At 71.3% G+C, this 56,464-nt stretch carries 50 protein-coding genes (1 of these 50 only partly in view); 23 read left to right on the plus strand and 27 right to left on the minus strand.

The window, feature by feature from the left end; genetic code table 11:
- Positions 1-605 precede the first annotated feature (605 nt).
- Positions 606-1,694, plus strand: a complete 1,089-nt coding sequence (locus ACQEVJ_RS34020; protein ID WP_433108267.1) for an AI-2E family transporter — start codon at positions 606-608, stop codon at positions 1,692-1,694.
- 130 nt (positions 1,695-1,824) lie between these two features.
- Positions 1,825-2,235, plus strand: a complete 411-nt coding sequence (locus ACQEVJ_RS34025; protein ID WP_433108269.1) for a hypothetical protein — start codon at positions 1,825-1,827, stop codon at positions 2,233-2,235.
- Between the two features lie 33 nt (positions 2,236-2,268).
- Here the strand turns inward: ACQEVJ_RS34025 and ACQEVJ_RS34030 are convergent, their stop codons facing one another.
- From ACQEVJ_RS34030 to ACQEVJ_RS34050, 5 genes are all read right to left on the minus strand, one after another.
- Positions 2,269-3,642: a hypothetical protein gene (locus tag ACQEVJ_RS34030; protein WP_433108271.1), complete on the minus strand. Its 1,374-nt coding sequence runs from the start codon at positions 3,640-3,642 to the stop codon at positions 2,269-2,271.
- Between the two features lie 369 nt (positions 3,643-4,011).
- Complete coding sequence (locus ACQEVJ_RS34035; protein WP_433108273.1) at positions 4,012-5,490, minus strand: carbohydrate-binding protein; 1,479 nt, start codon at positions 5,488-5,490, stop codon at positions 4,012-4,014.
- A 34-nt stretch (positions 5,491-5,524) separates the two neighbouring features.
- Positions 5,525-7,132, minus strand: a complete 1,608-nt coding sequence (locus ACQEVJ_RS34040; RefSeq protein WP_433108275.1) for a chitinase — start codon at positions 7,130-7,132, stop codon at positions 5,525-5,527.
- Between the two features lie 5 nt (positions 7,133-7,137).
- Entirely contained in the window at positions 7,138-8,490 is a 1,353-nt protein-coding gene (locus tag ACQEVJ_RS34045; RefSeq protein WP_433108277.1) for a cellulose binding domain-containing protein, read from the minus strand.
- 395 nt (positions 8,491-8,885) lie between these two features.
- On the minus strand, positions 8,886-9,995 hold the full coding sequence (locus ACQEVJ_RS34050; RefSeq protein ID WP_433108279.1) for a glycoside hydrolase family 18 protein: 1,110 nt from the start codon (positions 9,993-9,995) through the stop codon (positions 8,886-8,888).
- Positions 9,996-10,307: 312 nt separating this feature from the next.
- On the opposite strand from ACQEVJ_RS34050, the gene ACQEVJ_RS34055 reads away from it, so the two are divergent.
- The 3 genes from ACQEVJ_RS34055 to ACQEVJ_RS34065 are packed head-to-tail and all read left to right on the plus strand — an operon-like array spanning position 10,308 to position 13,707.
- A complete protein-coding gene (locus ACQEVJ_RS34055; protein ID WP_433108281.1) occupies positions 10,308-11,246 on the plus strand; it encodes an ATP-binding cassette domain-containing protein in 939 nt (312 codons plus the stop codon).
- Positions 11,246-12,082, plus strand: a complete 837-nt coding sequence (locus tag ACQEVJ_RS34060; RefSeq protein WP_433108283.1) for an ABC transporter permease — start codon at positions 11,246-11,248, stop codon at positions 12,080-12,082. Before ACQEVJ_RS34055 ends, ACQEVJ_RS34060 begins: the two co-directional genes overlap by 1 nt.
- Positions 12,079-13,707: a CocE/NonD family hydrolase gene (locus ACQEVJ_RS34065; RefSeq protein WP_433108285.1), complete on the plus strand. Its 1,629-nt coding sequence runs from the start codon at positions 12,079-12,081 to the stop codon at positions 13,705-13,707. The genes ACQEVJ_RS34060 and ACQEVJ_RS34065 overlap by 4 nt, the downstream gene beginning before the upstream one ends.
- On the opposite strand, the gene ACQEVJ_RS34070 is transcribed toward ACQEVJ_RS34065, so the two are convergent.
- The 3 genes from ACQEVJ_RS34070 to ACQEVJ_RS34080 form a co-directional block, all read right to left on the minus strand.
- A complete protein-coding gene (locus ACQEVJ_RS34070) occupies positions 13,641-17,000 on the minus strand; it encodes an AfsR/SARP family transcriptional regulator (RefSeq protein WP_433108287.1) in 3,360 nt (1,119 codons plus the stop codon). The two genes, ACQEVJ_RS34065 and ACQEVJ_RS34070, sit on opposite strands and share 67 nt — an antisense overlap.
- 73 nt (positions 17,001-17,073) lie before the next feature.
- Complete coding sequence (locus ACQEVJ_RS34075) at positions 17,074-17,673, minus strand: hypothetical protein (RefSeq protein WP_433108289.1); 600 nt, start codon at positions 17,671-17,673, stop codon at positions 17,074-17,076.
- The gene (locus ACQEVJ_RS34080) at positions 17,670-19,058 is read right to left on the minus strand and encodes a selenium-binding protein SBP56-related protein (protein ID WP_433108291.1); all 1,389 of its coding nucleotides are present in this window, start codon (positions 19,056-19,058) and stop codon (positions 17,670-17,672) included. Before ACQEVJ_RS34080 ends, ACQEVJ_RS34075 begins: the two co-directional genes overlap by 4 nt.
- 111 nt (positions 19,059-19,169) lie before the next feature.
- Here ACQEVJ_RS34080 and leuE point away from each other — a divergent pair, with 111 nt between their 5' ends.
- Positions 19,170-19,841, plus strand: coding sequence for a leucine efflux protein LeuE (gene leuE, locus ACQEVJ_RS34085; protein WP_433108293.1), 672 nt, complete (start codon positions 19,170-19,172; stop codon positions 19,839-19,841).
- Positions 19,842-19,844: 3 nt separating this feature from the next.
- Here leuE and ACQEVJ_RS34090 read toward each other — a convergent pair whose 3' ends face one another.
- Positions 19,845-20,690 (minus strand): LLM class F420-dependent oxidoreductase, encoded by an 846-nt coding sequence (locus tag ACQEVJ_RS34090; RefSeq protein ID WP_433108295.1) that lies wholly within the window; start codon positions 20,688-20,690, stop codon positions 19,845-19,847.
- Positions 20,691-20,977: 287 nt separating this feature from the next.
- On the opposite strand from ACQEVJ_RS34090, the gene ACQEVJ_RS34095 reads away from it, so the two are divergent.
- On the plus strand, positions 20,978-21,619 hold the full coding sequence (locus ACQEVJ_RS34095; RefSeq protein WP_433108297.1) for a VC0807 family protein: 642 nt from the start codon (positions 20,978-20,980) through the stop codon (positions 21,617-21,619).
- Here the strand turns inward: ACQEVJ_RS34095 and ACQEVJ_RS34100 are convergent.
- Positions 21,616-22,077: a nuclear transport factor 2 family protein gene (locus ACQEVJ_RS34100; protein WP_433108299.1), complete on the minus strand. Its 462-nt coding sequence runs from the start codon at positions 22,075-22,077 to the stop codon at positions 21,616-21,618. The two genes, ACQEVJ_RS34095 and ACQEVJ_RS34100, sit on opposite strands and share 4 nt — an antisense overlap.
- A gap of 45 nt (positions 22,078-22,122) precedes the next feature.
- Here ACQEVJ_RS34100 and ACQEVJ_RS34105 point away from each other — a divergent pair, with 45 nt between their 5' ends.
- The 3 genes from ACQEVJ_RS34105 to ACQEVJ_RS34115 all read left to right on the plus strand — a co-directional run bounded on the left by ACQEVJ_RS34105 (position 22,123) and on the right by ACQEVJ_RS34115 (position 24,725).
- Entirely contained in the window at positions 22,123-22,848 is a 726-nt protein-coding gene (locus ACQEVJ_RS34105) for an SDR family oxidoreductase (RefSeq protein ID WP_433108301.1), read from the plus strand.
- A gap of 77 nt (positions 22,849-22,925) precedes the next feature.
- Complete coding sequence (locus ACQEVJ_RS34110; protein WP_433108303.1) at positions 22,926-23,798, plus strand: aryldialkylphosphatase; 873 nt, start codon at positions 22,926-22,928, stop codon at positions 23,796-23,798.
- A 51-nt stretch (positions 23,799-23,849) separates the two neighbouring features.
- Entirely contained in the window at positions 23,850-24,725 is an 876-nt protein-coding gene (locus tag ACQEVJ_RS34115) for an alpha/beta fold hydrolase (RefSeq protein WP_433108305.1), read from the plus strand.
- Here the strand turns inward: ACQEVJ_RS34115 and ACQEVJ_RS34120 are convergent.
- Positions 24,688-25,218, minus strand: a complete 531-nt coding sequence (locus tag ACQEVJ_RS34120) for a MarR family winged helix-turn-helix transcriptional regulator (protein WP_433108307.1) — start codon at positions 25,216-25,218, stop codon at positions 24,688-24,690. The two genes, ACQEVJ_RS34115 and ACQEVJ_RS34120, sit on opposite strands and share 38 nt — an antisense overlap.
- Before the next feature lie 139 nt (positions 25,219-25,357).
- On the opposite strand from ACQEVJ_RS34120, the gene ACQEVJ_RS34125 reads away from it, so the two are divergent.
- A complete protein-coding gene (locus ACQEVJ_RS34125) occupies positions 25,358-26,149 on the plus strand; it encodes a class I SAM-dependent methyltransferase (protein WP_433108309.1) in 792 nt (263 codons plus the stop codon).
- Positions 26,150-26,208: 59 nt separating this feature from the next.
- On the opposite strand, the gene ACQEVJ_RS34130 is transcribed toward ACQEVJ_RS34125, so the two are convergent.
- The 6 genes from ACQEVJ_RS34130 to ACQEVJ_RS34155 form a co-directional block, all read right to left on the minus strand.
- Complete coding sequence (locus tag ACQEVJ_RS34130; RefSeq protein WP_433108311.1) at positions 26,209-27,603, minus strand: NAD(P)/FAD-dependent oxidoreductase; 1,395 nt, start codon at positions 27,601-27,603, stop codon at positions 26,209-26,211.
- Between the two features lie 56 nt (positions 27,604-27,659).
- Positions 27,660-28,445: an ABC transporter permease gene (locus tag ACQEVJ_RS34135; protein ID WP_433108313.1), complete on the minus strand. Its 786-nt coding sequence runs from the start codon at positions 28,443-28,445 to the stop codon at positions 27,660-27,662.
- A complete protein-coding gene (locus ACQEVJ_RS34140) occupies positions 28,442-29,305 on the minus strand; it encodes an ABC transporter permease (protein ID WP_433108315.1) in 864 nt (287 codons plus the stop codon). Before ACQEVJ_RS34140 ends, ACQEVJ_RS34135 begins: the two co-directional genes overlap by 4 nt.
- Positions 29,302-30,561: a polyamine ABC transporter substrate-binding protein gene (locus tag ACQEVJ_RS34145; RefSeq protein WP_433108317.1), complete on the minus strand. Its 1,260-nt coding sequence runs from the start codon at positions 30,559-30,561 to the stop codon at positions 29,302-29,304. Before ACQEVJ_RS34145 ends, ACQEVJ_RS34140 begins: the two co-directional genes overlap by 4 nt.
- A gap of 82 nt (positions 30,562-30,643) precedes the next feature.
- Positions 30,644-31,792 (minus strand): ABC transporter ATP-binding protein, encoded by a 1,149-nt coding sequence (locus tag ACQEVJ_RS34150; protein ID WP_433108319.1) that lies wholly within the window; start codon positions 31,790-31,792, stop codon positions 30,644-30,646.
- A gap of 51 nt (positions 31,793-31,843) precedes the next feature.
- Positions 31,844-33,277, minus strand: a complete 1,434-nt coding sequence (locus ACQEVJ_RS34155) for a gamma-aminobutyraldehyde dehydrogenase (RefSeq protein ID WP_433108321.1) — start codon at positions 33,275-33,277, stop codon at positions 31,844-31,846.
- Positions 33,278-33,499: 222 nt separating this feature from the next.
- On the opposite strand from ACQEVJ_RS34155, the gene ACQEVJ_RS34160 reads away from it, so the two are divergent.
- On the plus strand, positions 33,500-33,991 hold the full coding sequence (locus ACQEVJ_RS34160; RefSeq protein WP_139580184.1) for an Lrp/AsnC family transcriptional regulator: 492 nt from the start codon (positions 33,500-33,502) through the stop codon (positions 33,989-33,991).
- 18 nt (positions 33,992-34,009) lie between these two features.
- Here ACQEVJ_RS34160 and ACQEVJ_RS34165 read toward each other — a convergent pair whose 3' ends face one another.
- Both ACQEVJ_RS34165 and ACQEVJ_RS34170 read right to left on the minus strand, forming a co-directional pair.
- Positions 34,010-34,663 (minus strand): cyclase family protein, encoded by a 654-nt coding sequence (locus ACQEVJ_RS34165; RefSeq protein WP_433108323.1) that lies wholly within the window; start codon positions 34,661-34,663, stop codon positions 34,010-34,012.
- An 85-nt stretch (positions 34,664-34,748) separates the two neighbouring features.
- Positions 34,749-35,573, minus strand: coding sequence for a nitrilase-related carbon-nitrogen hydrolase (locus ACQEVJ_RS34170; protein WP_433108325.1), 825 nt, complete (start codon positions 35,571-35,573; stop codon positions 34,749-34,751).
- A 143-nt stretch (positions 35,574-35,716) separates the two neighbouring features.
- On the opposite strand from ACQEVJ_RS34170, the gene ACQEVJ_RS34175 reads away from it, so the two are divergent.
- Positions 35,717-37,177, plus strand: coding sequence for a PucR family transcriptional regulator (locus ACQEVJ_RS34175; RefSeq protein ID WP_433108327.1), 1,461 nt, complete (start codon positions 35,717-35,719; stop codon positions 37,175-37,177).
- Positions 37,178-37,190: 13 nt separating this feature from the next.
- On the opposite strand, the gene ACQEVJ_RS34180 is transcribed toward ACQEVJ_RS34175, so the two are convergent.
- Entirely contained in the window at positions 37,191-37,928 is a 738-nt protein-coding gene (locus ACQEVJ_RS34180) for a GntR family transcriptional regulator (protein WP_433113132.1), read from the minus strand.
- A gap of 247 nt (positions 37,929-38,175) precedes the next feature.
- Here ACQEVJ_RS34180 and ACQEVJ_RS34185 point away from each other — a divergent pair, with 247 nt between their 5' ends.
- From ACQEVJ_RS34185 to ACQEVJ_RS34215, 7 genes are all read left to right on the plus strand, one after another.
- Positions 38,176-39,306 carry an ABC transporter substrate-binding protein gene (locus ACQEVJ_RS34185; RefSeq protein WP_433108329.1) on the plus strand — a complete coding sequence of 377 codons (1,131 nt, stop codon included), beginning with the start codon at positions 38,176-38,178 and terminating at the stop codon, positions 39,304-39,306.
- 56 nt (positions 39,307-39,362) lie between these two features.
- Complete coding sequence (locus tag ACQEVJ_RS34190) at positions 39,363-40,874, plus strand: sugar ABC transporter ATP-binding protein (protein WP_433108331.1); 1,512 nt, start codon at positions 39,363-39,365, stop codon at positions 40,872-40,874.
- Positions 40,874-41,833 carry an ABC transporter permease gene (locus ACQEVJ_RS34195; protein WP_433108333.1) on the plus strand — a complete coding sequence of 320 codons (960 nt, stop codon included), beginning with the start codon at positions 40,874-40,876 and terminating at the stop codon, positions 41,831-41,833. The genes ACQEVJ_RS34190 and ACQEVJ_RS34195 overlap by 1 nt, the downstream gene beginning before the upstream one ends.
- A complete protein-coding gene (locus tag ACQEVJ_RS34200; protein WP_433108335.1) occupies positions 41,830-42,879 on the plus strand; it encodes an ABC transporter permease in 1,050 nt (349 codons plus the stop codon). The genes ACQEVJ_RS34195 and ACQEVJ_RS34200 overlap by 4 nt, the downstream gene beginning before the upstream one ends.
- Positions 42,872-43,756: a 3-hydroxy-5-phosphonooxypentane-2,4-dione thiolase gene (gene lsrF, locus ACQEVJ_RS34205; RefSeq protein WP_433108337.1), complete on the plus strand. Its 885-nt coding sequence runs from the start codon at positions 42,872-42,874 to the stop codon at positions 43,754-43,756. The genes ACQEVJ_RS34200 and lsrF overlap by 8 nt, the downstream gene beginning before the upstream one ends.
- Positions 43,757-43,824: 68 nt before the next feature.
- The gene (locus ACQEVJ_RS34210; protein WP_433108339.1) at positions 43,825-45,501 is read left to right on the plus strand and encodes a glycerol-3-phosphate dehydrogenase/oxidase; all 1,677 of its coding nucleotides are present in this window, start codon (positions 43,825-43,827) and stop codon (positions 45,499-45,501) included.
- Positions 45,498-47,048: an FGGY-family carbohydrate kinase gene (locus tag ACQEVJ_RS34215; RefSeq protein ID WP_433108341.1), complete on the plus strand. Its 1,551-nt coding sequence runs from the start codon at positions 45,498-45,500 to the stop codon at positions 47,046-47,048. Before ACQEVJ_RS34210 ends, ACQEVJ_RS34215 begins: the two co-directional genes overlap by 4 nt.
- Positions 47,049-47,269: 221 nt before the next feature.
- On the opposite strand, the gene ACQEVJ_RS34220 is transcribed toward ACQEVJ_RS34215, so the two are convergent.
- Together ACQEVJ_RS34220 and ACQEVJ_RS34225 are read right to left on the minus strand one after the other, a co-directional pair.
- A complete protein-coding gene (locus ACQEVJ_RS34220) occupies positions 47,270-48,685 on the minus strand; it encodes a M1 family metallopeptidase (protein ID WP_433108343.1) in 1,416 nt (471 codons plus the stop codon).
- 68 nt (positions 48,686-48,753) lie between these two features.
- Complete coding sequence (locus ACQEVJ_RS34225; protein WP_433108345.1) at positions 48,754-49,650, minus strand: DivIVA domain-containing protein; 897 nt, start codon at positions 49,648-49,650, stop codon at positions 48,754-48,756.
- Positions 49,651-49,775: 125 nt separating this feature from the next.
- Between ACQEVJ_RS34225 and ACQEVJ_RS34230 the strand changes: the two genes are divergently transcribed.
- Positions 49,776-50,522, plus strand: coding sequence for an ABC transporter ATP-binding protein (locus tag ACQEVJ_RS34230; protein WP_433108347.1), 747 nt, complete (start codon positions 49,776-49,778; stop codon positions 50,520-50,522).
- On the plus strand, positions 50,519-51,190 hold the full coding sequence (locus ACQEVJ_RS34235; protein WP_433108349.1) for a hypothetical protein: 672 nt from the start codon (positions 50,519-50,521) through the stop codon (positions 51,188-51,190). The genes ACQEVJ_RS34230 and ACQEVJ_RS34235 overlap by 4 nt, the downstream gene beginning before the upstream one ends.
- A gap of 46 nt (positions 51,191-51,236) precedes the next feature.
- On the opposite strand, the gene rlmN is transcribed toward ACQEVJ_RS34235, so the two are convergent.
- On the minus strand, positions 51,237-52,349 hold the full coding sequence (rlmN, locus tag ACQEVJ_RS34240) for a 23S rRNA (adenine(2503)-C(2))-methyltransferase RlmN (protein ID WP_433108351.1): 1,113 nt from the start codon (positions 52,347-52,349) through the stop codon (positions 51,237-51,239).
- Between the two features lie 104 nt (positions 52,350-52,453).
- On the opposite strand from rlmN, the gene ACQEVJ_RS34245 reads away from it, so the two are divergent.
- Positions 52,454-53,488, plus strand: coding sequence for a suppressor of fused domain protein (locus ACQEVJ_RS34245; RefSeq protein WP_433108353.1), 1,035 nt, complete (start codon positions 52,454-52,456; stop codon positions 53,486-53,488).
- Positions 53,489-53,513: 25 nt separating this feature from the next.
- On the opposite strand, the gene ACQEVJ_RS34250 is transcribed toward ACQEVJ_RS34245, so the two are convergent.
- From ACQEVJ_RS34250 to tsf, 4 genes are all read right to left on the minus strand, one after another.
- Entirely contained in the window at positions 53,514-54,614 is a 1,101-nt protein-coding gene (locus ACQEVJ_RS34250; RefSeq protein WP_433108355.1) for a phosphatidate cytidylyltransferase, read from the minus strand.
- Positions 54,615-54,720: 106 nt separating this feature from the next.
- Positions 54,721-55,278, minus strand: coding sequence for a ribosome recycling factor (frr, locus tag ACQEVJ_RS34255; protein ID WP_079320643.1), 558 nt, complete (start codon positions 55,276-55,278; stop codon positions 54,721-54,723).
- A 9-nt stretch (positions 55,279-55,287) separates the two neighbouring features.
- Positions 55,288-56,058 (minus strand): UMP kinase, encoded by a 771-nt coding sequence (gene pyrH, locus ACQEVJ_RS34260; RefSeq protein WP_030511713.1) that lies wholly within the window; start codon positions 56,056-56,058, stop codon positions 55,288-55,290.
- A gap of 53 nt (positions 56,059-56,111) precedes the next feature.
- Positions 56,112-56,464, minus strand: partial view of a translation elongation factor Ts gene (gene tsf / locus ACQEVJ_RS34265; RefSeq protein WP_433108358.1) — the 3' end only. It continues 481 nt past the right edge of the window; 353 of the gene's 834 nt are visible here — the last part of the coding sequence; the start codon falls outside the window, past its right edge; it ends in the stop codon at positions 56,112-56,114.

The following is a 56,464-nucleotide window of genomic DNA, read 5'->3' on the forward strand; positions in this document are numbered from 1 at the left end:
ACTGTTGAGTTCTCAAGAAACGGACGCGACCACCATCACCCGAAACCCTTTGAAGAAGGTCTCACGCTCCGGGGCGTTTCACCGTTTGTTTTTCTTTTGTCTTGCTGGTCTTAATTCTTCCCGACCGGCTCTTCCGTGTCAAATCCGCCCCACCGGGACTTAATTTGACCCGAAACCCACCGACCGACAGGAATTTCGACCCCCCGTTTCCGGGGCAACCCCTCTAACTTACCCGAACCCCCAGCCCGGCGCAAAACCACCGGATCCAGAAGATCGAAAAGCACGAGGAGCCGCCGGCAACCAGCCCGCGCACACGCAAGACAACCACCGAAGTGATCGAAGAGGAGTGCGCCGAACCGCGCCGACACCACAAGATTACCAGGCCGTTCCGACGGTTTGGCCCGGGTAAGCTCCAACGCACTTGCCCGGAGACCTATTCCCGCAGGTCATCCATCGGATGGAAGTTCCGCACGGATCGAACGGCGTGGAGCCCGGATTCATTCCCGTCACGACTCGCCCGCGCGGACAAGGGTAGGGGCCGGAGCGTGCTACGACTGATCCACCTTGCACAGCCTTTTAACAAGGAGAAGGGGTAGGAACGGGACGTGACTCGACAGGGGTTCCCTCGCGCCCTGATCGTGCTGGTTTGCGCCGCGGCTGCGGTGATCACCCTCGCCGGTGTCCAGGCGGTGGGCTCGATCGTCGGCCCGGTCGTCCTGGCGCTGACCCTCGTCATCGCCGTCTCCCCGGTACGCAGCTGGCTGGCCCGCCACAACGCTCCGGTGTGGCTGCAGGTGGCCGTGCCCCTCGCCGTGGTGCTGCTGGTCCTGCTCGGCATGGTCGCGGTGCTCAGCCTCGCCGCCGCGCAGCTCGCCATCCTGGCTCCCACGTACGCGGACCAGTTCAACGCGATGGTGGCCGACCTCCAGCACTGGGCGGCCGGCCTCGGCTACGGGAGCGAACAGCTCAACAAGGCGCTGTCGTCGCTCGATTTCGGCAAGATGATCGGCCTCGCCCAGAGCGTGTTGAGCAGCCTTCTGGGAGTGCTGTCGAGCCTGTTCCTGATCGTCGTACTGCTGCTGGCCATGAGCCTCGACGCCCCCGTGTTCGCCCGGATCGTGGACGCCGCCTCGGCCGAACGGCCCGCCCTCGCCCGCGCGCTCAAGACCTTCACCTACAGGACCCGCCGCTACCTGATCGTCTCGACCGTCTTCGGCCTTATCTGCTCGGTCCTGGACGTCATCGCGTTGTATGTGCTGGACGTGCCGCTCCCGCTGCTGTGGGGGGTGCTCGCCCTCATCACGAACTACATCCCGAACATCGGGTTCATCCTGGGCCTCATCCCGCCGGCGCTGCTCGGGCTGCTGGAGGGCGGGCCCAAGACGATGCTGCTGGTGATCGTGGCGTACATCGCGATCAACGTGGTGATCCAGTCGTTCATCCAGCCGAAGTTCCTGGGTGACGCCGTGGGGTTGTCCACCACGGCCACGTTCCTCTCGCTGATCGTCTGGGCGTGGGTGCTCGGTCCGCTCGGCGCGTTGCTGGCGATCCCGCTCAGCCTGCTCGTCCGTGCCCTGCTCGTCGACAGCGATCCGGACGGCGCCTGGGCCGCCGCGCTCATCTCCGGGCGGTTACCTGAACGCTCTCCGGCTTCCCACCCCGACCCGCAGCCGGAACAGCCCGAACCCCGGTGAGGCCGTCCGGCCATAGGAGATCGGCACCTCGTCCTCGACGCGTTCGGACGGAGGCATGCCCAGGGTCGTCGGACGAACGACACGGAGCGTCTGCGGGCTGCGCCGCCGTGCTCCGGCTTAGGGTCTGATCATGCGGCGATGGGACAACGACGAGCGCCTCACCGGGATCGCGGACGCCTCGGCGATGGAGCCTCAGGTGTCCGCCCTGCTCGACGCGATGGCACGAGGCGGTTGGGTGACGGAGGAACCCGAGGCGCACCTGCTCCCCCACCTGCGCCGGGCGTGCGGGTCGGAGTGGCTGCTGACCGATGAGCGCCTGCTCGACGACGGCGTGTACGAGGTGACGGTCTCTCTGGCCGGCGACAGGGAGGGCGTCCGCGTGCACCGCGACGTGATCCGGCTGCTGTCGGCGATCGCCGAGACCGTCTTCTTCGTACGGCAGGCCGCGCCCGGCGTGTTCGAGTGCGTGACCGGGGTGCTCGACGGGGACTCGCCCAGCTTCGGCAGCCACGGCCACATGGTCCGCCTCATCGTGACCTGAGCGGCCCCTCCCCGCGGGGAAGGGCCGCGCGGATCAGGTGGCGGGAACGGTCTTCTTCTCCCCCGGCACCGGCACCGGTGTGGTCTCCGCGTACCTGCGCCGCCATGGGATGGCCGCGATCAGCATGGGGAAGAGCAGCAGCGAGCTGATCGCCCAGGGCGCGTGCAGCTCGCCCCACTTGGGCCCGGGGAACTGGGTGAGCACGATGTATCCGATCGCGGCCCACAACGCGCTGCCGAGGATCGCCGGCCAGGCCCAGCGGGTGGGCCGGGCGACCAGGAACGGCATGAACCACAGCAGGTACTGCGCGCCGAGGCGCGGCGTGAAGATCATGAAGGACAGCAGGATCGCGATCGTCACGTCGACCGGGTCGGCCTTGCGCCACCAGACGAGGCAGGCGACGATCGCGGCGTAGATGAGGTACTGGCCGATCCTGGCCGGGAGCGGGTCGAGGTTCCAGTTGCCGCCGCTGACCAGGGTGGTCCAGCCCCAGTCCCCCGTGATCGGACGGACGTCGCTGGGCCGCAGCCCGATGGTGTTGAGCACCTCGGGAAGCTGCCGCCACTCCGTCCAGCCGCCGATGGGGAGCGTCAGCAGGAAGAACACCGGCGAGATGCCGGTCGCGACCAGCGAGACCAGGCGGCTGCGCAGCCCGGGCAGGAACATCAGCAGGGCCGGCACGAGGATCACCGGCCAGCTCTTCGCGCAGAGCGCGAGCCCCATGAGCAGCCCCGCCCACACGGCCCGGCCCGTCGCCGCGCGGTCCTCCTGCGACGGGTGGACGATGCGCCGCACGATCTCGCCCGGCGGGATCCAGGGCAGCGGGAGGTCACGGTTCGCGAGCCGCAGGCGGGCCCACGGCAGCGGCGTGGGCCGCCGCCAGTCGCCCGGGCCGCGTGCCACGACGTACGCCGCGGCTCCGAAGACCAGGGACACCGGCTCGACCTGGCCGTGCACGGAGGCGACGAGGATCGCGAGGGGGTTGCAGGCGTACTGGAAGGCGCGCAGCCTCTCGGTCCGCCCCCCGGCCAGCTTGCCGACCAGCGGGATCAGCACGACGTCGGCGACGACGGTGACGATGCGGCCGGCGTACTCCCACGGGATGCCCAGCCACAGCAGCAGGCCGTACATGTAGGGGATCGTCGGGAGGAAGTGCCATCCGCCGTTGCTCTCGAGCACCGGATCGCGGTGGTCGAGGATCGCCACGCCGGCGGGCTGGAAGCTGTTGACGTAGTCGACCGGCTGCCACTGGGTGTCCCTGGCCGACAGGACCATGATCAGCACGCGTACGGCGATGCCGAGCGTGAGCGTGACGGCCAGGGACGGCCGCCAGCCCTTCCACTGGGCGACGAGCGCGAGCACGACGCCGGCGACGAGGACGATGCTGGTGGGGATCGCGTATTCCATGACGATGCCAAGCCTGCCCGACGAATGGCAAAACAGGCGACTCGATCCCGGATTCGGTGACCCGGCCATCGCGATCCGTCACTATTAGGGGTATTGTGACCACGGAGCGTTACATCCAGGAGACTTCGATGAAAATTCGCCTGTGGATCACCCTTGCCGTGGCCGTGATCGTCGGGATGCTGATCGGCCTGCTCGCCCCCACGCATGGGGGCGACCGGCGCGGCGGGTAGGGGGGTCGTCCCCGCCGGACCGGTCGCCTGCTCATGGGCGTCCGACTCTCATCGGCGCGCGCTCACAACGCGTGTGGCGGCGAGGGATCCGGTCCGGCGGGCCGTGCCCGGATCCCTCTGACCGTCGGTACGTCGCGGGTCAGAAGCCCGCGGTGATCCTGGTGAAGTCCCAGTCGTTCTGCGCGATGCCGCTGCAATTCGACACCACGCCGCCGCCCGCGCAGCCGCGGTCGCGGTTGACCGCCCAGTAGGCGAGCCGGCCCAGGCCGTGCGAGTTGGCCCAGTCGCGGATCTGGGTCCAGGTGGCCACGGAGGTCAGCTCCTGCTGGTCGGACAGGCCGTTCATGCCCGAGATGCCCATGTGGGCGTACGCCTGGGCGTCGGTCCAGCCCCAGGCCGACTTGAGGGCGTTCTTCAGCCCCTCGGCCGCGTTGACGGTGTTCTGGTACATGTTGGCGCCGCCGCCGAAGTCGAACGGCATGATCGTGTAGTTGTCGATGTTCACGCCCAGCGCCTTCGACTGGTTGATCAGCCGGGTGCCGTAGTAGGTCGGGCCGGTCGTGCTGGTGCCGAAGGTGACGACGACCTTGACGTTCGGGTTGTTCTGCTTGACGATCTTCAGCCCGCCGAGGATGCGGTCCTGGACGGCCTCGTTCTCGAACTCGTCGGTGTTCTCGATGTCGAAGTCAACGGCCGCCGGGTTGTAGGCGTTGATGACCTGCTGCACGGCCGAGGCGAAGGCGGACGAGCTGGAGCAGTTCGGGCCCAGCTTGTTGCCCTGCCAGCCGCCGAAGGAGATCTGGACGTTGCCGCCGGCCGCCTTGATCTGCGAGATCGCGGTGGCGTCGGCGCTGCCGGACAGCGGGCGGGAGCTGTCCCACGCCGGGGTGCAGCCGCCGCCGGAGAGCATGAAGGCCATCGTGAACGCCTTGACCCCGGTGGCGCTCATGACCGAGGTGGCGCTGGGCGGGTTGCCCCAGCCCATGTAGAGGTACGGCGCGCCGGGGAGCTTGCCGCCGCCGCTGGTGCAGCCCGTGGTGGTGCCGGTCACCGACCCGCTCGCCGCGGACTCGCCGTTCGAGTTGTACGCCTTGACGGTGTACGTGTGGGTGGTGCAGGTGCCGAGGCCGGAGACCGTGGCGCTGGTGCCGCTGCCGGTCGCCTTGACCGAGGTGTCCTCGTAGACGCGGTAGCCGGTCACCGTGCCGCTCGACGCCGACCAGGACAGCGAGATCGACGAGTTCGTGGTGCCGGTGACGGTCGGGTTGCCCGGCTTGCCCGGCGCGCCAGCGGGCGGCGTCGGGCTCGGCGACGGGCTCGGGTTCCCTCCGCCGCTGACCTTCTTCCAGAGAGCGGGGACGTTCGGCGGCTCCCAGCCGGTCAGGGATGTGTGCGCCTGGATGCACTCGTAGTCGACGCCGTTGTAGGTCACCCGGGCGCCGATGGCGTACCAGGTGTTCGGGGCCCATGCCGGATAGGCCAGCATGACCAGGCTGTTCGGGGCCGCCGAGGCGGACGCGGTCGTTCCCGCGACCAGTCCGGCGACGGCCAGGAGGAGGGAGGCGAGCAGGGCGAGGGCCGCCTTGGCGCGCCGGCCCGTTCCTAAGCGAAGCTGCATTCTTCCTCGCAAGGGTGGGGGGTGGGTGGAGGGATTACTTCAGGGCGTCGAGATACGCCCTGTGGGAGCGGGAGAATTCGGAGCCTGCGTATTTGTCCCAGTTGACGGACCAGGCCATGAGGCCGCGCAGGCCGGAGAAGACGCCGTGCGGCCGGTAGGAACCGCAGCCCGTCCCCTTCGCCAGGCAGCCGAAGGCGCTCTGCACCTCGGCCGTCGTGGTGTAGCCGTTGCCGGCGTACGGCGCGGCCGGCAGGCCGATCGCGACCTGGTCGGGACGCAGCGGCGGGAAGGTCGCGCCACCGGCCACGGGGAAGCCGGTGAGCAGCATGTCGGTCATGGCGACGTGGAAGTCGGCCACGCCCATCGTGTGGTACTGGTTGTCGAGGCCCATGATCGGCCCGGAGTTGTAGTCCTGGACGTGCAGCAGCGTGAGGTCGTCACGCAGCGCGTGGATCACGGGCAGGTACGCCCCGGAGCGGGCGTCGGCCGTGCCGTTCTTGCCCGGGCCGTAGAACTGGTAGCCGAGCTGGACGAAGAACGTCTCGGGGGCCATGGTGAGCGTGAACTTCGCGCCATACCTGGCCTTGAGCGTCTTGATCGCGGAGATGAGGTTCACGACCACCGGGGTCGTCGGGTTGCGGAAGTCGGTGTCGCCGGAGTTCAGGGACAGCGAGTGACCCTCGAAGTCGATGTCGAGGCCGTCGAGGCCGTATCTGTCGATGATCGCGGCGACGGACTGGACGAACATGTCCCGGGCGGCGGTGGTGGTGAGCTGGACGATTCCGTTCTGGCCGCCGATCGAGATCAGCACCTTCTTGCCGGCCGCCTGCTTGGCGCGGATGGCCGCGACGAAGTCGGCGTCGCTCTCGACGCTGGGGCACTCCGCGACCGGGCATCGGGTGAACCGGATGTCGCCGGAGGTGGGCGAGGTCGGTTCGCCGAACGCCAGGTCGATGATGTCCCACGCGTCGGGGACGTCGGCCATCCGGACGTAGCCGGAGCCGTTGGCGAACGACGCGTGCAGGTAGCCGACCATCAGCCGCTTTCCGCCCGGTGGCGGCGGGCTCGGCGAGGTCGACGGTGACGGGGACGGCGACGGGCTCGGGGATGGTGACGGGCTGGCCGAGGGAGAGGGGGACGGAGACGGGGACGGCGAGGTGCCGGGGCCGTCGAGGACGACGTCGTCGGCGTAGTAGGCGCCCTGGCCGTACCAGCCGTTGACGTAGATCGTCACACTCGTCGTGGACGACCCCGTGGTGAAGGAGGTCGACAACTGCGACCACGACGACCCCGGCGACCCCCACGTCTGGGCGTTCACGCCCGTGCCGGTCGCCCCCAGGAACACGTAGTTGCCCTGCACCCACGCCGACAGCGCGTACGCCGTGGACGGCTTGACGCTGATCGTCTGCTCACACCGGGCATAGTCACTGCCCGCCGGCGTCGCCGACAGCGCCTTCGACCCGCCGTGCACCGGACTCGACACCACCTGCGCCGTGGGCGCGCACGTCCACCCCGACAGGCCCGACTCGAACCCAGGATTGGCCGCGATGTTGGCGGCACTGGCCGGGCCGGTGAACGTCGCCGTGAGCAGGCCGGCGAAGGCGAGGGACGCGGCCGCGCCCAGGCCGATGAGCTTCTTCATGTGCCTCATCCCGTGTACGAAGCGAAGATCTTGGAGAACTCGTAGGGCGACTGGGGGATGTTGGTGCAGGAGTAGAGCGCGCCGGTGCAGGCGTTGCGGTCGCGGGTCATCTCCCAGAAGGCCAGCAGGCCGAGGTGCTTGTCCTTGGCGAAGGCGACGAGCTGGCGGGCGTCGTCCTGGTTGTAGATCCGGCCGTCGTCGTTCTGGCCGAGCATCGGCGTGACCCCGACCATCCGCCACACCTGGGCGTCGGACAGGCTGGGATACAGGCTCTTGAGCTGCGTGAAGGTGCTGTTCGCCGCCTGGACAGCCGCGTCGCCGTAGTCGACGGACTGGTAGTAGTCCATGGCCATGACGTTGACGGCGTCGAGGCTGACCCCGGCGTCGCGGGCGGACCGCACCACGTTGAGGCCGTCGGCGGTCAGGCCGTTCGGCAGCACGGGCAGCGTGATGGAGATCTTCAGGTCGGGGTGGGCCTGCTGCAGCCGGGCGAGCGCCTGCGACCGGCGGGCGATGGACGCGGGCTCGGCCGCCGCCGACCCCTCGATGTCGAGGTCGATGTATTTCAGGTCGTAGGCGCTGACGACCGCGTCGTACTCGGTGACCAGTGCGTTCACGTCCGTGCAGGCCTGGGCGAGTTCGATGCCGCTCGCGCCGCCGAAGGACACCTTGACGTCCCCGCCGCCGGCCCGGATCGCGTCGATCTGGTCCTTCGCCCACTTCTGCCGTGGGTCGTACGCGTTGAACCACATGGCCTTGCAGCCCGACGCGGTGACGAACGCGAGGGTGAAGCTCTTCAGGCCGGAGGCCGAGGTCATCGCGGTCAGGCTCGGAGTCGGCCAGGCGCCCATGTCCACGTACGGCGCGGTGCGCAGGGCCCCGGGCGCGGGCGGCGGCGGACTGGTGCTCGGCGACGGACTGGGGGACGCGCTGGGGGACGCGCTCGGCGAGGGGGACGGCGAGGTCGTGGCGCCGTCGCACGGGCCGCCGTTCAGGCGGCAGTTCGCCGGCTTGCCGGGCCCGCTGGCCACCCAGCCGAAGGTCGTGGAGGCGCCGGCAGCCAGGCCGCCGTTGTACTCACGGTTCTTGAACGTGTAGTGGTCGCCGGAACGCGTCATCAGCGCGTCCCAGTAGGACCCGGCCGACGAGCCGGCGGGGAGGTCGAACTCGACCGTCCAGCCGGAGATCGTGGCGGTCCCGGTGTTGGTGATGGTGTAACGGCCCTGGTAGCCGGAGCCCCAGTCGGAGTCGGCGGAGAAGACGGCCTTGGCCGTGGCGGCCTCGGCGGGCAGCGCGACGAGAGCGAGCGCGAGCGCGGCCATCGCGGCGAGCGCGCGCCAGACGTACCTGATCTGCATAGACACAACCTCTGTGTGGGGTGAACGGGGAGGTCATGGAAATCCGTACGGCCGGCGCCTGACGGAGGCGGCCGATCGGAACGGCACCGGCCGTACGGCACTCAAGGGCGTCTGGTGACGGGACGCGAGAGGAAGACGCTAGGGGTGAGGAAGGGCCATTTTCGGCTCCCGGTCGTTCTTCTTTTAGGAAAGTTTCCTAAGAGTTGTACGGATCGTAGCTTCGCGGTCGCTGGTTCACAAGACCCAATTCGACAGCGTTCCTAACGAACCCTGTCAGCGCTGGTCGGGGCGCGGGGACGTGTTATGCGCGCGTTAAGGGTCGACTGCTCGTCCGTTAAGTCGGGCACGGTGTGTCCGCCGTTCTCACCACACGGCCCAGGGCGGCGAAGCAGAGGTCAGCGCAGGAACGCGCCCTCGCGGACGGCGTGCCGGCCGTCGCTCTGCACGTTGACGAAGTCGACGAGGCCGACGAGCTTCTCCAGGTCGAACCCGGCCTCGATGCGATCGGCGTCGGCGGGGATGTAGACCGTGAGCAGATAGTGGTGGCCGGTGGCCGCGCCGAGGGCGTCGAGTTGCGCGCGGAACTCGGCCAGCAGTGCCGTCAGGTTCCGCCCGTCGTCGACGCCGGTGTGATTGCCCAGGTGCCCCTCGCCGCCGGGCCACTCCCAGTCGATGTCGATGCCGTCGAAGACCCCCGCCGCGCTGCCCGGCCCGCCCCTGCCGCCGGCGCCCGGCAGGTCGCCTCTGATGTAGGAGTCGAGACACGACTTGACGAACCTCTGCCGGGTGGCGGCGGTCCGCGCGACGTCGGAGAAGTACTTGGAGTAGGTCCAGCCGCCGATCGAGATCAGCGCCTTCAGACCGGGGTGGCGGGCCTTCAGCTTCTTCAGCTGGTTGAAGTTGCCGGCGAGCGGGGCGTCCGGAGGGTCGGCCACGCCGTCCAGCGACTCGGCGGCCGTGAAGCCGCGCTGGTAGTCGGCCCAGGCGTCACCCGCGCCGTCGCCCTGGTCGGGATCGTTCGGGTCGGGCGCGAGCGGCCGGGTGACCCCGGTGAGACAGGTCAGCGAGCCGGGGTCGATGTTCGCGAAGGCGTAGAGGACGTGGGTCAGCCTGCCCGCCAGCCCGCTGGTGTCGAGGTCGCGCACGGTGGACGTGGCGCCGTACGCGCCGCGCTGCGGGACGTACCCGACCCTGATGCGGCCCGGCGAGGGGGACGGCGACGGCGTGACGGTCACGGTGACCGTCACCTCGGGCACGGGAGCGGGAACGGACGCGGCCCGCGCCGGTGCGACGGCCGGTGTGGGAGCGGCTGCCTGTGCGGGAGCGACCGCGGCCCGCGCCGGTGCGACGGCGGCCCTCGGCACCACGATGCGCGACCGCGTCTGGCTGACGGCCGTCGTGCCGGTATCGGTGGCGCGGGCCGGGCCGTACCAGGCGACGAACATCGAGCACAGCACGGCGCTCAGGACCACGACGGCGAAGGCGCCACGCGTGATCGCTCCCATGGTGGGCTCCGAACAAGGACGAGCCTCCGCGACGGGACGCGGAGGAAGGAAGAGGAATGCCGCGGGAGCGTAGTCGCGGCGGCGCAGGGCGGACAAGGAGCGCAGTCTTAAGCCCGGATTATGCGCGGCTCATGCCGCAGGCGGGCACGTTCCAGCGGCGCCACCTGCGGTTATCCATCATGCCCCACTTCTTTGCAAGTTTCACCCCCCGCCGGCGTTCGGCGAGGCGGCCGGTGCCCTGCCGGCGGCCCTGCCAGCACGGTGCCAGGGCGGTGCCAGCTTCGTGCCAGCGCGGGCGGCGACCGTCGGAGCATGACGTACGCGATTGAGGCCCACGGCCTTGTGAAGAGATACGGCGACAAGGCCGCGCTGGCCGGGATCGACCTCGCCGCGCCACCGGGCTCGGTGCTCGGCGTGCTCGGGCCCAACGGCGCGGGCAAGACCACCGCGGTCCGCATCCTCGCCACGCTCGTCTCCCCCGACGGCGGCCGCGCGGCGGTCGGCGGGCACGACGTGGTGAAGGCGCCGGCCGAGGTGCGGAAGCTGATCGGGCTGACCGGTCAGTACGCGTCGGTGGACGAGAAGCTGACCGGGCGGCAGAACCTGGTGATGATCGGGCGGCTGCTCGGCATGGGCCGGTCCGCGGCGCGGGGCAGGGCGGCGGCGTTGCTCGGGGAGTTCGTGCTGGAGGACGCCGCCGACCGGGCGGCAGGGGGATATTCGGGCGGCATGCGGCGGCGGCTCGACCTGGCCGTCAGCCTGGTCGGCCGTCCGTCGATCGTCTTCATGGACGAGCCGACGACCGGGCTCGACCCGCGCGCCAGGGCGGACCTGTGGCGAATCGTGCGCGAGCAGGTGGCGGGCGGGGCGACCGTGCTGCTCACGACGCAGTACCTGGAGGAGGCCGACCAGCTCGCCGACGAGATCGTGCTCATCGACCACGGCCTGGTGGCCGCGCGGGGCACACCACGCGAGCTGAAGGCCAGGGCGGGCGACCGACGGCTGGAGATACGGCCGGAGCACGACGCGGAGAAGGCGGAACTGATCCTCGCCGAGGTCACCGGGCTGACCCCGCACCGCGGGGAGAACGGACTGCTCAGCGTGCCGCTGCTGGACTCGGCGGTGAGCCCCGCCGTGTTCCGGCGGCTGGAGGAGGCCGGTGTCTCCCTCGCCGAGCACGCCGTGCGCAGGCCCACGCTCGACGAGGCGTTCCTCGCCCTCACGGGCACCACGACCACGGGGAGCACGTGATGACCGCCATCCCGTCCATGAGCGGGCACCACGACCACGGGGAGCACGCGATGACCGGCTTCCCGTCCATGAGCGGGCGCCGGGGCGCGCTCGGGCAGGGCATGACCCTCGCCTGGCGGAGCCTGGTGCCGCTGAGGAATGAGCCCGGCAGGCTCGTCCAGTTCCTGCTTCAGCCGATCTTCATGGTCCTGGTCTTCGTCCTGATGTTCGGGGCCATGTCCGGCGACCCCGAGCACGCCGCGCGCTATCTGGTGCCCGGCGTGCTCACGCAGGTGGCCATCATGTCGACGAACACCACGGGCATGAACCTCGCCGAGGACATCGGCAACGGCGTGTTCGACCGGTTCCGGAGCATGCCGATCGCCCGCTCCGCCCCGCTGATCGGGCGGGTGACCGCGGACGCGCTGACGACGGCGGTCACCGTCGTGGTGGCCCTGATCGCCGGGATCGCGGCCGGGTTCCGGATCACGGCTTCGCCCCTGGACGCGCTGGCCGGCCTGGCCCTCCTGCTGCTGTTCACGCTGGCGCTGAGCTGGGTGTCGGCCTGGCTCGGGCTGAAGGCCAAGTCGGTCGCCTCGATGCAGGGCACGGCGACCGCCGTGCTGCTGCCGCTGACATTCGGCAGCAGCGCGTTCATCCCCCCGGCCAACCTGCCTGGCGTGCTGCGCTGGTGGTCGTCGGTCAACCCGGTCTCGCACCTGGCCGACGCCGTCCGCGCCCTGCTCACCGGCGCTCCCGTGGGGGCGCACGTCTGGGTCACGCTGGCATGGTCCGCCGCCGTCGCCGCGTGCTTCGTCCCGCTCGCCGTACGCGCCTACACCCGGAGGATCCGGTGAACGTCCCCCCGCCCGCATGGGCCGCCGAGCTCCCGCCCTGCCGGGACGTGTGGACAGCCATGCGTGACGGCGTACGGCTCGCCGCGACCGTCTGGCTGCCCGAGCCTCGCGGAGGGCACCCCGTCCTGCTGGCCCGGACCCCGTACGGCAGGGGGCCCCACGGCCCGGGCCTGCGGCTCGACGTCGCCCGGCTGCTCGCGGCGGGCTACGCGGTGATGGTGCAGGACGTGCGCGGCACCGGCGAGTCGGAGGGTGACCTGCGGTTCCTCACGGGGGAGGCCGCCGACGGGCACGACACGGTGACCTGGGCCGCGCATCAGCAGTGGTGCGACGGGCAGGTCGGCATGTTCGGCGACTCCTACCTCGGGATCGCCCAGCTTCTCGCCGCCAGCGAGCGGCCGGACGGGCTGCGGGCCATCGCGCCCTCCGTCTCCCCCGCCGGGCTGCACGACGTGGTGTACGCCGGCGGCGTCCCCAGGCTGGGCGTCGTCCTCCCGGTCCTGGCGACCGTCATCGCGCCCCTGCAACGGGCACGCCGCGCACGGCTCGCGCCGGGGGAACACGGTCGCCCGGACGCCCCGCCGGCCCGGCTCGACGAGATGCTCCGGCGCCTTCCCGTCGAGGACCAGCCGGAGATCGCCGACGCCGTCCCCTTCTACGCCGACTGGCTCACGCATCCCGACCCGTCCCACGAGCTCTGGCGGGACGCCGGCCTGGAGGCCCGCTACGGCAAGATCGAGGTGCCGGCGCTGCTGTCCACCGGGTGGTACGACTACTTCCGCGACAGCACCGTCCGCACGTACCACGCTCTGCGTGACAGGGCCCGCCTCGTCGTCGGCCCGTGGACGCACGCCCTCCGCGAGCGGACACTCGCGGGGCGCGACCACGGCGAGCACGCGAGCGGGGAGGCCGTCGACTGGACCGGCCTCCACCTCGACTGGTTCGGCCACTGGATGCGCGGCACGCCGTTGAGGGACGACGCGAAAGTCCGGGTGTTCGTCACCGGCGCCTGCGCGTGGCGGGAGATGGCCGACTGGCCGCCGGAGGGCGAGGCCGTCCGCTACCACCTGGGAGACGGCGGCGCGCTCGGGCCTGAGGCGGCGCTGTGCGCCTCCTTCCTGTCCGATCCCGGCGATCCCGTCCCCACCATGGGCGGCGACGTGCTGGAGTTCCTCCCTCCGGGGCCGGGGCCGGTGGACCAGCGGCCGCTCGCCGGGCGGGCCGACGTGCTCCGCTACACGACCGAACCGTTGCCGGCGCCGCTGCAGGTCATGGGGGCGGCCGAACTGGTGGTGACCGCCGAGTCCGACGCGGCGCGTTCCACGGTGACGGGCAAACTCGTGGACGTGTGTCCGGACGGCCGGGAGGAGATCCTCGTGGACGGCGTCGCCCTGGTCGCGGACTGCGCCGCGCGGCCGGAGAGGGTGCGCGTCCTCCTCGGCAACCTGGCCCACGTCTTCCGGGCGGGACACCGGCTGCGGGTGGAGGTCGCCGGGTCGAACTTCCCCAAGTACGCCCGGCATCCCAGCGCGGCGCGGATCACGATCGGCGCGCCGTCCTACCTGCTGCTTCCGGTGGCAGGAAGGCCGAGGTCCTCGCGCGGCGACGTACGGCCGCGCTCGTAGGCGGCGTGGAAGTCCGGCCCCGCCGCCTCGCGCGCCGACTCCAGCGCCCCGGCGGCCTCGGCGTCCGCCCGCCAGCCCGGGTGAGCGGCCTCGGCCGCGCCGAAGAGCGCCGCGGAACGCTTCGCGTCGCCCCCGGCCAGGGCGATCATGGCCAGCCCGGCCAGCACGGTCGCGAGGACCGGCAGGTCGGGGGTGGCGCCGAGGGCGCGCAGCGCCTCGTGATGACGCGCGAGCGCGCCGTCGAGGTCGCCCCTGGCCAGCAGCGCCCTGCCGTACTCGGCGTACGCCGACGCGAGTTGCTGCGGGATCGCGGGGTGGGCCTCCAGCACGGCCAGGGCCTCCTCGTGCGCCGCCACCGCGCCGTCGAGGTCGCCCCTGCTCCGCGCCACCTTCGCCTCGCCCATGCTCACCTGCACGAGCGCGTACGGCGAGACGCCGGCGGACACATGGGAGCGGGCGGCCGCCACGTCCGCCGCCGCGCCCTCGGCGTCGCCCGCCCGCAGCCGCAGCTCGGCCAGGCGGGTCAGCGTGGAGATCGTGTCGTCCGCGCTGACCCATCCTTCGGTCAGCCCGGCGATCTCGTCGATCAGGTCCGCCGTCGGCGCGCCCCGGCGGGCGCGGAGCGTGGCCAGCGTGAGCAGGGCCTCGCTGAGCCCCCAGCGCTCCCCCAGCGCCCGGAACCCGCGCACCGCCTCCTCGACGTCCCGTTCGCCGTCGCCCGGCAGGCCGAGCGACCCGCCCCTGATCATCAGCGCCGAGCCGGCCAGCCAGGGATCGTCCGAGCCGGCGTACGCGTCGAGCATCTCGGCCGCCTCCTCCCTGCGTCCGGCCATCGCCGTCACGACCGCCCGCAGGATCGGCAGCATCGGATGCACCGGGCCCTCACGCCGGGCCGCCTCGACGAGGTCGCCGAGCTCCCGGCGGATCTCCTCCAGACGGCCGGGCTCCATCCAGATCGTGCCGAGCCGGGTGACCGTGACCGCGAACCGGCACCCGGCGTAGGCGCGAGCCAGCCCGGCGGGCGGGCCCTCGGGGACGAGTTCGAGCACCTGCCCGGCCCAGACGGCCGCCTGGCCGCGATGTCCGCGCAGCCACCAGTACCAGCTCAGCGTGCCGCACAGGCGCAGCGCGATCTCCGCCTCCCCGGAGTCGACGGCCCAGCGCAGGGCGGCGTTCAGGTTGTCCTGCTCGGTGGTCAGCCTGGCCATCCACTCCAGCTGCCCGGCTCCGCGCAGGCGCGGCTCCGCCTCCTCGGCGAGCCGCAGGAAGTGCGCCGCGTGCCGGCGCCGGTAGCGGTCGAGCTCACCCGCGTCCGTCAGCCGCCGCAGCGCGTACACGCGGATCGTCTCCAGCATCCGGAACCGGCCGTCGCCCGGCGTCTCCAGCAGGGACTTGTCGACCAGGGACGGCAGCACCGCCACCACGTCGAGGCCGTCGCCCCCGCAGACCAGCTCCGCGTCGTCCAGCGTGGCGCCGCCGGCGAACACCGCGAGCCGTTCCGCCAGCGTCCTCTCCTCGGGTGTGAGCAGGTCCCAGCTCCACTCGACCACCGCGCTCAGCGTCCGGTGCCGCGGCAGGGCCGTACGGCTCCCGCCGGTCAGCAGGCGGAACCGGTCGTCGAGACGGGCCGCGAGCCGCTCCGGGCCGAGCGCCCTGATCCGCGCCGCGGCCAGTTCGATGGCCAGCGGCATCCCGTCGAGGCGGCGGCAGATTGTGACGACGTGCGGGGTCGTGTGCTCGTCGAGGGCGAAGCCGGGGCTCACCGCGCGGGCGCGGTCCACCAGGAGGCGTACGGCGGGGTACTCACCCGCCTCGCCCGGGGTGACGCCCTCCGGGGGCAGGCCGAGGGGCGGGATCGGGGCGAGCGTCTCCCCCGGCACGCCGAGCGGCTCGCGGCTGGTGGCCAGCACACGCACACGCGGGCAGCGGCGCAGCACGAGCTCGGCCAGGCCCGCCGCGGCGTCGATCACGTGCTCGCAGTTGTCGAGGATGAGCAGCAGCTCGCGCCCGGCGAGGGAGGCGACCAGGCGTTCGGCCGGGTCCGGTGGGTCGCTCCGCCAGTCCCCGCCCACCCGCGGCTCGGCGTCGGCGCCCAGCGCTTCGAGCACGGACCGCACGACGTCCGCGGGGTCCGTCACGGGAGCCAGCTCGGCCAGCCACGCGCCCTCGCCGTACCCGTTCTCGCCGTACCCGCCCGCTTCGGAGCCGCCCTCCCCGGCCGCGCCCTCCCCGCCCATGCCCTGTCCGCCCATGCCCTGTCCGGCGACGCCGTTCCCGGCGGCGCGCAGGGCGGTCTCGACGGCCAGGCGCGTCTTGCCCGCCCCGCCCGGCCCGACGACCGTGACCAGCCGGGAGTCGCGCAGCAGGCCCGACAGGTGCGTGACCTCCTCCTCGCGGCCCACGAACGTCGTCGGCGGCGCCCACACCCTGCCCGCGCGCCGGCCCGTGCCGCCAGCGATCCTGACGGCGCCGTTGACGGCGCCCTCGGCACCGCGCGTTCGCCGGGCGGGCGCCTCGGGGACCTGCCCGCGCAGCACGTCGAGATGGGCGGCCCGCAGCTCCGGGCCCGGATCGACGCCGAGTTCGTCCGCGAGCGCCCGGCGGACCCGCTCGTACAGGGCCAGCGCCGCCGCCTGCCTGCCCGAGCGCGCGAGCGCGCGCATCGCCAGGGCGGACAGCCGCTCGCGCAGCGGATGGGCGGCCACCTCGGCCGACAGGTCCACCTCACGGCCGAGCGCGAGATACGCGGCGGCGCGGGCCTCGACCACGGCCAGCCGCCGCTCCTCCAGCCGGGTCGCCGCGGCCGCCAGGTATGGCACCGCGCGCAGGTCGGCCAGGGCGGGCCCGCGCCACAACGCCAGCGCCTCGTCCAGCTCCACGGACGTCTCGTTCAGCTCCGCGCGCGCCTCGTTCAGCTCCGCATCGGGGGCCTCGGCGTCCGTCACCCGGCCCGGCAGCGTGCCCGTCGCGTACGGCAGGGTCAGCGCGGTGAACACGTGGGCGTCGACCTGCGCCGGCTCGACGCCGAGCACGTACCCCCCGTCGCGCCACACCACCGCGGCGGGGCGCCCGAGCGCCGCGCGCAGGCGTTTCACCAGCGTCTGCAGGGCGTTCGCGGCGTTGGCGGGCGGGCCGTCCTCCCACAGCGCGTCCACGAGCCGGTCGGCCGGGACGAGGCGGCCCGGCTGGAGGGCCAGCACGGCCAGCAACGCGCGCACGCGCGCGCCCGTGACGGCGACCGGAGCCCCGTCGTCGTCCAGGACCTCGAGGGCGCCGAGGAGACGAACCCGCACGTCGGTCAATCCTGCCAGGCGCCCGCGCGGGCAGCGCCCGGCGGCCCGCGACGCCCGCCCGTCGCGCGGTCGCTCAGATGGCGCCGACCAGGGTGACGACGCCAGCCCCCACCAGGGCGAACGCCCACATCCTGTCGAGGTTGAACCAGGCCCGGCGCAGGACGGCGACACCGAGGAACTCGTACACCACGACGGCGACGACGGTCGCCGTGAGGAACATCGCGAGCGTGTGCACACCGGCGACGAGCATGCCGCCCGAAAGGACGTGCCCGTGGTGACTCGCCGGCATGCGGGTCAGCACGGGCAGCAGCATCAGGCCCGCGCCGTGCACCGACGACATCAGGAACGACCAGGCGGCGAGTTGCGGCAGCGACAGCCGCATGCCCACCCAGCGGAAGTGCCGCCGGGCGAGCAGGTGCCACAGGCCGAACCCGACGAGCACGACGCCCGCCCCGATCGCGAGCGCCGTGGCCGTCACGAGCGACCCGGTCACCGACACGGCGGCCACCACGAGGGCCACCGACGCGAGGTGGCCCAGCGCGATGACCGGCAGGGACTGCAGCAGCAGGTCGCGGCTGCGCTCCTGCAACCCCCGGGCGACGGCGAACAGCCAGCCCATCGCCGGGTTGATCCCGTGGAAGGCGCCGAGCAGGACGACCGCGGTCAGCGTCACGGGTAGCAGTAGGAGTCGGAGGACGCGTCGCCGCCCTGGAGCCGGGTCTGGTGCGGGCGCAGGCCGCGGAAGTCGTCGCCGTGCGGGAAGAACCGCTCGTCCAGGGTGAACGACTCGGTGTCGATCTTCGCCATCCAGGCGCCCACGCCGTCGGGATAGAACTGGTCGTCCCAGGCTCCGTACAGGGAGTTGGTGACGTAGACCCGGCGGCCGTCGCGGCTCACCTCGACCATCTGCGGCCCGCCGGCGAGGCGCTCGTCCGGCGCCGCCGGGTGCGCCTCCCGCCGCACGATGCCGCCGAGGCGGACCGAGCCGATCTCGACCGGCTTGAACGGGTCGGACACGTCGTACTGCTTGAGCTCGCCGGTGCCCCAGCACGACACGTACAGGCGCTGGTCGTCCACCGACAGGTCGATGTCGGTCACCAGCGGCGGCACCGCGCCGAACGGCTTGAGCACGTCGGGCAGGTCGTCCGGCGATGCGGGCTCGGCGGGGATGTCGATGACCTTGGTCGCCGCCCAGCGGGAGCCCTCCTTGTGCCACACCCACACGGAGGCGGACAGGTCCTCGACACTGACGACGACCCCGGCGAAGCCGTACGTCTTGGTCGGGTCGTGGGCGGGCCGCAGCTCCAGCGCCATCTGGTGCTGGTCGCCGAGGTCCACCTCCTGGACGTGCCGGCGCTTGCGCAGGTCCCAGAAGTGCAGCCGGTGGCCGTACTTGCGGCCGAGCAGCAGCTCGCCGACGACACCGTCCTCGATCATGGAGGGCGTGCCCCACTCGGAGGTGATCATCACGTCGTGGTTGATGTGCCACCAGAAGTCATACGCCAGGTACTGCGGGCCGCGGTCCACCTCCCACCGGCCGAGCACGTCGAACGAGTTGTGGTCGAGCAGCGCGATACCGCCGGGCCCCTCGTCGCCGTAGCCGCCGAGCGCGCTGACGTACAGCCCCTCGGGGCCGCAGTGCACGGTGTGCGGGCGGGAGTAGCCGGCCCGCTTGCCCAGCTCCTCGGCCTCGATGACCTTCACGAGCTCGGGGCTGACCCGGTCCTTGGTGTCGTACACGTAGATCCGCGACGACCGCAGGCCGGGGACGATCAGGTAGCGCCGCTCGACATGCGGATGCGGCGCGTACGGGCACAGCGCGCTGCTGCACGCGTTCCAGCCGAAGTGGTGCAGCTCGTCCCCGGTGTACGGCAGGTCGGTCCAGCCGACCACCGTCCCGTACGACGGGGAGCCGGGGTCGGTGTCGAGCACGGCGAGCGCGTCGGGCCGCTGGGCCGAGCGGTCGAAGGCGGCCACGTAGGCCAGCTTCTCCGGCGGCGCCTCGGCGGCGTCCCTGGGCGAGGGATAGAAGGTGGGGTCAGGCTTCCACAACGTCATGCATCCCAGAATTCTCCCGAGTTCCCTACCAAGTCAATAGGAATCTACTGTCTGTGAACGATGCCTGGATAGGGCTATAACAGGACATGCGGTTTCTTGACGGGAGCGGGAATGTTCTTCGGCATCACCAACATCTGGACCTACATCGCAGGATCGTTCCTGATCATCCTGCTGCCCGGGCCGAACTCGCTGTTCGTGCTGTCCACCGCCGCCCAGCGCGGCGTGCGGCAGGGCTACCGCGCGGCGGCCGGGGTCTTCGCCGGTGACTCGGTGCTCATGTTCCTGTCGGCCGCGGGGGTCGCGTCGCTGCTGAAGTCCACGCCCGTCCTGTTCTCGATCGTGAAGTACTCGGGCGCGATCTATCTGGCGTGGATCGGCTTCGGCATGCTTCGCGGCGCCTGGCGCTCCCTGCGGGCCTCCCGTGGCGGGACTGCGGCCCAGGTCGCGGAGGCGGTCCAGGAGGCCGTCCCTGCGCCGGTGGGCAACCCGTTCCGCAAGGCGTTCACGATCAGCCTGCTCAACCCCAAGGCGATCCTGTTCTTCGTGGCGTTCTTCGTGCAGTTCGTGGACCCGTCGTACGGCGCGCCGGCGCTGTCTTTCCTGATCCTGGCGCTGATCGTGCAGGTCTTCAGCGTGACCTATCTGACCACGCTCATCTTCGGCGGCACGTTCCTCGCGGCGCATTTCCGGCGCCGCCGCAAGCTGTCCGCCGGGCTCACAACGGGGGTCGGCGCGCTCTTTCTCGGCTTCGGCGCCAAGCTGGCCACCGCGACGCTGAGCTGACGCTCACTCCCCGCGCAGGTCGGCGAGGGCGTCCTCGAAGACGTCCATCGCCTGCTGGATCCGGTCATACCCGGCCGACGGCAGCCAGGCCATGACGCGGGCGACCCCGGCCTTCTCGCACTGCTCGAGGGCGCCGGGGTCGGCCGGCGCCGACAGCATCACGACCTCGACGTGCTTGCCCGCCTCGTCGGCCCGCCGGAACAGTTCGGGGACGCGCTCCAGGATGCCGGGGCCGTAGTTGGGCAGCCACGCGTCCCCGTAGGCGATCACGCGGTCGAAGACCCGCGGCCCGACGCCGCCCACCAGGATCGGCGGGTACGGCTTCTGCGCCGGTTTGGGCCATGACCAGATCGGCTCGAAGGACACGAAGTCACCATGAAACTCGGCCTCGTCACGGGTCCAGATCTCCTGCATCGCCCGCACCCGCTCCCGCATGACGGCGAAGCGGCGGGCCGGGTCGACGCCATGGTGACGCAGCTCCTCGCGGTTCCACCCGGCGCCGATGCCGAACTCGAACCGCCCGCCGGTCAGGTTGTCCACGCTCGCCACCGTCTTCGCCAGGCCGATGGGCTCGTGCTCGGGCACCAGGCAGATGCCCGTGCCCACGCGCAGCCGGGTCGTCGCCGCGCCCGCGGCCATCGAGGCGACGAACGGGTCGTAGCTGTGCCAGTAGCGCCGGGGCAGCTCGCCGCCCCACTCGTCCTTCGGCGTCTGGCCGCCGGGCGGCACCGGGATGTGCGTGTGCTCGGTGAACAGCAGCGCCGTGTGGCCGCGCTGCTCGACGAGCCGGGCCAAGGCATCAGGACGAACCGCATCATCCGTTGCGAAGTAGCCGAAACCTGAGTCCATGCCGTCACCGTAACCCGCGTCCTCCGCGCCCGAGGGAAAGCGCCCAGCGACCCCCGGTAAAGCGCTGATCAGGGGTTTTCCATCCGGCAGGACGCGCGCGAGAGGTATGCCGTACCGTTATGAAGCGCGGGGGCGGTTCGCGCATTCGGCCCCCGCAAGCCTGACGGTCAGGTACGGTAAGCCACCGACGAAGCCGCCCAACCCGGGGTGTTTCCATCCGCTATGTCCGGGTAGGCGCGTTGCCCAACTACAGCGTCGGTCTCCCCCACCGGCCCGTTGGAGTCAGCATGAACCACGCACCCTTCGCACTGCCACGGCTCACCGCGCTGATCAAGCAGGCGGTGCCCCGGCTCCTCGAAGGTGTGGTGGCTCCCCTCGTGGTCTTCTACACGGCCCTCGCGGTGCTCGGCCTGCGCGGCGCGCTGATGGCCGCGGTGTCGTGGGTCTACCTGGGCGTCCTGTGGCGGCTCATCCGGCGTCAGCCCGTGCCGGGGACGATGATCATGGCGACGATCGCGATCACCTTCCGCACCGTGATCGGATTGTGGACCGGCAGCCCCGTCCTCTACTTCATCCAGCCGGAACTCGGCACGATCTGCATCAGCATGGTGCTCCTGGCGTCGGTGCGGATGCGCCGCCCGCTGGTCCAGCGGCTCACACTCGATTACATCCATCTGCCGTCGTTCGTGCTGCGGCACGAGCGCGTCCGCACCTTCTTCGCCCGGATCACTCTGCTGTGGGCGTTCGTGCTCCTGGTCAACTCGGCCATGAGCATCTGGCTGCTGCTGCACGAGTCGATCGGCGACTACCTGATCATCCGCACCGCCGCCGTCGCCGTCGTCACCGGCCTGGCCTTCCTCGGGTCGATCTGGGCCTTCCGCCGGGTCCTGGGGCGGCTGCACACCGAGGCCCCGGCGGTCACCCGTTAGCCCTCCAGCCTGTGCGTGCGCACCGCCTCGTCACCGCGGGTGTGGCTGGCGTGGAACGCCAGCGCCGTGACCTTCCATCCCTCGGCCTGCCGTACGAGCCGGAGGCGGTAGACGCCCCACACCTCGAACATGCCGCCGCCCAGCGTCGCGTCGAGCAGGTTGTAGGCGTACCCCTTGGTCGTCACGTGCGCCTCGGCGCCGTCCACGGTCACGGCGAAGTTGCTCACGGTGTGGAAGCTCTGCTTGCGGGCGTGCAGGCCGGTCCGCCACCCGTCCACGAGCGCCTCGGCGCTCATCCGGGCGGGCTCTCCGCCGTTGACGCTGGTGAAGTCGACGTCCACCTCGTCGTCGAACAGCTCCTGGCACACCGGCCAGTTCTTGGCGTCCACCGTGTCGAAGACGGCGGTGACGACGTCCACGATCTCGACCCGGTCCACCAGTGCGGCGATCTCATCCATGCGCACCATCCTGCCCCAACAGGATCTGTGATAGGCACGGTTCTCATGGGTACCGCACTGGTCACGGGCGCCTCACGAGGGCTGGGCGCCGTCATCGCCGAACGGCTCGCCGCGGACGGCTGGCAGGTCGCCGTCAACTACGCCAACGACACGGCCGGCGCCTCCGCCGTCGTCGACCGCGTCACCGCCGCAGGCGGCTCGGCTCTCCTCGCCCGGTTCGACGTCACCGACGAGGAGTCCGTACGGGAGGGCGTGGCCGCGATCGGGCACGTCGACGTGGTCGTCAACAATGCCACCGGCCCCCAGCCGCTGATGCCGGTGGAGAAGCAGACCTGGGAGGACCACCTCGGCCAGCTCCGCTTCTTCGTCAAGGCCCCGCTGCTGATCCTGCAGGCCGTGCTGCCCGGCATGCGCGAGGCCGGTTCCGGCCGGATCGTCAACGTGGGCAGCGAGGTCGCCGACCTCGGCAACCCGGAGTTCGGGCACTACGTCTCCGCAAAGGCGGCGATGCACGGGCTCACGCGGTCGTGGGCCCGGGAGCTGGGGCCGTACGGGATCACGGTGAACACCGTCGAGCCCGGCTGGATCCCGGTGGAGCGGCACGCGGACGTCCCGCCGGAGGACTACACCGGCTACCTGCGCGACGTCCCGCTGGGACACATGGGCGCGCCGATGGACGTGGCCGAGACGGTGGCGTTCCTCGCCTCCCCCGGCGCCCGGTTCGTCACCGGCCAGCGGCTCGCCGTCAACGGCGGCAAGACAATGAGCTGACCCCGTCTATGCCGCCGAAAGTAAAGAATCATGTGATTCGCGAGCAGTTTCGGAAAAAAATCGGTTAATGTCCGTTCATGTCCGGCGCATATTTTCCCCGAATCCAGACCGTCACGGGCGCCGTCCCCGTCGCCGAGATCGACGGGCCGGTGCTGCCGTACGAGCACCTGCGCACCGACACCCGCTGGGGGATCGGCGTGGACTCCGATCCCCATCGGTGGCTGGACGAAGAGCGATACGTGCTGGCCGAGGTCAAGCAACTCGGCAGGGAGCAGGCGCTGGGCCTCGTCGTGGAGCACAGCTGCATCGGGATGGCGCGCGACCCCGCCGCGCTCGCCCGGATCTCGATGGCCGCGCGGGTCCCGATCGTGGCAGCCACCGGCTTCGCCGCGCAGCCGTTCGCGGGTGAGGCCATCACCCGGTACGGCGTGGAGGACCTGACCGCCGACCTGCTGCACGAGATCGGCGCCGGACTGGACGGGACGGGCGCGCGGCCGGGCGTCATCGTCGCCGCCGCGTGGGACGAGGCGCCCACCCCCGCCGAGGAGCGGGCCGTCACCGCCGCCGCCCGCGCCTCGCTGCGCACCGACCTCCCGGTGGCGACGGGCGGCCTGGAACTGCTGGAACTCCTGCTCTCGCAGAACGTCCCCGCCCGGCGTCTCAGCGCCCGCACCGGTGACCCGCTGGCCCAGCGCAAGATCGCCGAGACCGGGGCGTACGTGAGCGTGGACGACGCCGAGGACGTCCTCATCCTCCTCGACGCCGGGCACGCCGAGCGCATCCTGCTCAGCAGCGGCGTACGCCTGCGGGAGCACCTGGACGGCTACGGCGGGCAGGGCTACGGCCGGTTGTTCTCGTCGGTCCTCCCGGCCCTGCGGAAGGCCGGCGTGGACGACGACACCCTGCGTCTCATCACCCACGAGAACCCGCTCCGCTGGCTCACCGCCTGACGTCACCGCCAGATCTCGACTGCGATATCCCCAGGCGCCGCGGGCAGAGGCATGGCCATGTTCGCCGGATTCGAACTCAGCTACGTCGACGTTGGAAATGTACGGCTCCGAGTGCGGTTCGGAGGCGAGGGACCGGCGGTGCTGCTGGTCCACGGGCACCCGCGGACCCACACCACATGGCACCTGGTCGCGCCCGCTCTCGCGTCCGCCGGATACACCGTCGTCTGCCCCGACCTGCGGGGCTACGGCCGGTCCACGGCGCCTCCCGACGAGCCCGACCATTCCCAGGCCGGCAAGCGCGCCATGGCCGGCGACCTGATCGCGTTGATGCGGGAACTCGGCCACGAGCGGTTCCACGCCGTGGGCCATGACCGAGGCGGCTACGTCGTCCAGCGCCTCGCCTTGGACCATCCGCATGCCGTGGGCCACGTCGTCATCCTCGGTGACGTGCCGATCGGTGAGGCACTGTCCCGCTGTGACGCCAGGTTCGCCCACGCCTGGTATCACTGGTTCTTCATGGGCCAGCCCGCACCGCTGCCCGAGCGGTTGATCGCCGCCGACCTGGACGCCTGGTACAAGCTCGATCCGGCTCGGATGGGCAGGGAGAACCACGCGGACGTGGCCGAGGCGGTGGCCGACCCCCGGGTGCGGCACGCGATGTGCGAGGACTACCGTGCCGGGCTGGGCGTGGACCGCGCCGCCGACGACGCCGACCGGGCGGCCGGACGCCGGATCACGAGCCCTCTGCTGGTCCTGTGGGGAGCCAAGGACGACGTGGCGGAACTGTACGACCACGACGTTCTGGGCGTGTGGCGACCGTGGGCCACCGACCTGTCCGGTCACGCCCTCGACACCGGCCATCACATGATGGAAGAAGCCCCCGATCTCCTCACCGAAGCCCTGCTGGACTTCCTCCCCCGGCCGTGATCCCCGCGGACGCGACCGGGACATCGAGCGCCGACTCGCCGGTCCGGACCCAGGCCGCCAGGTCGGCGAGGTAGATGTTCCCCAGCGCCGCCTCCAGGGCGGCGCCGAGAACCGCCCGGTAGGTCGGGGTGGCCTCCTCATGGCGTCGCCGGCCGGCGGGTGTGATGCTCGCGGCGACCGAACGTCCGTCCCCGGTCGCGGAGGCCCGCTGTGCAAGACCGAGCTGTTCGAGGCGTCCCACCAAACGGGTGACGCTGCTGTCCTTCAGCCCGATCCGGTCCGCCAGTTCCCCCATGCGCAGGCCGGGACCGGCGTCCGGACGGCTCAGCGCGCACATGGCGCGATACTCCGACAGCGGCAGACCGTGGTTGCGCCGCAGGGCGTCGTCCAGCTCCTTCTCCACACGGGCCAGCAGGCGCACGGCCATGCACCAGCGTTCGTCCTGCGCGTCGTCGGCGGGAGCGGGCGTCCCGCCGCTTGTCGTGTCCGTCACGCGAAGAATGTTACTTGCACAAGCAACCTTTGTGGGCATAATGTGCACCGCGCCGCCGAGTCACGGCGACCGACCTCACCCCGCCCCGCACTCCGGTCGGCCCGGTTCCCCGGCACGATCGATCACTTCGAGAGGTTCGATGGACACCGTCTCGCGCCATTACGATCAGCTGCTCGCCCGGCACTACACCTGGATGCTCGGCGGCGACCTGACGGCCCTCGTCGCCGAGCAGACCCGGCTGCTGCGAGACCTCGGCGTCGAACCGCGCGGCCCCGGCGAGACCGCCGTCGACCTCGGTTGCGGGCCGGGGAATCAGACGCTTGCCCTGGCCGCGCTCGGTTACGGCACCGTGTTCGCCGTGGACACCAGCAAGGCGCTGCTCGACGAGCTCGCCTCGCACGCGGAGGGGAACCAGGCGATCCGGCCCGTCCACGCAGACATCCGCGGCGTCCTCCCGGCGATCGCCGAGCCGGCGAGCGCGGCCGCGATCGTCTGCATGGGAGACACGCTGACCCACCTGCCCCGCAAGGCCGACGTGACCGCCCTTCTCGCCGACTGCGCCGCGGCCCTGGCCCAGGACGGCAGGCTCGTCGTCACCTACCGCGACCTGACCAGGCCACTGCACGGGGCCGACCGGTTCGTTCCCGTCCGCAGCACCCCGGATCAGGTCCTCACCTGCTTCCTCGAGTACGTCGACGAGGAAACGGTCATGGTCCATGACGTCCTGCACCGGCGTTCCGGCGCCACCTGGACGCAGCAGGTCGGCAGCTACCCGAAGCTGCGCATCGGCGCGGACTGGCTGGCCGGGCAGTGCGCCGCGGCCGGGCTGACCCTGGAGCGCGACGAGACGGGTCCGCGCGGCATGCGGCTCCTCGCGGCCGTCAAGAAGGGACGGCCGCCGATCGCGACCGACGCGGGCCGCCGGAGATGAGCGGAGCAGCCAGGACTCCGGGCCGACGGCGCGGGCTCGGGCCCGCGCCGTGGGCACGGCTAGGAGTCGAAGCCGACGCCGAAGGCGTCGAGGGTGCGCAGCCAGGCGTTGCGGCGGCCCTCGTGCTCGTCGGCCCGGGCGATGGCCCAGCGGGTGAGCTGGATGACGCCCGACCGCATCGGCTCCGGCGGGAAGGGCACCGGCTTCTGCCGCACCATGCGCAGGTCCGTACGCTCGGTCACCCGGCCCTGCAGCAGGTCGAGCATCACGTTGGCACCGAACCGGGTGGCACCCACGCCGAGGCCGGTGTATCCGGCGGCGTAGGCGAGGCGCGAGCCGTACGCGGTGCCGAAGAAGGCGCTGAACCGGCTACAGGTGTCGATGACCCCGCCCCACCTGTGCGTGAAGCGCAGGCCGTGGAGCTGCGGGAACGTCTCGAAGAAGTGCGTGGCGAGCTTCTCGAAGGTGGCGTCGCGCTGGTCGTACTCCGGCTTGACCAGGCCGCCGTTGTGATAGACGGCGTCGTAGCCGCCCCACAGGATGCGGTTGTCGTCGGTCAGCCGGTAGTAGTGGAACTGGTTGGCCGAGTCGCCGATGCCCTGGCGGTTGCGCCAGCCGATCTCCGCGAGGAGGTCGTCCGGCACCGGCTCGGTCATCAGCGCGTAGTCGTACACCGGCACGAGGAAGTGCCTGAGCCGGCGCAGCAGCGGAGGGAAGGCGCCGGTGCCGAGCGCCACCCGCCCGGCCCTGACCCTCCCCTTCGGCGTGTCCAGCTCGAGCGTGACTCCGTCGTCGTGCAGGGAGCGCACCGGGGTGTGCTCGAAGACGCGCACGCCGAGCCGCACGCAGACGTCGCGCAGCCCCCACGCCAGCCGCGCCGGGTCGACCATGGCGACGCCCTGCCGGTCCCACACGCCGCCGAGGTACATCGGGGAGTCCACCTCGGCCCGCACCTGCTCGCGGTCGAGCCGCTCCAGCCGCAGGCCGAGCGAGGCCGCTTCGCTTACCTCCTCGTCGAGCCCGGCGAGCTGCCACTCCTCGGTGGCCACCCGCAGCTCGCCGGTCCGCTCGAAGGAGCACTCGACGCCGTAGCGGGTGAGGGTGCTCTCGATCTCGTCGAGGTTCTCCTGACCGAGCCGTTCCAGTGTGGCGATCTCCGCGGGCCAGCGGTCCTGGCCGTTGCCGAGCCCGTGGGTCAGGCTCGCCGCGCAGAACCCGCCGTTGCGGCCGGAGGCGGCCCACCCGACCGCGCGGCCCTCCAGGAGGACCACGTCGAGCGAGGGGTCGCGCTCCTTGGCCATCAGGGCGGTCCACAGGCCGGTGAAGCCGCCGCCGACCACGGCCAGGTCCGCCGTGACGTCTCCCGTCAGCGGGGGCAGCGGTTCGGGTGCGATCGGCCGGTCCAGCCAGTACGGTTTGCGCTCCGCGTCAGCGAGAGCTTTCTGCGGACTCACACATTTCACTTCCCCTCGAGATCCGGGGATCTCACAGGTTCTTACAGGGTCCTACATCAGTTCCTGCGGCGGGCCACGAGGGCGTTGGCCACGGCGATCAGCACGCCGGCCGCGAAGATCAGCGTGCCCATGACGTTGACCTGCGGCGGGATGCCCACGCGGGTGGCTCCCCAGATCCACAGCGGGAACGTCACCGTCCCGCCCGCGTTGAAGTTGGTGATCACGAAGTCGTCGATGGACAGGGCGAACGCCAGCATCGACCCGGCCAGCACGCCCGGGAAGATCATCGGAAGGGTGACCAGACGGAACGTGGTCCAGGTCCCGGCTCCGAGGTCCCTGGCGGCCTCCTCGAGCGAGCGGTCCAGCGTCATCACCCGGGCCCGCACGGTCACGGCCACGAACGAGATCGAGAACATGACGTGCGAGATCACGATCGTCCAGAAGCCCAGCGGCACGGCGAGGGTGACGAACAGCGACAGCAGCGACGCGCCCATGACGATCTCGGCGCAGGAGATGGCCGCGAACATGACGACGTTCGTCGTCGCCGACCCGCGGAAGCGGTAGCGGCCGAGCGCCAGGCCGATGAGCGAGCCGAGCACACCCGCGATGATCATCGTCAGCACGGCGATGAGCAGCGAGTTCACCAGCGCCTGGGTGAGGTCGCCGATCTCGAACAGCTTGCCGTACCACTTGAGGGTGAAGCCCTGCCAGGCGGTGTTGTAACGGCCGTGCGTGTCGTTGAACCCGAACAGGATCATGACCGCGATCGGCACGACCAGCCAGGCGATCACCAGCCAGGTGTAGATCTGGAGGCCGCGCCCCCTCAGCAGACCCTGTCTCATCGGGCCGCCACCTCCAGCACGTCCTCGGTGCCCAGCGCCCTGGCGTAGGCGAAGATGCCGACGAGCAGCAGCGCCATCAGCGTGAACGACAGCGCGGAGGCCGTCGGGTAGTCCTGCGTGACCAGGTACTGGTTCTGGATGACGTTGCCGATCATGGTGGTTTTCGTGCCGCCGAGCACGGACGCGTTGACGTAGTCCGACGTCGCCGGCACGAACGTCATCAGCACGCCGGCGAAGACGCCGGGCAGCGACAGCGGGAGCACCACGCGCAGGAACGTCTGGAACCGGCTCGCGTAGAGGTCCTGCGCCGCCTCCAGGACGCGCGGGTCGATCCGCTCCAGCGCCACGTACATCGGCAGCACCATGAACGGCAGGAAGTTGTAGGCGAGGCCGCCGATCACGGCGAACGGCGTGGCGAGGACGCGGAAGCCGTCCGGCAGCAGCCCGATGTTCTTCAGCGGCCCGAGCAGGATGCCGTTGTCCGACAGCAGGAACTGCCAGGAGATCGTCCGCAGCACGAACGACACCAGGAACGGCAGCAGCAGCATGAACAGGTAGACCGACTTGTGCCTGCCGCCCTTGAACGCGATCCAGTACGCCACCGGGAAACCGATGACGATCTGCAGCACGGTCGAGGCCAGGCCGTAGAGCAGCGACCGGATGATCTGGTCGTGGTAGTTCGCCAGCCCGTCGGCGTACGAGTGCCAGTTGAAGGTGAAGGCGTAGCCGTCCTCGACGCTGCCCGACTGCAGCGACAGGGACAGCATGACGATCATCGGGACCACGAAGAAGATCGCGAGCCAGAGACCGCCCGGGAAGATCAGCGCGTACGGCGTGAGCGCCGCCCTGAGCCTGCTCATGACGTGGTGATGGGCTGGAAGACGCTCTCGAACTTCTTGTGCTCCTCGCTGTCGTCGAAGGTCACGTAGCTGCGGAGCTTGGCGTAGTCGTCGTCGCTCGGGAACACCAGCGGGCTGTCGGCGATCATCTCGAGCGTCTTCTTGTCGGCCCCGGACGCCTTCGCCGCGTCGGCGAGGATGGCGTCCTTGGCCGACGGGACCGGGGTGACGTAGTTGATGTACTCCGCCAGGCTGCCCGCGATGGCGGGCTCGTAGAAGAAGTCGATCAGCGTGATCGCGTCGACCGGGTTGGCCGCCGTCTTCGGGATCATGAAGTTGTCGGTCCAGATGGTGGCGCCCTCCTCCGGGATCACGAACTTCAGGTCCGTGCCGTCGGAGAGGTTCTTCTGGAAGATGTCGCCGGACCACGCCTGGCAGATCCAGATGTCGCCCTTGGCCAGCGGGTCGATGTACGACTGGTCGTAATACTTCCGGACGATGCCGGAGTCACGCTGCTCGGTGAGCTTCGCGGCGGCCTTCTCCCAGTCCGCCGGGGTGGACGTGTCCGGGTCGATGCCGAGCGCGAACATCCCGAAGTTCGCGATCTCCTGGGAGTCGGCCATCATGCCGACCTTGCCCTTGTACTTCGGGTCCCACAGCGCCGAGTAGCTCGTCGGCGGCGTGTCGATGTACTTCGGGTTGTACGCGATGCCGGTCATGCCGGACGCCCACGGGACGGTGTAGATGTTGCCCGGGTCGAACTTCTCCTGGGTGTACCGCGCCCCGACGTTCTTGGTGAAGTTCGGCATCCGCTCGTGGTCCAGCGGCACCAGATAACCGAGCTTGATGAGCTGGGAGAGCTGGACGCTGTTGGTGAAGACCATGAGGTCGTAGTCGATCGACTGCCCGGCGGCGAGCTGCGGCTGGATCTTCGCGTACCAGCTCGTGGTCTCCTGGATGACCTCCTTGTAGGTCACCGTGGTCCCCGTGCGCTTGGTGAACTCCTTGAGCTCGGGCTGCTTGGGGTCCATGTAGAGCGGCCAGTTGGCGAAGTTCACGTGGCCGTTCTTCGCCTTGCCCGACCAGTACTTCTCCACCTCGGTCTGCACCTGGGCGGAGGAGGTGGGCGTGCTCTTGCCCTTGCCCTGCACGCCGCAGGCCGCGAGGGCGAGCCCGGCGGCCGACAGACCCGCGAGCCGGAAGGCGTCGCGCCTGCCGAGCCGGCGCTGGGTCATGCCGCGGAGGAAGGTGGCGTCCTGCCTGTATGGGTCGTTCATAGGGGTTCGTGCTCCGGATTCGCTGTACCGGGGTTCGGGGATTCGTCGCGGGGGACTCGACGTGGGGACTCGACGCGGGGATTTACCGCAGCGCGTAGGAGTGCCAGGGCTGCCAGGAGAGCCAGACCGTGTCGCCTCGCTCGGCGGTGATCGTGCTGTCGTGGGCGTTCTGCTCGAACACCGTGATCTCGGCGCCGTCGCCGAGCACCACGACGTAGCTGTTGTAGGTGCCAAGGTAGACGACCTCGGACACCGTCCCGCGCACCACGCTGAGGTCGCCTTCCGGCTGATCCTTCGCGATCTTGATCTTCTCGGGCCGGACCGTGAGGTCGACCGTGGCGCCGGCCGAGAGCTCGCCGTCGGCGGGGACGAGGATCCGGTCGCTCGCGCCGAGCGCGAGCACGGCCGTGTCGCCGGCGACCTGCTGGACGGTGCCGCTCAGCAGGTTGGAGGTGCCGATGAACCCGGCCACGAACTTGCTGGCGGGCCGCTCGTAGATCTCGCGGGGTTCGGCGAGCTGCTCCACGAGGCCGTCGTTCATGACCGCGATGCGGTCGCTCATCGTCAGCGCCTCGCTCTGGTCGTGCGTCACGTAGACGAACGTGATGCCGACCTCGCGCTGGATGCGCTTGAGCTCGATCTGCATGGCCTGGCGGAGCTTGAGGTCGAGCGCGCCGAGCGGCTCGTCGAGCAGGAGCGCGCGGGGCCGGTTGACCAGGGCGCGGGCGAGCGCGACGCGCTGCTGCTGGCCTCCCGACATCTCCTTCGGCCGGCGCTTCTCGCGGCCGACCAGGTCCACGACCTCCAGGATCTCGCCGACGCGGCGCTTGATCTCCGCGTCGGAGATCTTCTTGCGCTTGAGCCCGAACGCGACGTTGTCCCAGACGTTCATGTGCGGGAACAGCGCGTAGGACTGGAACACCATGTTGATGTCCCGCTTGTTCGGCGGGACGTTCGTGACGTCCTCGCCGTGGAGCCTGACGACCCCCTGTGTGGGGTCCTCGAACCCGGCGATCATTCGCATGCTGGTGGTCTTGCCGCAGCCTGAGGGGCCGAGGAGGGAGAAGAACTCCCCCTCCGCGATGGCGAGGCTCACGCCCTTGACCGCCTGTACGACCTCGCCGTGCGAGACGTACTCCTTGACCACGTTGTCGAGTTCGATGGCGGGCACGTCTCCTGATACGGGGGCAGCCGCGACGGCTGCCCCCGGGCCCGCCTGGATCTCTGTCATTCCAGGCTTATCCCTCTTTTTCGATAGGTGTCAGGCCGGAGCCGGACGTACCTATTCGCCGATGTAGTGCATGACGTGCTTGACGCGGGTGTAGTCGTGCAGGCCGAAGACGGACAGGTCCTTGCCGTAGCCCGAGTGCTTGAAGCCGCCGTGCGGCATCTCGGACACGAACGGGATGTGGGTGTTGACCCAGACCACGCCGAAGTCGAGCCGCTTGGACATCCGCATCGCGCGACCGTGGTCGGAGGTCCACACCGAGCCGGACAGGCCGTAGCGGACGCCGTTGGCCTTGGCCAGCGCGTCGGCCTCGTCGGTGAACGTCTGGACGGTCATGACGGGACCGAAGATCTCGTCCTGCACCATCTCGTCGTCCTGCTTCAGCCCGTCCACGACCGTCGGGGCGAAGAAGAAGCCCTTGTCGCCGACACGGGAGCCGCCGGTGAGGACCTTCGCGTGCTCGGGGACCCGATCGAAGAAGCCCTCGACCCGGGCGAGCTGGTTGGCGTTGTTCAGCGGCCCGAAGTAGGCGTCCTCCTCGTCGAGACCGCCCAGCTTGGTGGCGGCGGCGGCCTCGGCCAGCGCCGCGGCGAACTCGTCGTGGATGCTCTCCTGCACCAGCACGCGGCAGGCGGCGGTGCAGTCCTGGCCGGCGTTGTAGAGGCCCGCCCCGGCGATCGCCTCGGCGACGGCCTTGATGTCCTTGACGTCCTCGAAGACCACGACCGGGGCCTTGCCGCCCAGCTCCAGGTGGACGCGCTTGAGGTCGTCGGCGGCGGTCCTGGCGACCGACATGCCCGCGCCGACCGAGCCGGTGATCGCGACCATGCTCGCGGCCGGGTGGCCGACGACCAGCGAGCCGGTCTCCCGGTCGCCGGTGACGACGTTGAAGACGCCGGCAGGCAGGATGTCACCGAGGATCTCGGCCAGCTTCAGCGTGGAGGCCGGGGTGGTGTCCGACGGCTTGAGCACGATCGTGTTACCGGCCGCGAGGGCGGGGGCGATCTTCCACACCGCCATCATCATCGGGTAGTTCCACGGCGTGACCTGGCCGATGACGCCGATCGGCTCGTGCCGGATCACCGAGGTGTGGTCGGCGAGGAACTCCCCGGCGGTGGGGCCCTCCAGGGTGCGGGCCGCACCGGCGAAGAACCGGAAGTGGTCGGCGGCGACAGGGGTCTCGTCCTCGGCCATGCGGGCGCGGGGCTTGCCGGTGTTGCGGCACTCGGCCTCGTTGATCTCGTCAGCGCGGGCCTCGATCGCGTCGGCGACCTTCAGCAGCAGCGTCGCGCGCTCGCCCGGCGTCGTCTGGCCCCACGTCTCGAAGGCGGCCGTCGCGGCGGCGTACGCGGCGTCGACGTCCTCCTGACCCGACACCGGTGCCTGGGCGTAGACCTCACCCGTCGTAGGGTCTACGACGTCGGAGAAACGGCCGCTCGCGGCGTCGATGAACTTCCCGTTCACGAAGTTCTGGAGACGGGTGGTCACCGTTGACCTCCTGTTGGTGGCTGAGTTGTCGCGACTCTGACAGAGGAAGGAGCTTACGACAAGGGATTTCGTCGCTAAGATACCAAATTGCTACGAAATCGCTTGACGCGAGCGATGGAGCTGACAACATGTCAGATCAGGATCGCAACATGTCAAAAACGGTGCTGTAACACCAGGTCGCTACGGCGACCGAAGCCCGCCAAGAGAGGACACCCCCCGAGGATGACGACTCCGCCAAAGGCTCGCGCGGCTGCCGCGAAGGGTGGGCCGGTGGTGCTCGACGAGATCTCCAAGCAGATCATCGAGCAGCTTCAGATGGACGGGCGAAAGCCGTACGCCGCCATCGGCAAGGCGGTGGGGCTGTCGGAGGCCGCGGTGCGCCAGCGCGTGCAGCGCCTGCTCGACCTCGGCGTCATGCAGATCGTCGCCGTCACCGACCCGCTCACCCTTGGCTTCCCCCGCCAGGCCATGATCGGGATCAAGTGCGAGGGCGACCTTGAGCGGGTCGCCGACGAGCTGTCGCAGATCCCCGAGATCGACTATGTGGTGCTCACGGCCGGCTCGGTCGACATCATGGTCGAGGTCGTCTGCGAGGGCGACACCCACCTGCTGGAGATCCTGGGGAAGATCCGGGCGATCTCCAGCGTGCGCGCGACCGAGACGTTCGTCTACCTCAAGCTGCACAAGCAGACCTACTCCTGGGGCACCCACTGACGGAGGCTCCGCCCTGGGTCAGCCGATCCGGGCGACGGCGCGTACGGGAGACCCGTCGGCGGCGTGGAGACGCAGCGGCAGCAGGGAGACCTCGATCGCACGGCCGGCGGCCTGGGCCTCCAGAAGCGGGCCGAGGTCGCGCAGGTTCTCCGCGATGACGGCGTGCGCCCCGCACAACACGCGATGCGCCGGCAGGTCCGCGGGAGCCGGGGTGGGGTCGACGCTGAGCGCGTCGACGCCCACGGTCCGCACGCCCGAGGCGACGATCAGGCGGGCGGTCTCCGCCTCCATGTAGGGGTGGTCCAGATAGGCGGGCGTGCCCCAGTGCTCGTCCCAGCCCGTCGCGACCAGCAGGACGGTCCCCGGGCCCAGCCGCCCGGCCACCGTGCCGAGCATCGCGGGGGTGATCGGCGCGCGCGGGGGCAGGTTCCTGGCGTCGAGGACCACCGCCGGGCCCAGAAATCGCTCCAGCGGCAGGGCGTCGAGCGCGGGCAGCGCGTCGTCGATGTGATAGGGCGCGTCCACGTGCGTGCCGGACTGCGACCCGAGGTGCAGGCCGAGGACGTTCACCCCCTCGGCCGCCACGGTCAGCGCGGGGCTGATCTCCACCTCCGGGTCTCCGGGGTAGACGGGCATGCCGCTCACGACGGGCACCGACAGATCGACGATCATCGCTTCTCCTGGCCTTTCCGGGCGCGAGCAGGCCGATCAGATCGTAGGCCACGGAGGAGGCGGGCCCCAGTCTGTCGAGCAGGGTTCAGCACGTCCGCGCGATCTCGTACAGATCCGTCCGCCGGTCGCGGTGGACGTCGTTGCGCGGGCCGGTGGCCTTGTCCCTGGCCCTGTCCAGGTCGCAGTCGGCCACCAGCACGGCGGGCCCGTCCCTGAGCACGGGCCCCGCCAGCGGGTAACCGTCCGGCCCGACGACCGAGGTGCCGCAGACCCAGCCCACGCCGCGCTCGGCGGCGCAGCGGTCGGCCACGGCGACGAACATGCGGTTGGCGGCGGCGGCTACCTGGGCGTAGGCGACCAGCACCGGGCGCTCCCCGGCCGGGACGGGCGAGGCGGGCCAGTTGGTGGAGACGGCGAGCAGGTCGGCCCCGGCCAGGCCCACCGCCCGCACCCACTCGGGGAACTCCAGGTCGTAGCAGACCATCATGGCGATCCGGCCGAGCGCGGTGTCCACCACGGGAGCGGCGGCGTCGCCCGGCGTGAACACGTCCTGCTCGTCGTGCCACAGGTGGGCCTTGCGGTAGACGGCCCTGATCCCGGTGGGGTCGACCATGACCTGGCTGTTGCGCACGAGGCCGTCCGCCAGTTCGCAGAACCCGCCCACGACGACCAGGTCGTGGTCCCTGGCCAGCCGCTCCCACTGTCTGACGGTCGGGCCGTCGGCCGGCTCGGCCAGGCCCCTGGCCTCCTCGGCGGCGGTGAAGACGTATCCGCTGTTGACCAGCTCGGGCAGCACGACCAGGCGGGCCCCGGCGGCTGCGGCCTCGGCGACGCCCTCCGCGGCGGCGGCCCGGTTGGCCTCCGGCTCGCCCACCCGCAGCGGAAGCTGCGCCACGGCGACCCGCGTCACGGCCGCACCACCCGACATACCACCGTGCGCCGCCCGGCGTTCGGACTCATACGTTCCTCCAGGTCAAGGGGAGACCGCTTGAGTGTGCCCGACCCCCCTGTATTAGGACAATCGGTGCTATCACGGGAAATAGGCTGGCCGTCGTGGACGCGCACAACACCGTGGAGGACCTGCTGCGCTCCCCCGCGCTGCAACTGAGGGTTCTGGCGGGCGAGCGCGGGCTCGGCAGGTCGGTCTCCTGGGCCCACGTGAGCGAGCTGGAGGACCCCTCGCCCTGGCTACTCGGGGCCGAGGTCATCATGACGACCGGCATCGGCGTGCCGAAGAGCGCGGCCGCCCAGCGCGCGTACCTGGAGCGGCTCGACGACGCGGGGGTCGCCGCGCTCGCGCTCAGCGCGGGGCTGCACGTCCCCCCGCTGCGCCGGGCCTTCCTCGACGCCGCCGAGGAGCGGGGGTTCCCCGTGCTGGAGGTGCCGCTGGCCGTGCCGTTCATCGCGATCGCGCAGGAGGTCGCGGCGGCCGTGCAGGAGGACGCCCGCCAGCGGCTGGGAGCGCAGCTTCAGGTGTTCGGCGCGCTGCGCTGGCTTGCGTCCGAGGGCCTTGACACGGCCGGGCTGTTCCGGCGTCTCGAACGCCTGTCGGGCTACGACATCTACCTGAGCACACCGCAGGGCCGCCCGCTGCTGCCGGGCGTGCCGGCGCCCCCGCCGTCCGTACGGCTGCCCGCCTCGACGGACTCGCCGCCGACGATCCCCGGCGGGTTCGCGCTCCCGGTGCCCGCGCCCGGCGGGCCTGCCGGGTTCCTGGTCGCCTTCGAGCGGGAGGGGGCCCGCCCGGCGGGGCTCGCCGTGGTCCAGCACATCGCGACCGTCGCCGCCCTGCGGGTGGCGATGGTGCGCAGCGAGCGCGAGACGCTGCGCCGCCAGGGCGCGGAGACGCTGGCCGAGCTGCTGCAGGACGTGCTCGACCCGGAGACCGCCCGGCGCAGGCTCGCCCTGATGGGCCTGCCGCAGGACCGCGACGTCGTGCTGCTCGTGGTGCGCGACGCCGCCGACGACGCCGTCGTCCAGGCCCTCGTCGAGCACCCGCATCTCATGCTCCGCCGTCACCGGGACCTGTACGTGCTGACGGCGGCGGCGGCCGTCGCCGCCGCGGAGCTGGAGGCGGTGCCCGGCATCGCGGCCGGCGTCAGCCGTCCCCTGCCGCCCGGTTCGTCGCTGCGCGTCGCCCAGCGCGAGGCGTTGTGGGCGGCCTCCCGCGCCGCCGAGGCGGGCAGGCCGCTGGTCGCCTACGGCGAGGACACCACGGGCCGGTGGCTGCCCGACGACGTCGGCGTGCTGGCCGCCCTGGTCGAGCACGTGCTCGGCGACGTCCTGCGATACGACGCCGAGCACGGATCGGACCTGATCGCGTCGGTCCGGACCTGGATGGAGCGCGACCGCCGCGTCGACGACGCCGCGCGGGCCCTGCACGTCCACCCCAACACGCTGTCGTACCGGCTGCGCCGCTTCGGCGCGCTGACCGGGCGCGACCTGTCGGCGACCGGCGACTTCGCCGAGGTGTGGCTGGCCATCCGCGCGGCGGCGCAGCTCGGCGGCCTCTGAACGCCCGGCGGGCTCAGCGGATGCCGACGTAGAAGCGCGTCTGGTCGCTGCGGTGGAGGGCGTGGTAGGCCTCGAACCTGGTGTTGTCCTCCAGCCACGCGACCGACTCGATGCCGAGCAGCGGCGTTGAGGTGGACACCTCCAGCAGGGCCGCGTCCTCCCGGTTGGGGAAGACCGCCTCGATCCAGCGGTCGGCCGCCGCGGGCTCGATGCCGTACCGGCGGCGCAGCACGTCGTACAGCGACTGGTTTTCCAGGATGGCGCGTTCGAGCCCGGGGACGAGCCGGGCGGGCAGGGCGGTGTCGACGAGCAGCCACGGCTGGCCGTCGACCCGGCGGAGCCTGCGCAGCCGGACGACCTGCTCCCCCAGCGGTATCCGCAGGAGCGCGGCCTCCCGCTCGTCGGCCTCGCCGAGCGCCTGGCGCACGGTCTGCGTGGTCACCCGGCGCCCCGACTCCCGCAGGTCGTCGGCAGACCCGGACATCGACCCGACAAACCTCAGCTCGGTCTTGCGGGGCGCGACGAAGGCTCCCTTGCCCTTTACCTTGTAGATCAGGCGTTGCTGGACCAGCTCGCGCAGCGCCTCCCTGACGACCGTGCGGGAGACCCCGAACAGGTCGCTCAGCTCGGCCTCGGACGGCAGCGGCTGGTCAGGCCCGCGCGCACCGCTCTCGATCTCCGCGCGCAACGCCCGCATGAGCTGCATCCACAGCGGTTCCGCCCCGTCGCGGTTGAGGGGCGGATAGGTCATCGTCACGGGAACCTCCTCGGCGGCACCGCAGCAGAATGCCCCACTATGACCTGTAACTACAAGTGGGCCCGGCTGTCATCAAGATTATCCACCGGCGACGGCCTGAACTGACCGAAAACAGCCTCTTGACATGCCCGTAACGCCCGCTTAGTTTGCTTGTCACTACAGGCCTGTAATGACAGGCCGACTCGGGCGAAGCTTCACGCCGACTCTCCCCCCTCGCGAACCCGCTCTGTCTGGAGACACCATGCACATGCGTCCCACCCGCCGGCCCTGGCGCGCCGCCTCCGCCGCGGCGATCTCCGCTCTCGCCGTACTGACCGCGGCCTGCGGCTCCGGCGGTTCCGGCGACTCCGGTGCCACCGCGGACGCCGCGGGCGGGACCGCGGGCGGCGGCGGTGACAAGCCCTTCATCGCGCTGAGCAACGGCTTCATCGGCAACGGCTGGCGGCAGACGATGATCGCCAAGTTCGAGGCCGCCGCCGAGCAGGCCAAGACCGATGGGCTGATCGGCAAGTACAAGGTCGTGAACGCGCCGGGCGAGAACTCGGCGACCGAGCAGGTCGCCCAGATCAAGAGCCTGCTGCTGCAGAAGCCCGACGCGCTGCTCATCGACCCCGCCTCGCCGACCGCGCTGCAGCCGGTGATCCAGCAGGCCTGTACGTCCGGCGTCAAGGTCGTGGTCTTCGACTCCGCCATCGACGCGCCCTGCGCGCACGTGCTGCAGAACAGCTTCGTCGACTGGGCGACGTACGCCGCCAAGCCGCTGCTGGAGGGCATCGGCGGCAAGGGCTCGGTCATCGTGAGCCGCGGCGTGGTCGGCTCCCAGCCCGAGGCCGAGATGCTCGACACCACCAAGAAGATCCTCGCGGACTACCCCGGGGTGAAGACCGTGGCGACGGTCACCGGCATGTGCGACGGCGCCACCGCGCAGAAGGCCGTGCTCGGCGTGCTGTCCAGCGTGCCGAAGGTGGACGGTGTCATCGGCTGCGGCGACGGCTACGGCGTGGCCCAGGCGTTCGCCACGGCGGGCAAGCCCGTGCCGGCGGTCGACTTCGAGACCAACGGCCGCGCGCTGAGCTACTGGCGGGACAACAAGATCGACAACGGCTCGGTCGCGGTCATGTCCGACCCCGGCCAGTCGGTCGCCGCGCTCTGGGAGGCCCTGGACCTGCTCGACGGCAAGGACGTGCCCAAGCAGATGACCTTCCCGATCGTCCTGATCGAGCAGAAGGACCGCGACGCCTGGGCCTCGGTGCTCAAGCCCGACGAGTACGCCGCCTGGCCGTGGACCCAGGAGCTGTTCCGCCAGCAGGTGGAGGCCGTCAAGACCGGAGGCAAGCCGGTCCAGCCGCCGATCCCGTCGGCCGCGAGCTGACCGGGCGGGGATCGGCACACGGACCACGGCACGGAGGAGACGGAGGAGACCGGGGCATGCACGTCGACAATCTCCCGGCCGGCGGCACGGCGCCGCCGGAGACGGACACCGGACCGGCCGCCCGGCCGCCCGTCGTCACCGCCAGGGGCGTGACCAAGACGTACGGGCGCACCCGGGCCCTGACGGGCGTAGACCTGGAGGTCCGCGCGGGCGAGGTGCTCGGGCTGGTCGGTCACAACGGCGCGGGCAAGAGCACGCTCATGCGCGTGCTCGCCGGGCTGGAGGCCTGCGACACGGGCACGGTCCTCGTGCACGGGAGGAAGGCGTCCGCCGGGGATTTCCGGGCGGTGCGGATGGCCTACCAGGAGACGTCGCTGTGCCCCGACCTCACCGTGGCGGAGAACATGTGGGTGTCCTCGCGGCACTGCCTGCCCCGCCTGGGGTGGCGGCGGGCGGCGAGCGACGCGGTGCGCCGCCGCCTCGACGAGATGTTCCCCGGCCACGGCGTCTCCCCCCGCGACCGGGTGGAGGACCTGTCGCTGGCCCGCCGCCAGATGGTGGAGATCGCCCGCGCCTGTCTCGTGGACCGGCTCGATCTGCTGATCCTCGACGAGCCCACCGAGTCGCTCGGCCCGGACGCCGCCCGGTCGCTGTACGCCTACGTGCGCCGGCTGACCGAGACCGGCACCGCCGTGCTGCTCATCTCGCACCGCATCCGCGAGGTCCTCTCGGTGGCCGACCGGGTGGCCGTGCTGCGCGACGGCGCGGTCACCGCCGAACGGCCGGCCGCCGGGCTCAGCGAGCCGGACGTCCTTGAGCTGATGGGCGCGCACGTCGCCGCTCCGGCGGAGCCCGGCACGCGGGCGGCCGCCGGCGGGGCCGCCGCGCGGGAGGCGGTGGCCGAGCTGCGCGGCGCCACCGGGCCCGGCCTGCGGGAGGTCACCCTGCGGGTCGGCAAGGGCGAGGTCGTGGGCCTCGCCGGGCTGGCCGGTCAGGGCCAGCAGGAGGTGCTCGAACGCCTGTGGCGGCCGGTCCGGCGCGACACCACGGTGAAGGTGACGCGGGCGTACGTGCCGGGCGACCGGCAGCGCTCGGGCGTCCTGCCCCTGTGGAGCGTGGGCGACAACCTGATCGTGACCGCGCTGCGCGGCATCGCCCGGCGCGGGCTGCGCCGTCCCGCGGAGGAGCGCGCGGTCGTCGGCGACTGGGTGAAGCGCCTGGCCATCAGGGGCGGCGCGGATGCCGGGATCACCGAGCTGAGCGGCGGCAACCAGCAGAAGGTCATCGTCGCCCGCGCGTTCGCCTCCCCCGCCGGGCTCGTGCTGCTCGACGACCCGTTCCGGGGCGTGGACGTGCACACCAAGACCGATCTGTACCGCCTCATCAGAGAGGAGGCGGCGAAGGGCCGGAGCATCGTCTGGTACTCCAGCGAGAACGCCGAGATGGCCCACTGCGACCGGGTCTACGTCTTCCGGGCCGGCCGGATCGTGGCCGAGCTGGCGGGCGAGGAGATCTCCGAGGAACGCATCATCGGCGTCTCCTTCGCCGAGGACGGAGGGAACGACTGATGGCCCAGCTTCTCGCCCCGGCGCTGCCCGACCGCGCGCGGATGCGCCGCTCGGCCCCGGCCGCGGTCAGCGCCGTCGCCCTGATCGCGATGATCGCCGTCTGCTCGTCGCTGCAGCCGGGCGTGCTGACCGTGGAGGGCCTCACGCTGGTCCTGTCGGCGACCGTGCCGCTGGTGATCGCCGCGCAGGCGCAGATGACGCTCATGTCCGTCGGCGACATCGACCTCGGGATCGGCAACTTCGTCGGCCTGGTCACGGTGGTCTCCGCCACCCTGCTGGTGTCGTCTCCCCTCCTCGGCGTGCTCGTCCTGCTCGGGCTGGTCGCGGCGTACGCCGTGCTCGGCCTGCTCATCCACCTGCGCGAGGTGCCGGCGCTGATCGCGACCCTCGGCGCCTCGTTCGTCTGGCTCGGGCTCGGCCTGTTCCTGCTGCCGACGCCGGGCGGCACGACCCCCGGGTGGCTGGCGTCGTTCGGCGCGTGGCAGCCCGCGGGCTTCCCCGCGCCGCTGCTGCCGATCCTGGTCGTCGCGCTGGTGGTGTATCTGCTCACCGCGCGCAGCGCCGCCGGCGTGCGGATGCGCGGGCTGGGCAGCAACCCGGTGGCGCTGCGGCGGGCCGGGCTGCGCCCGCTCACGTCCCGCGTCATCGCCTACGCGACGGCGGGCGCGCTCGGCGTGCTGTCCGGCCTCGTCCTGGCCTCCCAGACCGGCGGCGGAGACGTGTCGTCGGCCTCCAGCTACACGCTCATGACCGTGGCCGCGGTGATCCTCGGCGGAGGCTCCTTCTCCGGCGGCAACGCCGTGCCGTGGGGCGCCGCGATCGGCGGGGTGACGCTGGGGCTGGTCAGCGTGGTTCTCAGCCTGCTCGACGTGCGGTCCGACATGCAGTCGGCCGTGCAAGGCGTGATCGTCCTGGCCGTGCTCGCCGGCCGCGTCGTCGTGGGGAAGGTGCTGCGATGAACATCCGCGTGACCGGTTCACGCTCCTGGAGTCCGGCTTCCCTGGTCCGGGGCCCCTGGATTTGGGGCTTCGCCGCCGCCGCGCTCGTGTGGCTGGTGATCCTGGCCATCTCGGGCCAGGGCGGCGGGCAGACCGTCTCCCTCGCGCTGTCGCTCGCGCCGTACCTCGTCATCGTCGGGCTCGGGCAGATGCTGGTCATCAGCGCGGGCCCCGGCAACATCGACGTGTCGGTGGGGTCGGTCATCTCGCTCGCCGGGTTCGTCTCGGTGGCGGCGGCCTCCGCGACCGGCTCCGCGGCGGTGGGGATCCTCGCGGGGATCGGCGTCGGCGTCCTGGTCGCGGCGGTCAGCGCCGTGGCCATCCTCGGCCTGTCCGTTCCCCCGATCATCGCCACGCTGGCCGCGGGGCTCATCGCCTCGTCGATCACGCTGTCGATGGCCAACGGCTTCACCGCCGTGCCCGACCCCGGTCTGCGCTCGGCGCTCAACCTGCGCCCGGCCGGCGTGCCGCTCCTCGCGCTGGCGATCGCGGTGCTGACCGTGCTCGTCGTCGTGCTGCTGCGCCGTACGGTCTACGGCCGGTCGCTGATCGCGGTGGGCCAGAGCCGCCGGGCCGCCGAGCGGGCCGGCATCCCGGTCGCCCGGATCATCGGGACGACATACCTGCTGAGCGGGGCGCTGGCCGGGCTGACCGGCGCGCTGCTCGCCGCCTACATCGCGCCCTCGGCCGATCTCGGCACCCGCTACCTGCTCGACTCCGTGGCCGTCGTGGTCATCGGCGGCACGCTCATCTCCGGCGGCCGGGCGGTCCCGGTGGGCGTGTGGGGCGCGGCTCTCTTCTTCATCCTGCTCGACGGACTGGTCAACCTCGTCGGCTGGAGCACCGCGGCGCAGAACCTGCTCAAGGGCGGCCTGGTGCTCTTCGTCCTCTTCCTCGCCGGCGGGGGCGACCGCGCCGGAGGCATGGCCTCTTTGTTTAGACGGCGATCGCGCACCGCGACCGCCACCACCACAACCACAACCACAGGAGACGACACTGATGGCTGACACCGACGGCCTGCTCGACGCCCGCGACTTCGGGACGTCCGGGCCCGCGGCGAGCGGCTTCCACGTCAAGGGCGCGCACGGGCAGGACTGGGGCCTGCGCAACCGCCTGTCGCGCATCTTCCGGCCGGACACCGGGCGCACGGTCATGCTGGCGTTCGACCACGGCTACTTCGTCGGCCCGATGGCCGGCCTGGAGCGCCTCGACACCGGGATCGCCCCGCTCGTCCCGGACGCCGACGCGATCATGATGACCCGCGGCGCGCTGCGCACCAGCATCCCCGCGACCACCGACGCCGGCATCGTGCTGCGCGCCAGCGGCGGCCCGAGCATCCTGCGCGAGCTGTCCGACGAGCACATCGCGCTCGACATGGAGGACGCGCTGCGCCTCAACGCCGCGGCCGTGGCCATCCAGGTGTTCATCGGCGGCGAGCACGAGTCGCGGTCGGTCGCCAACCTGGCCGCGCTCGTGGACGCCGGCCAGCGGCACGGCGTCGCCGTGCTCGGCGTCACCGCGGTCGGCAAGGACATGGTCCGCGACGCCCGCTACTTCCGCCTGGCCACCCGGATCAGCGCCGAGATGGGCGCCCACATCGTCAAGACGTACTACGTCGAGGAGGGCTTCGAGACCGTCACCGCGAGCTGCCCGGTGCCGATCATCGTCGCGGGCGGCAAGAAGCTGCCCGAGATCGACGCCCTGACGATGGCCTACCGGTCGATCCAGGAGGGCGCCGCCGGCGTCGACATGGGCCGCAACATCTTCCAGAGCGACAGCCCCGCCGGCATGCTCGCCGCGGTCCGCGCGGTCGTGCACGACGGGCTCAAGCCCGAGGAGGCGTACGAGATCTACAAGGAGAAGGCGGCCGGCTCCGCAGCCTAGTTCCGATCCTTCTCCGGCGCGGGTCCGCCACCCGCGGACCCGCGCCCGTCACCCTCCGGGAGCCTCCCATGTCGCATCACGTCCCCTTCGGTGAGAACGACGTCGTCGATCTCGCCGTCATCGGAGCCGGTATCAACGGGCTCGCCATCGCCCGGGACGCCGCCGCCCGCGGCCTGCGCGTCGTCGTCGTCGACCGCGCCGACGTGGGCTCGGGCACGTCGAGCACCTCCAGCCGGCTGATCCACGGCGGCCTCAAGTACCTCGAGCGTTACGACTTCACGCTCGTCCACGAATCCATCCGGGAGCGGCACCTGCTGTTCCGCACCGCTCCCCACCTCATCCGCGACTACCCGATGCTGATCCCCTTCTACGAGGGGAACACCCGGCCCGGAGCGCTGATCCGGCTCGGCCTGCTGGCGTTCGACACGATGGCCCTGAACCGGGGACGCGGGCTCAGCCGGGGCGTCACGGTCCGCACGGTGGCCCGCCGCTGGCCCACGCTGTCGCGCGAGGGCCTGCGCGGGGCGGCGCTGTTCCACGACGCGCAGGTGCCGTGGGCGGAGCGGCTCTGCGTCGAACTGCTCCTCGACGCCCGCCGCCTGGGCGCGCGGGTGCTCACCTACACCTCCGTCACCGGCCTGATCGTCGAGGGCGACCGTATCGCCGGCCTCCGCACCGAGGACGTACGGACCGGGGCGCGCGGCGAGATCAGGGCCGCCGTCACCGTCAACGCCGCCGGGCCGTGGATCGACCGGATCCTCGACGGCCAGATCGAGAGCCGGCGGCTCAACGGCGGCACCAAGGGCAGCCACGTCGTCCTCGACCCGTTCCCCGGAGCCCCCGACACCTGCATCTTCTTCGAGGCGGCGGCCGACGGCCGGCCCATCTTCGTCTTTCCCTGGCAGGGCCGCTACGTGCTCGGCAGCACCGACCTCACCTACGAGGGCGACCTGGACGAGGTCGTCGCCAGCGACGCCGAGATCGACTACCTGCTCGCCGAGACCAACCGGATCTTCCCCCAGGCGAACCTCACCCCCGGCGACGTGCTGTGGAGCGTCGCCGGGATCCGGCCCCTGCCGTACACGACCGGGGTGTCGGACAACGCCAAGATCAGCCGTGGGCACACCGTGCTCAACCACGCGCCCGCCTACCGGGGCCTGCTGACGGTCATCGGCGGCAAGCTCACGACCCACCGGGCGCTCGCGGAGGACGTGACCGACGAGGCGCTCCGCGTGCTCGGCAGGCGGCCCCGCCCGTGCGTCACCCGCACCCGGCCGTTCCCCGGCGCGGACACCTCGGACTGGCCGGAGTTCGTGCGCGACTTCCTGCGTGAGTCCCCGCTCGACGGCGCGTCCTCCCGCCGGCTGCTGCAGCTGTACGGCGTGCGCGCCCGCCGGGTGCTCGAGCTCGCCGCCGAGGACCCCTCGCTCGCCGAGGTCGTCGACAAGGAGACCGGCGCCCTGGCCGCCGAGGTCGTCATGGCCGTACGCGAGGAGGGGGCGGTGACGCTGGCCGACGTCATGCTGCGACGTATCCTTGTCGGGCTCAACGGCGACATGGGCCTTTCCAGCGCTGTGACCTGCGCGGACGTCGCCGTACGCCACCTCGGCTGGGACGAGGGGCGGGCCCGCGACGAGGTGGCCGCCTACGAGAACGAGCTGCGGCGCCACCGCCCCCGGGCGCTGGCCGCGGCGGCGGGCGGCGGCGCGGGCGGAGGCAGGGGCAGCGACGGGAGGACAGCATGACGAACCTGGCCACGTGTTACATCGGGGTCGACGTCGGCCTGACCGCGTCGAAGGCCGCCGCGTTCGACGCCGAGGGGCGCGAGGTGGGCGTGGTGCACGCCCGCACCCCGCGGACCAGCGTGACCGCCCACCGGCACGACGTGGACATGATCGGGCTGGCCGACACCGTCGTGTCGCTGCTCGGCGACCTCGCGGGCAAGCTCGCCGCCGACGGGTACGCGCCGGCCGGCATCGGCGTGGCCGCCCACGGCAACGGGCTCTACCCCGTCGACGCGTCGCTGCGGCCGGTCGGGCCGGCCATCGCGTCGTCGGACAGCCGGGCCCAGCACATCGTGGACGCGATCGAGCCCGAGGCGGCCCGCCGCCTGGCCGCCGAGACCGGCTCCATCCCGTGGGCGGCCCAGCCGTCCGTGCTCCTGCGCTGGATGCACGACGCCGAGCCCGAGGCGTACGCCGCGACCCGCTGGGCGCTGTCGTGCAAGGACTGGGTCACCTCGCAGCTCACCGGCGTGCCCAGCGCCGACTACAGCGACGCGAGCGCCTTCGGCATGGTGGCGCTGGACACCCGTGAGTACACCCCGACGGCGCTCGAACTGGTGGGGCTTCCGGCGAGCGACCTCGACCGCTTCCCGCCGCTGCGAGAGTCCGGGCAGGTCGTGGCCGGGCTCAGCGCGCGGGTCGCGGAGTTGACCGGGCTGCCGGAGGGGCTGCCCGTGATCGCGGGCTGCATGGACTGCGTGGCCGCCACCCTCGGCGCGGGAGGCCGGGCGCCGGGCGACGTGACGATCATCGTGGGCACCTGGGCCATCAACGGGGTCGTCGTCCCCGCCGCCACCCCCGCGCCCGAGGTCACGCTCAGCGCGCTGATGCCGGACTCGGGGACGATGCTCGCCATGGAGGTTGCCCCGACGTCGGCCGCCAACCTCGACTGGCTGAGCACGGCGTCGGTGCCGCACCGGGCGACCGCCGGCGTCCCTGCGGCGGACCTGCTGGCCGAGGCGGCGACGGTGGCGCCGGGCGCGGACGGGCTGCTGTTCCTGCCGTTCGTCAACGGCGCCCCCGAGCATCCGGCGGCCTCAGGGACCTTCCTCGGCATCTCCGCCGTACACCGTCGCGGGCATCTCACCCGTGCGGTCATCGAGGGGGTCGCCCAGTATCACCGGGTGCAGCTCGACCGGGTCCTGGCCAGCGGGGCCGACGTGGGCGACCGCCCCTGGCGGCTGGCCGGGGGCGGCGCGCGGTCGGAGGTCTGGGCGCAGATCTTCGCCGACGTGCTCGGCCGCCCGGTCCGCCGGCAGCTCACCAGCGAACTCGGCGCGCGCGGAGTCGCCTCGCTGCTGCCCGCCGCGCTCGGGCACAGCGACGTGCCGTGGTCGGTCAGCGACACCGACGACCTGTGCGTCCGCCCCGGCCCCGCCCGCGAGGCGTACGTCCGGCAGGCGGAGGTGTTCGACCGGTGCCTGGCCGGGATGTCCGCCGCGTGGTCGGAGGTCGAGCGCTACCGCACGGCGGGGTTCGAACCGGCTCCCGCGACAGGCGGCGCCTGAAAGTCCCCGGTGGCGCGCCGCGCCACCGGTCGCGATCGCGCCGGACGCCCTGCTCCGAACCCGGCGCTCCGAACCCGGCGCTCCGGGCCCAGTGCGGTGGGCCCGGCGCGGCGGGCCGGAGGCGGCGGCCCGGGGCGGTCGCGATTCGGGTCGCGGGCGGCCGTGTCATCGGTCGCCCGCGGCCTGGCCGGTTTCAGCCTGGCCGGTTTCAGCCTGGCCGGTCACACCTTCGGCTTGGCCGCCGTGTACAGCCACGCGTCGAACAGGTCGTCCAGGTCCTGACCGGACAGCCGTTCCGCCAGCGCGACGAGGTCCTCGGTGGTGACGGTGGAGTGCCGGTTCTCCTTCGTCCACGTGCGCAGCAGCGTGAAGAACGTCTCGTCGCCGATCTTCTTGCGCAGCGCGTGGACGGTCATGGCGCCGCGGACGTAGATCGCGTTCCAGTCGAACATGCCGTTGCGGCCCGGGTCACCGGTCTTGAGCTTCCAGAAGGCGCTGCCGGTCTTGTGCTTGTAATGCTCGGCGAAGGTCTTCTCGGCGGAAGGGCCGCCGTGCTGCTCCTGGTACAGCCACTCGGCGTACGCCGCGAAGCCCTCGTTCAGCCAGATGTCCTTCCAACTGCGCAGACCGACGCTGTCGCCGAACCACTGGTGGGCCAGTTCGTGCACGATCACCAGCTCGTCCGACATGCCCGTGTCGTACACCGGCCTGCCCTGCGTCTCCAGCGCGTAGTCGACGTTCAGCCGATCGGCGACGCCGCCGGTCGAGGAGAACGGGTAGTCGCCGAAGATCTTCGACTCCCATGTGATCGCCTTGGCGGTGGTGGCGTGCAGGCGCTTGAACTCCTTGGCCAGGGACGGATCGTACGCCGTGATGTTGGGCATGCCGTCGACGGTGCCCCGGCTGACCTTGAACTTCCCGATCGCGATCATGGCGAGGTACGACGCCATGGGCCGGCGCATCTCCCACGTGGAGGTCCTGTAGCCGTTGCGCGGGCCGGCGACGCCGGAGTTCTTCGGCTCGCCGTTGGCCAGGACCGTCAGCCCCTCGGGCGCGGTGACCTCGAAGGTGTAGGTGGCCTTGTCCCGGGGGTTGTCGTTGACCGGGAACCAGCTACGTGCGCCGTCCGGCTCGGCCAGCACGACGGCGCCGTCCTCGGTGTCGATCCAGCCGGTGACGCCGAGCGCCTTGTCCTTGATCGCCTTCGGCCGGCCGGCGTAGGACACCTCGACGGTGAACGTCTTCCCCGACGGCAGCCCGTGCCGGGGCGTGACGACGAGCTCCTGGCCCTTCCGGGCGTACGAGGCCCGCTCGCCGTTCACCTCCACCCTCCTGATCTGCGGCCCGGAGAAGTCGAGGTCGAACCTGGACAGGTTCTCGGTCGCCGTCGCCGTGATCGTCGTCGTGGCGCTGAGGTGACGGGTCTTCGGCGTGTACCGCAGCCGTATCGCGTAGTGGCCGACGTCGTATCCGCCGTTGCCCGCGTGGGGGAAGTAGGGGTCGCCGAGACCGGCCGAGCCGGGGACGTAGGCGCCGGAGCCGGTGGTCGCCTGGGCCGCCGGAACGGCCGGCAGGGAGACGGCTAACGTGAGACCGGCGGCGACGAGCCCCGCCAGGGGGGATGATCTGCGAAGCATGATCCCTATCGTGGTGCATTGCTCCACGAAAGAGGGGATTTATGAGCTTTTAGCGGGTGCGGATCGGATCAGGGGCGGCGCTCCAGCACGCTCGCCATCTCGGCCAGGAAGCCGTCCACCTCGCGGATCGCGTAGCCGGGCCGGAACACGACGGTCGCGAACGTGGCCCTCCTGACCTGCTCCGCGGTCAACGGCTCGGCCGCCGTCTCGCGCAGCGTCGCCACCACCCGGTCGAGGAACGCGTCGACCTCCTCCTCGCGGTAACCCATCCCGAGCCGCCCCGGCCGGAAGGCCACATGCTCCACCCGGGCCGCCTGCGTCTCCCGCCAGGACGGCGTGCCCGGCTCCGGCGGGAGCGTGCCGGTCTTCTCTCCACGGGTGGCCTTCGCGGGGGCCTCGTCCGATCGCGCTCGCTCCTCGGCACGCGTACGGCGGGGCGAAGCCGCCACGGCCCGGGCGGCGGCGGAGCCGGAGGAGGCGGGCTCGGGCTCCTTGGCGGCATGCTCTGAGGCCGCAGGCTTTGGTGCGGCGGGCTCTGAGGCCGCGGGCTGTTCAACGGCGGGCTCGGGCTCTGTGCCGGCGCGCTCCGAGGCCGCGGGCTTTGGGGCGGCGGGCTTTGGGGCGGCGGGCTTTGGAGTTGCGGGCTCTGAGGCCGTGGGCTTTGGGGCGGCGTTTTGGGCGGCGGGCGGCGGAGGCACGGCCGGTGTGGACGGAGCGGGCGTGGTGTCCTTGCCCGCCCTCGCCTCGACCGCCACGATGAACGCGTCGAGCGCGAAGTCCACCGCCGTCTCGTTGTAACCCCCGAGCTTGACGGCGAACTTCGCGTTCCTGATCTCGTCGGCGGTCACCGGCGGCCCGTCGAGCGGGCCGAGCCCGAGCGTCCGCTCGATCCTGCGCACGAAGTCGTCGACCTGTTCGGGGTCATAACCCAGGCGCACCGCTATGACGCGGGGAAAGCGGTTCACACCACACCTCCCTGCCCGTTGCCGACGCCCGTCCATTTTGACGGGAGTCCCAATAGAAAGGCGAGACCCAAAGATCGCCCGATGTTCGTACGCCGGGAGGAACATCCCGATAGGCTCGAAAAACTATGCGGATCGCCAGACTCTCCTTCCGGTACGGACGGCGAGCCCCGTGGGTCCTGTCCGACGCCGGCCTGGTCCTCGATCCGGGGGACGTGGTCGAGGTCACCGGGCCCAACGGCACCGGCAAGTCGACCCTCCTGCGGCTGGTCGCCGGACTGCTCAGGCCCGTACGCGGAAGCGTCGAGGACCGCCCTCAGGTCGTCGGGTACGCCCCCGAGCGATTCCCCTCGGACCAGCCGTTCACTGTGGCGTCCTACCTGCGGCACATGGCGGCGGTCCGGAGGGTGAGCACGGAGTCGATCGGCCGGTGGAGCGAGCGGCTCGGCATGGACCACCTGCTCGGGCAGCGGCTGCCCGATCTGTCCAAGGGCAGCGCGCACAAGGTGGGCCTCGCGCAGGCGCTGCTCGCCGAGCCGGGGCTGCTCGTGCTCGACGAGCCCTTCGCCGGACTCGACGCCGCCACCCGTGCCGAACTTCCCAGGATCATCGAGGAGATCAGCGCGCGCGGCGGGATCGTGGTGGCGAGCGACCACCAGGGTGATCTGCGCGCCTTTCCCGGCCTGCGCCGCTGCGAGGTCCGCGACCGGTCCGTACGGGAACTCGAGCCGGTCGAGGAGGCCGGCGAGACGGCCCTGACCGTGCTGGAGGTGTCGGTGGCCGCGTCGAGGGCGTCGGACCTGGCCGACCGCCTGCGCGCCGAGGGCTGCACGGTGCTTATCACGGGCCGCGTCGCCAGGGAGGCCGCCAGATGACACCCGTGATCGCGCTGGCGAGGTTCCGCCTGACCGGGTATGTCGCCTCGCACCGGGCGCTGCAACCGCTGATCGCGCTGCTGGCACTGCTCGCGGTCCTCTACGCCGGCCCCATCCCCGCCGGTCAGGAGATCGGGGCCACCGCGGACTCGGCGGCCATGCTCGTGCCGGTGCTCGCCTGGGCCGCGCGCGGCCTGCTCGACACCGAACCCGACGAGCAGCGCAGCGTCGCCCTGTCCGCGCTGGGTCCGAGGGAGCTGGTGAGCGGCCTCCTGGCGGCGTTCGCGTCGTTGCTCGCGCTGGCCGCGCTCGCCGAGGCCGCGCTGCTCCTCCGCCTCGCCGCCTCCCCCACCCTCACCGTGCTCCTGGCCGGGGTGTGGCTGCATGTGCTGTCCGCGGCGGCGGGGCTCGCGCTCGGGGCGCTGACGAGCCGCCCGATCCTGCCCTCTCCGGCGGTCTCGACGATCGCCCTGATCCTCGGCTACCTGTCGATGCTGTTCCTCAGCATGGCCGGGGCCCGCTGGCTCACCGTGCCGGTCATGGGCTGGATGCGGGACGCCCACCACGGCGTGCTGCTGTCCGGGCTGCCCCTGCTCACGGTGCAGTCGCTGCTGTGGCCCGCGATCGGCCTGGCGGCCTACACGTGGCTGCGCCGTACGCGCCCCTGAGTCACTGGGGCGCGGGTCACTCAGGCGCGGGTCACTGGGGCACGGGTCACTGGGGCGCGGCGGCGAGCTGCCCGCACGCCCCGTCGATCTCCCGCCCCCGGGTGTCCCGTACGGTGACGGCGACGCCGTGGGACTCCAGGCGGCGCACGAACGCCCGCTCGTCCTCGGGACGGGAGGCGGTCCACTTCGAGCCGGGCGTGGGGTTGAGCGGGATCAGGTTGACGTGCACGAGCTTGCCCTTGAGCAGGCGACCGAGCAGATCGGCCCGCCACTCCTGGTCGTTGATGTCCTTGATCAGGGCGTATTCGATGGACACGCGCCGCTTGGTCTTGGCCGCGTAGCTCCAGGCCGCGTCGAGCACCTCGGCGACCTTCCACCGTGTGTTGATCGGCACGAGCGTGTCCCTGAGCTCGTCGTCCGGCGCGTGCAGGGAGACGGCGAGCGTCACCGGCAGGCCCTCGTCCGCGAGCTTGCCGATCGCCGGCACCAGGCCGACCGTCGAGACCGTGACCCCGCGCGCCGAGATGCCCAGGCCCTCAGGCGCCGGGTCGACCAGGCGGCGTACGGCGCCGATGACGGCCTTGTAGTTGGCCATCGGCTCGCCCATGCCCATGAAGACCACGTTGGTCACCCGGCCGGGCCCGCCCGGGACCTCGCCGCGCGCCAGCGCCCGCGCACCCGCGACGACCTGCTCGACGATCTCGGCCGTGGACATGTTGCGGGTGAGCCCGGCCTGGCCGGTCGCGCAGAACGGGCAGTTCATGCCGCATCCGGCCTGGGAGGAGACGCACATGGTGACGCGGTCGGGGTAGCGCATCAGAACCGACTCGACCAGCGAGCCGTCGAACAGCTTCCACAGCGTCTTGCGCGTCATGCCGTCGTCACAGGTGATCTCACGTACGGACGTCAGCAGCGGGGGCATGAGCTGCTCGACCAGCCGCTCGCGCAGCGCGCCCGGCAGGTCGGTCATCTGCTCGGGAGAGCCGGTCAGCCGGGTGAAGTAGTGGCGGGAGAGCTGGTCGGCGCGGAACGGCTTCTCCCCCAGCTCCGCCACCGCCGCCCTGCGTTCCGCCATGGTCAGGTCGGCGAGGTGACGCTGCGGCTTGGCCCTGCGGGGCGCCACGAAGGTCAGCTGCCCGGTCTTCGGCTGCTCGCTCACGCAAAACCCTTTCCATCTCCCGCGGCCATGGTCTTAACGACTGGCGCACGCGGCTTTACATTCTGTCTGGCGGTCGAATCCCGGAGGCGTACGAGAGGTGAGGTGTGGACACCACTGTCGTGCTCACCAGCACCAACCCCTACGGGAGCCGCACACTGACGATCGAAGCCGACCGGACCTCCTCCGTAGCTTACCTTCGTGACGCGAAGGGGATCGTCCACGGAGCGGTCTGGCTGGCCAACCACGTCCCCGCCCCCGCCGAGGCGGATCTCGGCCGGGCCGACGCCGGACTGCCGCCGGTGATGCCCGAGGCGCACACCGCGCATCCCTCCGGCCGGCCGCCCCTGGCCGCGGAGTCGCTGTCGGTGCTTTGGTTCGAGGAGGGCGACGGCGTCGCCCTGTACGAGAACGACACGCTCCTGGCGGTCATTCCGGGGTGGGCCGACATGGAGCGCGGCATGCCCGGATACGCGCGGGACGCCGTCGGGGAGTCGCCGTTCGCCTGGCCGCTCGGCGAGGCGCTGGAGGGCCTGTCCCCCCGGGTGGCCAAGGCCCGCGCGTACTGGCAGTGGCGGCAGGCGGAGGGCAGCTGGGCCACCTACCAGCAGTTCGTGCTGGGCCACCTCGACAGCAGGCTCGGGCCGCCCGGCCGTTACTGGGACGTCGCCGGCGACCGGTTCCCCCTGGTCGGCGTCAGCGAGCGCCCGCCCACGTTCACGCGGGACTACACGGTGCTGTCCACCGTCGGCATGAGCTGCCAGCGGATGCCCGCCGCGGAGATGTACGACACGGCGTGCCGGGTGGAACTCGCGCTGGCGACCAGGCAGGATCCGAGGGTCGCCGCACGGCTGTTCGCCTGGCTCGGGCAGTATCCCTGGCGGTCGGTGACGTGGCTGGGGCACGGGCACACGGCCCGCTGGTTCCAGAACCCGGTCACGTTCCCGTTGAACGGCGGGCACCAGGGGGTGCTCATGCTGATGGACCCGCCCGGACTACCGGACATGTCGGGATTCATGTTTGGCGGCGACGCCGTACGGTGGCTGTGGTTGCTCCCGCTCACCGAGTCCGAACTCCGCCTCGTGGCCGATCACGGCCATCGGGCGATCACCGAGCGGTTGGCGATGACCAGCCGGATCTGACCCACCGCGGACCCCGGCGCGGGCGTCAGGCGACCGGGACCAGGAGTGTGAGCAGCAGCCACACGGGGACGAGCGTGAACAGCAGCGAGTCGAGGCGGTCCATGGCCCCGCCGTGTCCCGGCAGCAGCGTGCCCATGTCCTTGATGCCGATGTCACGCTTGATCACCGACTCGATCAGGTCGCCGAGCGTCGCGCACACGACTCCCGCCACGCCGACGACGGCGCCTTCCCAGTACTCGCCCTGCAACAGGAAGTGGACCAGTAACGCGCCGCCCACGACGCAGGCGAGGGTCGACCCGGCGAAGCCCTCCCAGGTCTTCTTCGGGCTGATGAGCGGCGACATCCGGTGCCTGCCGAAGAAGATCCCGGCGAAGTATCCCCCGATGTCGCTGCACACGGTGACCACGACGAAGACGATCACGCGGTCCGGCCCGTCCTCGGGAGCCAGCAGCAACGGCACGAACCCCGCGAGCAGCGCCGGGTAGACGGCGACGAACACCGCCGCGGTCGCGTCCCTGACGAAGCCTTCGGCGCCCTGGAACATGCGCCAGACCAGCAGCACCATCACGGTCACGGAGAACGCGCCGACCAGGAACGTCGTGCCGCCCCAGTAGGGCCCGAGCACCATGGCCGCCATGCCGGCCAGCAGGGGCGGCAGCGGCACCCTGATGCCGAATCCGCCGAACGCCTTGACGATCTCGTGTATCCCTACGCCGATGGCCACGAGGACGACGACGAGGAAGGCGACCTTGACAAAGTAGAGTGAGCCGATGACCACCGCGCCCAGCGCGACGCCGACCCCGACCGCGGCCGGGAGGTTTCGGCCCGTACGGCCCGAGGACTTCTTGGGGGCGTCGCCGGACGTGCCGCCCGGGGCGCCGGTGTCCGCCGGGTCGGCGAGGCCGTTCGGCGTGGCGGCACGGCCGGTCCCTGCGGCGGAATCGGTGCCGGAATCGGTGACGCCGCTCTGTCCGGCGCTACGGCCGGCATCGGCACCGGCGAGGCCGTTCGGCACGGAAGCCTGACCGGCGCCGGTGCGACCCGCCTCGGGGCCGTGATCGGCACCGGAGGGACCCGCCGGGCCCCCCGCCGGGTTCCGGTCGCCGGCGGCAGCAGTTCCGTCCACAGCGTCCCACTCTCTATATACGCGTGATCCTTGTGCCGCCCCGCCCTCGCGGTGCGGCACAAGGATCACGGTCATGCCGTACGGCCCATTGTGCCGGGCCGAGACGTCAGACCTCGAGCAGCTCGGCTTCCTTGTGCTTCAGCAGCTCGTCGATCTTCGCGACGTGCTTCTGGGTGAGGTCGTCGAGCTCCTTGACCGCGCGATGGACCTCGTCCTCGCCGGCCTCGCCGTCCTTGACGAGCTTGTCGAGGATCTCCTTGGCGTGTCGGCGGATGTTCCGCACGGACACCCGGCCGTGCTCCGCCTTGTTGCGGGCGACCTTGATGTACTCCTTGCGGCGCTCCTCCGACAGCTCGGGGAACACCACGCGGATCACGGTGCCGTCGTTGCTCGGGTTGACGCCGAGGTCGCTGTCACGGATGGCCCTCTCGACCGCGTTCAGCGAGCCCTTGTCGTACGGCTGCACGAGCACCATGCGCGCCTCGGGGACGTGGAACGACGCGAGCTGCTGGATAGGCGTGGGCGACCCGTAGTAGTCAACATTGATCTTGTTGAACATCGAGGGCGTCACACGGCCGGTGCGGATGCTCGCGAAGTCGTCCTTGGCGACCGTCACCGCCTTGTCCATCTTCTCCTCGGCCTCGAGGAGGGTTTCGTCGATCACTGCGGCTCCCTACTTCCCTGCCGGACTCACCAGCGTGCCGATCTTCTCACCACGGACCGCCCGGAGGATGTTGCCCTCGCCCATGAGGTCGAAGACCACGATGGGCAGGCCGTTGTCCATGCACAGACTGATCGCGGTGGCATCCATGACCCCGAGGCCCCGCGTCAGCACCTCACCGTAATCAAGCTGGTCGAATCGGACCGCGTCGGGGTTCTTGCGCGGGTCCGAGTCGTACACGCCGTCGACCTGGGTGCCCTTGAGCAACGCCTCGGCGCCGATCTCCAGTGCGCGCTGCGCGGCGCAGGTGTCGGTCGAGAAGAACGGCGAGCCGAGCCCCGCGCCGAAGATGACCACGCGCCCCTTCTCCAGGTGGCGAATCGCGCGGCGCGGCAGGAACGGCTCGGCCACCTGCTGCATCGTGATCGCGGTCTGCACGCGGGTGTCGATGCCGCGCTTCTCCAGGAAGTCCTGCAGGGCGAGACAGTTGATGACGGTTCCGAGCATGCCCATGTAGTCGGCCCGGGCGCGGTCCATGCCGCCCTGCGACAGGGCGGCGCCGCGGAACATGTTGCCGCCGCCGACGACGACCGCCACCTGCACGCCCTCACGGACCGCTTCGGCGACCGAGTCCGCCAGCTGGGCGACGACGCGCGGGTCGATCCCGAGGGACTCGCCGCCGGCGAACGCCTCACCCGACAGCTTCAGCATCACCCGCTTCCAGCGCAGCGGCCCGTCGTACGACGAAGCCGCCGGCGTGGCGGGTCTGGTGTTCTCCTGCACGGCGGCGGCCTCCTCGGATGTCAGCGCGGGTCGAAAAGCTCCTGGCAGTAAGCCTAAGCCTGGCCGACCTTGTAGCGGGTGAAGGCCAGGACCTTGACGCCGGCCTCGTCCGCGACCTTCGCGATCGTCTTCTTGTTGTCCTTCACGAACGCCTGCTCCAGCAGGGTGAAGTCCTTGTACCAGCCGTTGACCCGGCCGTCGACGATCTTCGGGATGGCGGCCTCGGGCTTGCCCTCCTCGCGGGTCATCTGCTCGAACAGCGACCGCTCCTTCTCGACGACCTCGGCGGGCACCTCGGCGGGGCTGAGGTACTTCGGCGCCATCGCGGCGGCGTGCTGGGCGATGTCCTTGGCGATCCCGGCGTTCGGCGTGTCGAGCTGCACGAGCACGCCCACGGCCGGCGGGA

The organism is Microbispora sp. CA-102843 (assembly GCF_050936215.1).
In the GTDB taxonomy this organism is placed as follows: Bacteria; Actinomycetota; Actinomycetes; order Streptosporangiales; family Streptosporangiaceae; genus Microbispora.

Bases quoted from the DNA above. Each gene is read 5' to 3' on its own strand.
- ACQEVJ_RS34105 (WP_433108301.1), top strand. From the start codon at position 22,123: ATGGGTACCGCACTGGTCACGGGCGCCTCACGAGGGCTGGGCGCCGTC.
- ACQEVJ_RS34025 (WP_433108269.1), top strand. From the start codon at position 1,825: ATGCGGCGATGGGACAACGACGAGCGCCTCACCGGGATCGCGGACGCC.
- ACQEVJ_RS34095 (WP_433108297.1), top strand. From the start codon at position 20,978: ATGAACCACGCACCCTTCGCACTGCCACGGCTCACCGCGCTGATCAAG.
- ACQEVJ_RS34235 (WP_433108349.1), top strand. From the start codon at position 50,519: ATGACACCCGTGATCGCGCTGGCGAGGTTCCGCCTGACCGGGTATGTC.
- ACQEVJ_RS34150 (WP_433108319.1), bottom strand. From the start codon at position 31,792: ATGACAGAGATCCAGGCGGGCCCGGGGGCAGCCGTCGCGGCTGCCCCC.
- ACQEVJ_RS34160 (WP_139580184.1), top strand. From the start codon at position 33,500: ATGACGACTCCGCCAAAGGCTCGCGCGGCTGCCGCGAAGGGTGGGCCG.
- ACQEVJ_RS34110 (WP_433108303.1), top strand. From the start codon at position 22,926: ATGTCCGGCGCATATTTTCCCCGAATCCAGACCGTCACGGGCGCCGTC.
- ACQEVJ_RS34190 (WP_433108331.1), top strand. From the start codon at position 39,363: ATGCACGTCGACAATCTCCCGGCCGGCGGCACGGCGCCGCCGGAGACG.
- ACQEVJ_RS34090 (WP_433108295.1), bottom strand. From the start codon at position 20,690: ATGGACTCAGGTTTCGGCTACTTCGCAACGGATGATGCGGTTCGTCCT.
- ACQEVJ_RS34050 (WP_433108279.1), bottom strand. From the start codon at position 9,995: ATGGGAGCGATCACGCGTGGCGCCTTCGCCGTCGTGGTCCTGAGCGCC.
- ACQEVJ_RS34030 (WP_433108271.1), bottom strand. From the start codon at position 3,642: ATGGAATACGCGATCCCCACCAGCATCGTCCTCGTCGCCGGCGTCGTG.
- ACQEVJ_RS34200 (WP_433108335.1), top strand. From the start codon at position 41,830: ATGAACATCCGCGTGACCGGTTCACGCTCCTGGAGTCCGGCTTCCCTG.
- ACQEVJ_RS34125 (WP_433108309.1), top strand. From the start codon at position 25,358: ATGGACACCGTCTCGCGCCATTACGATCAGCTGCTCGCCCGGCACTAC.
- ACQEVJ_RS34100 (WP_433108299.1), bottom strand. From the start codon at position 22,077: ATGGATGAGATCGCCGCACTGGTGGACCGGGTCGAGATCGTGGACGTC.
- ACQEVJ_RS34215 (WP_433108341.1), top strand. From the start codon at position 45,498: ATGACGAACCTGGCCACGTGTTACATCGGGGTCGACGTCGGCCTGACC.
- ACQEVJ_RS34035 (WP_433108273.1), bottom strand. From the start codon at position 5,490: ATGCAGCTTCGCTTAGGAACGGGCCGGCGCGCCAAGGCGGCCCTCGCC.
- ACQEVJ_RS34055 (WP_433108281.1), top strand. From the start codon at position 10,308: ATGACGTACGCGATTGAGGCCCACGGCCTTGTGAAGAGATACGGCGAC.
- ACQEVJ_RS34180 (WP_433113132.1), bottom strand. From the start codon at position 37,928: ATGACCTATCCGCCCCTCAACCGCGACGGGGCGGAACCGCTGTGGATG.
- ACQEVJ_RS34115 (WP_433108305.1), top strand. From the start codon at position 23,850: ATGGCCATGTTCGCCGGATTCGAACTCAGCTACGTCGACGTTGGAAAT.
- leuE (WP_433108293.1), top strand. From the start codon at position 19,170: ATGTTCTTCGGCATCACCAACATCTGGACCTACATCGCAGGATCGTTC.
- ACQEVJ_RS34135 (WP_433108313.1), bottom strand. From the start codon at position 28,445: ATGAGACAGGGTCTGCTGAGGGGGCGCGGCCTCCAGATCTACACCTGG.
- ACQEVJ_RS34080 (WP_433108291.1), bottom strand. From the start codon at position 19,058: ATGACGTTGTGGAAGCCTGACCCCACCTTCTATCCCTCGCCCAGGGAC.
- ACQEVJ_RS34195 (WP_433108333.1), top strand. From the start codon at position 40,874: ATGGCCCAGCTTCTCGCCCCGGCGCTGCCCGACCGCGCGCGGATGCGC.
- ACQEVJ_RS34145 (WP_433108317.1), bottom strand. From the start codon at position 30,561: ATGAACGACCCATACAGGCAGGACGCCACCTTCCTCCGCGGCATGACC.
- lsrF (WP_433108337.1), top strand. From the start codon at position 42,872: ATGGCTGACACCGACGGCCTGCTCGACGCCCGCGACTTCGGGACGTCC.
- ACQEVJ_RS34220 (WP_433108343.1), bottom strand. From the start codon at position 48,685: ATGCTTCGCAGATCATCCCCCCTGGCGGGGCTCGTCGCCGCCGGTCTC.
- ACQEVJ_RS34060 (WP_433108283.1), top strand. From the start codon at position 11,246: ATGACCGCCATCCCGTCCATGAGCGGGCACCACGACCACGGGGAGCAC.
- ACQEVJ_RS34210 (WP_433108339.1), top strand. From the start codon at position 43,825: ATGTCGCATCACGTCCCCTTCGGTGAGAACGACGTCGTCGATCTCGCC.
- ACQEVJ_RS34140 (WP_433108315.1), bottom strand. From the start codon at position 29,305: ATGAGCAGGCTCAGGGCGGCGCTCACGCCGTACGCGCTGATCTTCCCG.
- ACQEVJ_RS34185 (WP_433108329.1), top strand. From the start codon at position 38,176: ATGCACATGCGTCCCACCCGCCGGCCCTGGCGCGCCGCCTCCGCCGCG.
- ACQEVJ_RS34045 (WP_433108277.1), bottom strand. From the start codon at position 8,490: ATGCAGATCAGGTACGTCTGGCGCGCGCTCGCCGCGATGGCCGCGCTC.
- ACQEVJ_RS34165 (WP_433108323.1), bottom strand. From the start codon at position 34,663: ATGATCGTCGATCTGTCGGTGCCCGTCGTGAGCGGCATGCCCGTCTAC.
- ACQEVJ_RS34040 (WP_433108275.1), bottom strand. From the start codon at position 7,132: ATGAAGAAGCTCATCGGCCTGGGCGCGGCCGCGTCCCTCGCCTTCGCC.
- ACQEVJ_RS34230 (WP_433108347.1), top strand. From the start codon at position 49,776: ATGCGGATCGCCAGACTCTCCTTCCGGTACGGACGGCGAGCCCCGTGG.